Source organism: Achromobacter kerstersii (assembly GCF_902859595.1).
Classification (GTDB): domain Bacteria; phylum Pseudomonadota; class Gammaproteobacteria; order Burkholderiales; family Burkholderiaceae_B; genus Achromobacter; species Achromobacter kerstersii.
Genome location: NZ_CADIJQ010000015.1, coordinates 55,963 through 101,903 on the forward strand (window position 1 = coordinate 55,963; position 45,941 = coordinate 101,903).

A 45,941-nucleotide genomic window follows, 5' to 3' on the forward strand; every position below is an offset into this window, starting at 1 on the left:
GTCAGGATGCGTTCGGAGTCGACCAGGGCTTTAGGACAGCCCAGGCTGACGAAGCCGACTTTGGGGGAAGACATGGAATACCTCGGTGGGCGCGAGCCGGCGCCAATGATCAAAAGCTGCGCAATTTTAGCGCGGGCAGAGCGGGGGCCGTTATTTTAGGGGAAACCGCCGAAAATCAAAGGGTTACTTGCATGGGACCGGGCGCAATGTGTCCCAGGCGCTGCGGCGCCGTTCCCTGGCAGGGACGGAAAAGTGAAAATCTGAAAATTACTAAAATCCATCAACGTCGCCCAATAGCATTAAAACGTCGTTCAAATATTAGTAAAAATCAGATTTTGACCCATTGCGGCGATTTCTTGTGGTTATTGGCTATCTTGTATCGCAAACTACATCCACATTTAGTTTCATCGAGATAGATGGCGCCCGCGGCTCGCTGCGGCGCCGAACCGTTATGAATTCCCATTGGTGCCGGCGTGTCGCCGCAAGTATTTTGATCGCGGCGGGCGCTTTTCCCACCGAGCCCATCGCGCAGACTCCGCCGGAAGCGGTGCTGCGACCCGTGGAGGTTGAACGCAGACAAGAGCAAGAGCTGGACGCCCAGCGCGCCCGCGCGGCCGAGCGTCCGGACGTCATGTCCTCGGGCGGCGATACCGGCGCAGCCGGGCTGGAGCTGCCCGTTGAGACGCCTTGCTTCGTGATTCGCGATCTGTCCTGGGAGCAAGCCGCGCCACCCACGGCCATGGCTGAGGCCGCAAGCGGCGTCATCGTCGGCCACTGCGTCGGCGGGCAAGGCTTGCGCCGCTTGCAAGACCATCTGAATGGTTTGCTGATTCAAGGCGGGCAAGTCACCGCGAGGGTGGTCGTGCCTGAACAGTCCCTGGCCGCAGGGGTGCTGACCTTGCGCTACTTGCCGGGCCGCATTTCCGGCGTGCAAGACGAAGGCGCCATCGGCTGGTGGCGCACCGCGATGCCGACTGGCCCCGGCGGCAATTTGAATCAGCGCGATCTGGACCAGGCGTTGGAGAACATTCGCCGGCTTCGCGGCCAGTCCGACGCCGCCATCGATGTCGCTCCGGGCCCGGAACTGGGCGACTCCGACATCATCCTGCGCCCAGGCACCGGCAAACGCTGGCATGGCTATGTGGGCGGCGACAACGGCGGGCTGGATGCCATCGGCAAGTATCAGGTCAACGCCGGGCTGACCCTGGATTCCCCTTTGTTCCTGTACGACCAGTTGTCCGTCGCGTGGAACAGCAACGCGCGCTGGCGCGACGCAGATTCAAACACGCGGGCGGCGTCCATCCACTACAACATTCCGTTTGGCTACTGGGCCGTGTTCGCCAGCGCCAGCAAATCCACCTATCGCCAAGCCGTGGCCGGCTTCGATGAGCCCATCGTCTACGGGGGCACGACCAAGCAGGTGCAAGCGGGCGTGTCGCTGGTGCCTTATCGCGGCGCTGATTACAAGGGCACGGCGACGTTGGCCCTGCTGCGCAAACGCGTTGGCAGCACGTTGAACGATGAGCCCATCGATGTTCAACGGCGCGACGTCACGGGCTACGACTTGAACGTTGCGCACCGCCACTATCTGGGCCGCGCGGTGCTGGACATGGGCGCAGGCGTGCGCGGCACGCTGACCGGCTTGTCCGACCAGCCCGGCTACGTCTACGGCAAGCCCGACTGGAACGGCCGCAGCACCATCGTTGCCGCCAATGCCGGCCTGTACCTGCCGTTCCAGATGGCGGACCAACCCTGGGCCTACCACGTGAACTGGCAAATCCAGCATGCCAAGACGCCCGTGGTGCCCTCGGACTATTTCACCATCGGCAACCGCTATGCGGTGCGTGGTTTCGACGGACAGATGACCTTGGCGGCCGAAGACGGCTGGACGCTGCGCAACGACTTGTCGCTGGGGCTGGACAACATGCTGGGAGCGCCCGGCCATCAACTGTATGCGGGCGTGGACGTGGGGCGCGTGGGCGGCGAATCGGCGCAATGGTTATCGGGGCGCACGTTGGCAGGAGCGGTCACCGGACTGCGCGGGCGCTTATCGGTTCCGTACGTTCAAGCCAGCTACGACCTGTCTGCCGGTTGGCCGTTGAAAAAACCTGAGTCGTTAAAGACCGCCTCTACCGTTTTCGCCGCCGCCTTGATGTTCGAGTTCTGATGCCGCGGCCTTGTGCCGCCGGCTTTCCTGATTGATCTGGTCGACATCGCCCGGGGCTTGTGCCCGGGGCGCGACGGCTTACGCCGATGTCGACCCTTACGTTACCCGGGTTCGCATGATGTCCAAGCTTCGTTCGATGATTGTCTGGTCCGTCGTTTTCTTGCAGGTCTGGTCGCCAGTGCTGGCGCAGACCCTGCCGATCACGGTCGACAGAAGCGTGGCGGGCGCCAAGCCTGCCGTGGGCGTGACCAATGGGGTGCCGGTGATCAACATCGCGCCGCCCAGCGCAGGTGGCGTGTCGAACAACCGCTACACACAGTTCAGCGTGGGCCCGTCCGGCGCGGTGCTCAACAACAGCGGCGGCGCCAGCCAGACGGAGCTGGCGGGGCAGGTGGCAGGCAACACCATGCTGGGCAACCAGCGCGCAACCACCATCCTGAACCAGGTCACCGCGCCGAACCCCTCGCAATTGCTGGGCACGTTGGAAGTGGCCGGCAACCGCGCCAACGTCATCGTCGCCAACCCCGCCGGTATCACCTGCAACGGCTGCGGCTTCTTGAACGCCGACCGCGCCACATTGACGACCGGGCGTCCGCAGATCGGTACGGATGGACGTATCGGCTTTGACATTGCATCGGGCAACATCCGCGTCGATGGCGCCGGGCTGAACGGCGCGAACCTTGGCCAGGTGGATCTGCTGGCCCGCACGTTGGAAATCAACGCAGGCGTGTGGGCCGACAGGCTCAGTGTCACGGCCGGCGCTGCGCGGGTCGATTACGAGACGGGCGTTGTGTCCGCACGAGCCGGGCAAGGCGTCACGCCCGAGGTGGCGCTGGACACGGCCGCGCTGGGCGGCATGTACGCCAACAGCATCCGGCTGATCGGCACCGAGGCCGGCGTAGGCGTGAACATCGGCGGCAACCTGGTGGCGCTGACGGGCGACCTGCACGTCAACGCGGCGGGAGACGTGCGCATTGCGTCCAGTGGCACCGTGCAGGCGGCGGGCGCGCTTCAGGTCGACAGCGGCCGGGACCTTGCCGTGCAGGGAATCGCGCAGGCCGCGGGCGCGGCCACGTTGACCGCGCGCCGCGATGCAACCATCTTGGGCGCGGTCGGGGCTGGCGGACCGTTAAGCGTGCAGGCGGGCAAGAATGTGATTGTCGGCGCGCAAGGCAGTTTGCTGACGCAGGACGCATTGAGCGTGGTCGCCGCCAGGGATCTGGTGCTGTCGGTTCACTTGCTGACGGCGGATCAGAACATCCGCGCGGTGGCCTCACGCAATCTGAGGATGACTGGCGCGCAGGTTCCCGCAGTTCAGCCCGGCGCGGGCGTGGCGAATGGCAGCGGCAATAGCAGCGGCAATAGCAGCGGCAACAGCAACGGCAACGGCAACGGCAATAACCCCGGCAACGGCGGTACCGGCAACGACAACGGCGGCAACGGGGATGTGGACAAGCCTGGAAAGGGCGCATCGGCCAGCATTGCGGCATCCGGCAAGCAGGCAAGCGGGGCGTCGGAAACTCCCGGCGTCGTTTCCGCCAAGGCAGGCGTCTCGCTGCAAGCCGGGCGCGACCTGGTACTGCCGCGACAGGTATACACGTCTGGCACGTTGTTGGCCCAGGCAGGCGCCAACATGGTTTCCGAAGCGGGCGCGCAGGCACAGTCGGCAAACGGTATGACGATGCGCGCGGGCGCAGACGCCAATCTGGCGGGCACGGCCTTGACGGATGGCGCACTGTCGATCGACGCGGCGCGAAATCTGCGCATGGAAGGCAGCGCGCTGGCCTACGGCGCAGGCCTTGATCTTAAGAGTGGAAACGATCTGCGGCTTGGCCAGGCCAGCCGCGCGCAGGGCAAACGCATCGTGGTGGACGCCGGCGGCGATGTCCGCACGGGCGGTGAAATGGTGTCCGAGGGAACCGTCGACCTGAAGGTGGGCGGCAACGCTCTGCTGACAGGCGCGCTGAGCGGCAATCAAGGCGTGGCCGCGCGGGCGGCTGGCACGATGGGTATCACCGGCGCGGCAGGCGCCGCACAAGGCGCACTGACGCTGACGTCGGGCGGTGACCTGTCCATTGGCGGTAGCGGCAGCGTACAGGCCAGCGGTCCGGTCACATTGCATTCCAAGGGCGCCTTGAATGCGGCCGGCACGGTGTCATCCATGGCGGCGCTGACGGCGCAGGCCGCGCATGACGCCAAGGTCGACGGCAAGCTGTTGGCAGGCGGCTCGTTGCAGCTTCAGGCTGCGGGCCAGATGGCGGCAGGCGCGAATGCACGGCTGCAATCCGAAGGGGCGATGACGCTGCTTGCCGGTCAGGACTTGTCCTTGGCGGGCGAAGCGGAAACCAATGCGGGCCTGAAGTTGGATGCCGGGCGCGACTTGCGCATCGATGGTGCGGCGCGCGCTTACTCCGGCGCGCTCTCGATGAACGCGGGCAATGCAGTGCAGCTGGGCAAGACCAGCCGTGCGCAAGGCGACGGCGTATCCGTGCGAGCGGGCGGCGATCTTGTCGCTGATGGCTCGGTGGGTGCGCGCGGCGACATGGCATTGACGGCGGGCGGGGACGCGCGGGTCGGCGGTCAGGCGCAGGCCACGGGCAAACTGAACCTGCAAGGCGCGGGCAATGTCACGGTCGGCCAGGGCGCAAGCATCGACGCTGAACGCAGCGCGGTCGTCAAGGCGGGGCAAAACATCCTGATCGCTGGCGCGCTGCGCAGCAATGACGGCAATCGCGTTGAAGCCAAGGGCGCGTTGCGTCTGGATGGCGAAACGTCTGCCGCGCAAGGCGGGCTGGAGATGCTGGCGGGCGGTGACCTGTTGGTCGGCAAGCAGGGCAAGGCCGTGGCGGGCTCGACCTTGCGTGGCGAAAGCGGCGGCGTCCTGAGGATGGATGGTGCGCTGTCCAGCAAGGGCGCGCAAACACTGGCGGCGGTGCGCGACATCGCCGTGGGCGGGCAACTGCTATCCGGCGACACGCTGTCATTACGCGCGGGCCAGGACTTGGGCGTCCGCGCGGCCGCACAGCTGCAATCGGCCACCAACATGGCCTTGAACGCAGGGCGGAACGCAGATCTGTCGGGCACGGCTACCAGCGACGGCGCGATTGTGATCAACACGGTGCGCGACCTGAACTTTGACGGCGCGGCGCAGGCGTACGGTGGCTCGCTTGACTTGAATAGCGGCAACGATCTGCGTTTGGGTGAAAGCAGCCAAGCTCAGGGCGTAGGCGTTGCCGTGGCCGCCGCGCGCGACCTTTACACAAACGGCGACGTATCCGCCGTGGGCCCGGCGGTGCTGACGGCGGGCAATCGAGCAATGCTCGGCGGCAAGCTTGGCGCCGATGGTGATCTGACGTTGCGGGCGGCGGGTGCGGCCCACGTCACCGGTGCATTCGAAGCCACCGGCAGCGCGGCCTTGGCAGGCGGTGGCGATGTTGGGCTGGCGGGTAGCCTGCGCAGCAACCTGGGCACGCAAGTGAACGCGCTGGGCAAGCTGGATCTCACCGGCACGGTGGATGCGGCGCAGGGCGCAGTGACCCTGGCGTCGGGCGATGACCTGTCCATTGGCACAAGCGGCCGCGTCAATGCGGCAGGGCCAGTGGCCTTGCTTGCCGGGGGCGCGCTGAATGCGGCGGGCACGGTGTCGTCGTTGGCAGCGCTGACGGCGCAGGCGGCACGTGACGCCACCATCGACGGCACACTGCTGGCGGGCGGAAATCTGCTGCTTCAAGCGACCGGCATGGTCGCGGCAGGTGCCCATGCGCGCCTGCAATCGGAAGGGGCCATGAACGTGCGTGCCGGCCAGAATCTGGCCATGGCGGGCGAAGCGCTGGCCAACGCGGGCATCACCCTGGACGCGGGTAACGATCTGCGCGTCGACGGCGCGGCGCGAGCCTACGCGGGCGCGCTGACCCTGAACGCGGGCAAGGCGCTGCAACTGGGCGAGTCCAGCCAGACTCAGGGCCAGGGCATATCGGCGCAGGCGGGCAGCGATCTGTACGCGGCAGGCACGATGGGGTCGCGCGGTGCGATTGAATTGGCTGCGGGCCGCGATGCGCGAGTGGACAGCACTGCGTCGGCCAGTGGCGACGTGTCGCTTGTCGCCAAGCGCGATCTGGACATGGGCCGGGCGGCGCAATGGGAAGCCGAGGGCGCGTCGCGCGCGACAGCGGGCAACGATATAACGCTATCTGGCGCATGGCGGGGCAACGGCGACATCAACGTGGCCGCCATCGGCGCACTGACGGTGGATGGCGAAATGGCTGCCAGCATTGGCGGCCTGGACCTGAGTGCGGGGCGCGACCTGTCGGTTGGCGCCTTGGCGCGCATTGCGGCGGCCGGGCCCGCGCGTGCAAAGACGGACGGCAACCTTCATGTGGCGGGCAAGGTCAGCTCATTGAAGACGTTGACCTTGCAGGCTGCGCGCAACGCAAGCATCAGCAATCAGCTTTACGCGGGTGGCGCGCTGGACGTGCGGGCGGGCCATGCGTTGACCGCGGCGGGCGGATCACACCTTCAGTCCGATAGCGCACTGGCGCTGCAAGCGGGTCAAGATCTGAACATCGCCGGGACCGCGTTGTCCGAAGGCGGCATGGCGCTGTCGGCCGCGCGCGATCTGCGCGTAGAGGGCAATGCGCTGGCCTACGGCGGCACGCTGGCGTTGAAGAGTGGCGATGATCTGCTGCTGGGCTCGGGCAGCCAGCTGCAAGGGCAGGGCGTTCACGCGCAGTCGGGCCGCGACCTTGCCGTCAATGGTGTGCTGGTGTCCAAGGGCGATGCGCAATTGCGGGCCGGCCGGGATGTCGGGGTCGACGGCAAGGTGGGCGTGGATGGCTCGCTGAACATGGCTGCAAAGAACGACGTGCGTGTCGGCACGCTGGGGCAGTTGGAAGCCTCCGAGAGCGCGCGAATCCAGGCGACGGGCGCGGCGACAATCGCAGGCGCCGTTCGCGGCGATCAAGGCGCGTTGATACAGAGCGGCGGCGCAATGGCGCTGACGGGCACGGCGGCGTCGGCGAAGGGTTCATTGCAGTTGATCGCCGGACAAGAGATGGTGCTGTCGTCTGACAGCCGAGCGCTGGCGGGCGGCGCTTTGCTGGCGCGCGCGGGCGCTTCGCTCATGGCGGCTGGCACGATGTCATCACTGACGGATCTGGTTCTGGATGCGGCGTCCAACATCACGCTGGCAGGCCAGAATCTGGCGACGGGCTCGATCAGTGCAAAGGCCGGCGCCGGCCTGACTGCCTTGGTGGGCTCGCGGGTGCAGGCGGATGGAACCGTAGTGATCCACGCGGATAGCGCGGCGTTGTCCGGCGCGCTTGTCGCCGGACAGTCGGCGCAGTTGCGCACGCAGCACGATTTGACGGTGGACGGCACTGTGCTGGCCGATACGGGCACGCTGTCTGTCAGCAGCGGCGGCAACATGACGCTGGGCGGCGCAAGTGAACTGCAAGCGAGCGGAAAACTGATTGCCAAGGCCGACGGGAAGCTGCTTGCAGCGGGTACCGTTTCCAGCGAAACCGACATCGCCCTGACTGCGGGTACGGACGCTGAATTGCATGGCAAGACGGTCGCCAACGGAACTCTTGAAATCGATGCCGCCGGAAATCTGACGGTAGCCGACAAGGCCCTGGCGCAAGGCAGCCGCAAGTTGCTGATGGCTGCGGGCCAAGACTTGCGTATCGCTGGCACGGCAGGCACTGCAAACGGCGCGGTCACCCGGGACGCCATGGGCGGCACGCTGCGCGCGCAGGCCGGTGGCGATCTGGTCATTACAGACACGGGCACGGTTACCGCAGGTTCCCCCGTCGCATTGAAGGCGGGCCGCAACATCCGCATTGACGGCATCGCGACCGCCCTGGCGGGCGCGCTGCAAGCAGACGCCGGCGCCAAGCTGCAAGTGGGGGCGGCCGGCAGGATGCAAGCTTCCGACGGCCTTGCCGCAAGTGCGGGCGCCGATCTGGATACCGACGGCGTCATTGCCGCTGGCGGCGGCCTCACGCTGGCTGCGGGCGGTAGCGCCCGATTGGGCGGCGTCGTGGCGGCGTTGGGCGAGCGCGCGGCAGGTGATGCGCTGATCTCTGCACAGCATGACGTGGTCGTGAAGCAAGGCGGACAGGTCCAGGCCGCTGGGGCGCTGAGCGCACGTGCAGGTCAAGACCTGAGCGCCCTGGGCGTATTGAGTTCGGTAGCGGACATGGCGTTGGCCGCCGCGCGCGATGTGCGAGTGGACGGCACCGCGGCTTCCGATGCGAACCTGACACTTACCGGACGTAACGTAACCGTCGCCGCGTCGGGTCTTGCGCAAGCAGGCGGCGCACTGGCCGCCACCGCGCAACGCGCCATGTTTGCCGCCGGCCGCATGTTGGCCGGACATACGCAAACCCTGATCGCGGGTGACCACTTGACGGTAGACGGCACGGTTGCCGCGCTGAATGGTGACCTGACGCTGACTTCGCGGCAAGGCGATCTGGTATTCGGCGCGGCATCGACCGTACAGTCCAGCGGCGCGTTGTCGGCTGATGCCGGCGCTGCGTTGCGCACGCAAGGTTCGCTTGCTGCGGGCCAGGGCATGCGCCTGCAAGCGGGCACGGATGCCGCGCTGGGCGGCATCGCCGCAACGCAGGCGGGCGATCTGAACGCGCGCGCGGCGGGCAACCTGGCGGTTGCCGCAGACGGCCGCCTTCAAGCGGCCGGCGCACTGGAATTGGTGGCCGGCGGTACGTTGGCCAACGCGGGCGTTGCGTCCGCACAGCAAGACGCTCGCCTGAACGCGGGCGCAGCATTGTTGAATCAGGGTTCGGTCCTGGCGGGGGGTGACGTGCTCGTCGCCACGCCGGGCGTGCTGACCAACGCCGGCCGTTTCGTGGCCGGCATGGACGGCGACGGCGTCCTTAACCAGCCCGGCAGCCTGACGCTGACGGCGGGCGACCTCATCCATCACGGCACCAGTCTTGCTGGCAAAGACCTGACGCTTACCGCAGGCCGCCTGGATCTTGCGCACGGCACGCTGTCCGCATTGGGCAACGTCACGCTTGCCACGCCGGGCGATATCGACACGCGCAATGCCGTCGTGCAAGGCGGCGGCTTGGATATCACCGCCGACAATCTGCACAACCAGGCAGGCAAGCTGACCTCGACCGGCGCTGCGACCCTGACGTTGGGGGGCAAGCTCGACAACACCGACGGGCTCATCGCCGCGGCGGGCGACTTGAACATCGCCGCCGCCACGGTCGTCAACCGCGCGGGCACGTTGGCTGGTGGCAATTTGGTGCTCAAGGCGGATGGCGCGCTCGACAACCACGCCGGTCTGATCCAGGCCGATAACGCACTGACATTGACGTCGGCCTCGCTGGACAACACCGCCACGCTGACAGCGGATCGTGCAACGCCAAAGGGTGTGCTGGGCAAGGTGATCGCCATTGTGGCGGACCGCGTCGACAACCAAGGCGGCTCGATCCAGGCAGGCGAGGACCTGACCCTGACCACGCGGGAATTGGATAACCAGGGCGGCGAGGTGGCCGCGCAGGGCAACGCCCGCATCGTGGCCGACACGTTGAAAAACGGCCAAGGCAAGCTGCTGGCGGGCAACAGCCTGACCGTCATCGCGCAGGTCTTGCACGGCCTGGGCACACTGCAATCGGCGGGCGATCTTACCTTTCAATATGCGGGCGCGTTGAATCAGACGGGCGACCTCTCCAGTGGCCGCGACATGAACTTGTCCTTGGGCGGCGCGCTGCACAACAGCGCCACCATCAGCGCCGGGCGTGACTTGAGCATCAAGGCGGACTCGCTGGTCAACCAGGCCAGCGGTCAACTTCTGGCCGGGGGCACCAATACGCTCAACGTCGCGCAGGGCTTGACCAATGCAGGGCTGATCGATGGCGCCGCCACGCACATCAACGCCGGCCGCGTGGATAACCTTGCCCGCATCTACGGCGACAAGGTCGCGATTCATACCCAAACACTCGTCAACAGTGCAGGCGTGGGCGGCGGCGCCGTCATCGCGTCCCAAGGCGCCATGGACCTGGGCGCGGCGACGCTCGTGAATCGCGAGCACGCGCTGATCTATGCCGGTGCGGATCTTGCCATCGGCGGCGCGCTGGATGCCGGCGGCAACGCGGCAGGCCAGGCGGGATCGCTGCTGAACACGGGTTCCACCATCGAAGCGGCGGGCGATGCCCGCATTTCGGCGGCGTCGCTGTTGAACCAGAACGCGGGCTACACCAGCCAGACCGTGCAGGTTGCGTCGCAGTCAAAGGTGTACTTCACACCGGCCGGCAGTACCGACATGTACGACGCCGAGACGCACTGGTTGTGTGACGAGGTCACGCCCCAGTGCAGCAAGGACCCGGCTTGGCTGGACGACGATCCCGAGCGCATGTTCCTGCTGCCGTCCGACAAATACCCGGCGGCGCGCTACGGCCCGCCGTTCGACTACACACCCGGCGGAAGGCGCCAGGCGGGTGTCAGCGCGCCGATTGCACTGGCCTTTACCCCGGCCGACGTCGCTTGCAGTGGCGGCGACGCCGGAGGCGGATGCTGGGACGTGCCCGAATGGTTCGGCTATGGCACCGACGCGCGCATCTGGTCGGTGTTCGGCGTCACACCGCCGACGGGCTCTTTGCCTGTGTGGGTTCCCCCGGAAGCTCCCTGCTTTACCAACAGCCCCGCATGCCTTGCGGAAGCCGCGCGCCGCAAAGCCTTTGAAGCGGCCTATGCCGCTTACACGGAGCCATACAAAGCGCTGGACGCGCGCATCCGCGCATTCAACGCCGATTTCAACAACCGGCTGGTTGGCACGCTGACCTATTACCAGGTCAACGAAACGGTCACCGAGACGCGCACGCTGTCCTCGGACCCGGGCAAGATCCTGTCCGGCGGCGCAATGACGTTGGCCGGCACGGTCACCAACGACAAGAGCCAGATCGCAGCGGGCGGGGCGCTGCATGTAGCGGGCCCGGCCATCAACAACATCGGCGCGGGCGGACAGCGCACCGTGACGCGCCAAGGCACGGCCACGGTTTCGCAGGCGCGCTCCAAGGACCGCAAGGAATACTCCAGCCCGTACACCGCCACTCTGGCGGGGCAGGCCATTGAACTGCCTGTGGGAACCTCGGGTGGATACACCAGCGTCACGCTTGACGGATCGGCGCCCGGCGCCACGGGCGTCGGTAAGCCGGGACCCGTACTGGTCGCCAGCCTGGATCTGCCCGGTGGGGCGGTGGTGCGCACCGTTTCAAACCCGGCCAGCATCCCCGACAACCAACTGTTTGCAGTGGACAAGCGCCCCGACGCGCCTTACATCGTCGCCACCGATTCGCGCTTCATCGGCCAACGCCCCACCGTGTCCAGCGACTATCTGTTCGACCTGCTGCGCCAGCCAGATGCGCTGCCGGGAACCACGGTAGCGGGCAGCGCAGGGGCAGGTGCCGGGCTTGCCGGTCAGCACGCTGACAAGCCTGCCGATCCCAGCCACGTCCAGGCCACCATCGGCAAGGGCGCCGTTACGTCGCAGGGGCCGGCAGGCCCCGCAGTAGGCGGTGGTTCGAGCGTAGACGCGCAGCGTCTTGACGCCCCGACGGCGTCCGCGGCCGGTAACACGGTGCTGGCCAACGGCAGCACCGTAACAGGCAACCCCGTGCAAGACGCCAAGACGCTGTCTGGCGCGCGGCTGGCGGGCTGGGACGCTCTGGTTCCGCCCGGCGCCAAGTTCCTGACGCCTTCGGGTCAACCCAAGCGACTGGGTGACGGATTCTACGAGCAAAAGCTCGTATCCGATCAAATACTCGCCACGACCGGTCAGCGCTTCCTGGGCCGCTTCAGCGACAACGACAGCCAGTACAAGGCCTTGATGGCCGAAGGCGCCAAATTCGCCCGCGACCACAACGTCAAGGTGGGTGTTGCGCTGACTGAAGCCCAACAACGCCAGCTAACCAGCGATCTGGTGTGGCTGGTGGCCGAAACGGTCACCCTGCCTGATGGCAGCACAGAAACCGCATTGGTGCCCAAGGTCTACCTGGTCGTGCGAAAAGACGACTTGAAAGGCGACGGCACGCTGATGGCCGGACGCGACGTCAAGCTGGCGGCGGACGGTGATATCAACAACAGCGGCACGATCGGCGCGCGCCATGCCACCGTCATGAGCGCATCGAACATCGTCAACCAGGCAGGCGGCCTGGTCCAGGGCGCCACCGTGGATCTTTCCGCGCGCACCGACCTGACCAACCTGGTGTCGCTGATCAAGGGAAATTCCGTCGCACTGAAGGCGGGGCGCGATATCGCGCTGACCTCCACATCCGCGTCGGAGAATCACGGCGCGACGTGGGGTTCACACATCTCGGGCGTCTCTCGTGTGGACGCCGGCAACCTCAGCATGCAGGCAGGACGCGACGTCACCTTGACGGCGGCGCAGGTGGCCGCCAAGGACGGCGTGCGGGTGCAAGCGGGCCGGGATATCAATCTGGCCACGCTGGAGGAAAGCCATGGCGAATCGCTGGTCCTGAACAGGAAGAATCGGCATGACCTCGCCACCAGCAAGGAAATCGGTTCGAGCATCGATGCGGGCGGCAACGTCACGTTGATCGCGGGGCAGGACGTCAACGCGCGAGTGGCTGATGTTACGGCCGGTGGGCAATTGGCCGTTGGCGCAGGCCGCGACATCAACCTTACCGCCGGAGTGCAGAGCGGCTCGGCCTACGACGAAACGCACTACAAAACCCGTGGCTTCCTGTCGTCGAAGACCACGCATACCAAAGCGGCTCTTGACTGGGAACATTCCTTGGCCACCACCTTCACCGGCGACACCGCCGTGCTGATGGCGGGACGCGATCTGACCGCGGCGGGCTCGAACGTTGGCGCGCAGAAGGACCTGGTGATGTCGGCCGATCGCGACGTCAACATCCTGGCCGGCCAGAACGCCGAAGACGGCTACGACTACAAGATGGTCAAGAAGTCTGGCTTTGGGGCCATGGGTGGTTTCAGCTATGGCACTCGGCAGCAGACGGATTCGCTTGATAGCAAGAAGGTCTTCCACAACGCCAGCACCGTCGGCAGCGTCGAAGGCGACGTGCTGATCAACGCAGGCGGCGCCCTCAATATCACGGGCAGCAACGTCATTGCGCGGCAAGGCGACATCACGCTGATCGGCAAGGAAGTCAAAATCGGCGCGGCGCTGGATACCACGCAAGAGAAGGAATTCCACGAGATCAAGCAGACAGGGTTGACGCTTACCGCGAGCAATCCTATTGTCAGCGCCGTACAGACTGGTGCACGGATGGCTGACGCTGCGGGCAGGACGGACAACGCTGTTATGAAGGGCCTGGCAGGCGCTACGACTGCCTTGGCAGCCGTCAACGCCTATGACGCCGTTCAGGCGTCCGCCAAAGCCGCCGACGCGGCGGAAGCTGCCAAGGCCGGTTCATCCAACGCGGTCGACCAGGTCGGAGGCGTGAGTATCAAGCTGAGCCTGGGCACCAGCAAGAGCAGCAGCACGACCGACCGTAGTTCGTCTAGCGCCCTCGGCTCGACGGTTGCGGCCGGCAAAGACCTGACCATCGTCGCGCAAGGAGCTGGCCAGGACTCGGACATCACTGTCACGGGATCGAACCTGTCTGCTGGCAACAATGTGGTACTCAAGGCCGAAGGCGACATCGTTCTGCAGGCCGCTCGCAACGCGTTCGAGCAGAAAACCGACAGCAAGAGCAGCAGTGCCAGTATCGGCATCGGCTACTCCACCGGCGGCTCGCAGAATGGCTTCACGCTTGAACTGGGCGCCTCGGTTGGACGCGGCGAAGCCAACGGCCGCGACGAAAGCTGGACCAACAGCAACGTCACCGCGGGGAATGTGCTCGCGATGCAGTCTGGCGGCGACACCACGTTCAAGGGCGCGGCGGGCCGCGCTGAACAGATCATCGCGTCGGTCGGTGGAAACCTGCTACTTGAGAGCCTGCAAGACAGCAGCAAGTACGACTCCAAGAACAAAAGCGCGGGCTTCGGGCTGAGCCTTTGCATCCCGCCGTATTGCGTGGGTTCGAGCAGCGTGTCCGCCAATGCCAGCACCGGCAAGATGAACAGCGACTTCAAGTCCGTCACGGAACAGACGGGCTTGTGGGCCGGCGACGGCGGCTACCAGATCGACGTCAAGAACAACGCCAAGCTGGTAGGCAGCGTCATCGCCAGCAGCGACCAGGCGGTGGCCGATGGCTTGAACAAGCTCACCACCGGCACGCTGGTCACTGAGGACATCAAGAACACCGCGAAGTACAGCGGCAGCCAAGTGTCGATTGGGGCGGGCTTCGGATTTGGCGGAGATGCCAAGCCGAGCGAATCGGGCCTGGGTACTACCAAGGGCGGGCAGGTGGCTGGCGGTGCAACGAAGGAGCACGGCACGTCGGTCTCCACGGGCAGCAGCGGCTTCGGCATGGGCACGCCGGTGGTGGTGGCGGCCAGCGGCAACAGCAGCTCGACCACGCAAAGCGGCATCAGCGGCGGCACGATCGTCATTCGTGACGAGGCGGGGCAGTTGGCGCTGACCGGCAAGACGGCCGCGGAGACAATTTCGTCGTTGAACCGGGACACGACGGATACGTTGAATGCGCTGAAGCCGATCTTTGATAAGGAGAAGATCGAAGCGGGATTTGAGATCGCGTCGGAAGCTAGCCGGCAGGTTGGGCAGTTTTTGACGAATCGGGCGAAGGAGGCGGATGCGCTGAAGAAGGCGATGGATGCCGAGACGGATCCCGCGCTCAAGGACGATCTCAAGGCCCGGTATGACGAAGCGGCAAAGTGGGGGCCGAATGGCGAGTATCGGCTTGGATTGACCGTCTTTTCAGCAGCTGCTGGGGGGAACGTTACGGGAAGTGCGGGGCAATTCGTGCAGTCCGCCGCGGCGAACTACCTGCAGGCGTTGGGCGCAGGCAAGGTGAAGCAGCTTGCGGACACGTTGGACAGCGAGGCGGCCCGGACGGCATTACAGGGATTGGTGGGCTGCGCTGGAGCCGTCGGTCAAGGAAGCAATTGTGGTGCTGGCGCAGCCGGGGCTGCGGCGAGTGTCGTACTTAGCAACCTCATTCAGGGTCTTTCGGGGCAAGGTGCCAAGGACCTAACGGCGGAGGAGAAAGAGTCACGAGTCAATCTGGTCGCCAGTCTCGTCGCGGGCCTCACCGTAGCACTGGGTGGAGATACTGCTGTTGCGACCCTAGCCGCCCAGATCGAGACCGAGAACAACTACTTCGGACAAAGATCCGAGGGTTTCAGGCCGTCCGAACAAAGGCAATTTGATGCGGCGATTGCTTCTTGCGGTCCTGGAAATCCTGAGAGCTGCGCCCGGGCGCGTGAGCTTGCTGGTATATCGGAGCAGAAGGACAAAGAGCTGGCGAGCGCATGCGTTGTCCCGGCCTCCTCTTTGTGCCGTGCCGCCGTCCAGTTAGCGGTGGCCAGCGGCAATGTAGTGTTCTTCGATAAACAGGGAAAGCCAACTGCAGTTCCTGCCGACTCGCCTGTTATTCAAGTCACGCCTGATCCTAGGGATGGAACGTTCCATTACTCCCTAGCGGCGAGTGTTGCCGAGGCTTGGGCGATTGATGCAACCGGCTTTGCATTGGGCGGGGCGATTGCAACGCTTCGAGCAAAAGCGGTCGCTGCAAAAGCGGAAGCTCTGCTTGCGGCAAAGGGTGGAATGGGTTCGGCAGGCAAAACGGTAGTAACTTCTGGAGGTGCTGCCAATTCTGCGACGGGTGCAAAACTTGCCGATGATCTTGCTTCAAAAATGGTCAAGCCACAAGTTTCAGACTCGAAACTTGCCGGGCTAATGGACGATTTATATCGTGATGGGGCGAAAATTGGGACGGGTAGCACAGCCGATGCTGTTCGTTACGAAATTAGGACGGGAAGCCCAGTTGGGGGAAGACTCCATACCCAAAAAGCTAAAGATTACTCGGCTGCGCTTCAGAAATGGTTGAATTTCAATCCGAATGCGTCCTTTAGTGATCGTTCGGCAGCGCAGAATGTCTTGCGCGATCTTCATAATGCTCTGCAGGGAAAATGATGGAAGAAGTGCATACAATTTTTTTGAATAATTTGACCCGTATTCAGGCTATCCATCAAGCTAAGGTGGCCGCTGTTCAGTATTGGGGAGATGATATTCCACTAACCGTTTTGTTTGCGGAATTGGGACGAGCTATCGTCAGTGAATTCGAGAAATTCTCGCATGAAGAGCGGGCTTATGTGTTTGATGTAGTAGAGCAGGGAATGAATTCGTCCGATGCTGTCCTCAGTACCGCTGTCGCAACAGGTTTGCTCGAGGCTATAAGCGCGAAAATTTCTAAAGACCCAAATCTTGATCGAAAATTGGATAGTCAACTTGGAACGGTGTCGAAGAAGTACTTAAATGATTGGAGCAACTGGCACACCTCTAAGTGATTATTCCTGACTGTGTGGCGGGAAAGTTCACCACCCAGTCTGACTGTCTTGTGGTTTGTTCTCGCCCTGCATTTTTGGGCAGATTGCCCCTTAAATTTAAAGTGTCAGACTGCATGGTAATTAAGGGAAGCATTGATGCCAATGCTTTGCAGAAGCTCGCCAATATTCCCAGAGCCGGTCGATTTTTGGATGCAAGGACAGGGCATATCAACGTCATTGAGGAAGTCGAGGGATGGTTGATTCGAATTCACCCTTGAACTAGGGCGCCTAGGTCGGACGCGGAAAGGCCAACGGCCGCGATGAAAGCTGGACCAACAGCAATATCACGGCAGGCAACGTACTCGCCATCCAGTCGGGCGGGGACACGACATTGAAGGGCGCGGCGGGCAAGGCCGACCAGATCATCGCATCGGTCGGTGGCAACCTGCTACTTGAGAGCCTGCAAGACAGCAGCAAGTACGACTCCAAGAACAAGAGCGCGGGCTTTGGCGTGAGCCTGTGTATCCCGCCGTACTGCTACGGTTCAAGCAGCGCATGGGCCAACGCCGGCGCCGGCAAGATGAACAGCGACTTCAAGACGGTCACTGAACAGACGGGCTTGTGGGCAGGCGACGGCGGTTTCCTGATCGACGTCAAGAACAACACCACCTTGCTCGGCAGCGTCATCGCCAGTAGCGACCGCGCGGTGGCGGACGGCCTGAACAAGTTGACGACGGGCACGCTGGTCGCGCAGGACCTGAAGAACACCGCCAAGTACAGCGGTAGCCAGGTGTCGATTGGTGGAGGCTTCGGGTTTGGCGGAAGCGCCAAGGCGGGCGACTCAGGGCTGGGCACGACCAAGGGCGGCCAGGTAGCCGGCGGCGCATCGAAGGACGCGGGTTCGTCCATCTCGACAGGCAGCAGCGGCTTCGGGATGGGAACGCCGGTGGTGGTGGCGGCCAGCGGCAACAGTAGTTCGACCACGCAAAGCGGCATCAGCGGCGGCACGATCGTCATTCGAAGCACGGCGCTGAATTTGGGGCAAAGTCATCAGCCGAGTATTTGCAGGTGGGCAAGGACATTATGCAAAGCGGGGATAAAGTTCAATATCTATACAAAGGCGAAATGCGAACTGGCTACGTTCAGTTCATGGGTAACTCGTCCCGTGGCGATGCGAAATATGGATTTGTAGGAGCTAATTCTGATGGCACCATTACTACAATTCATGTGGAAAGTGGTAAGAGCTTTTGGAAGATGTTGAATGGCAATCCCGCAGACAAAACCATAAGTCCTGTACCATGATTTACTCAGTGCTTGTTGATGGCATCAGTCCTGAAGTTGAGGAGGAGGTTTCGATCGTTGTCTGCGGTCAGCGGTTTACCTGCTTTGCAAGCTATCTTCCCTATCAGCTCGAGGTGGGGCGAGTGTATCGGGCAGAGTTATTAACTATGGTTTTTGATGAGTATATTATTCAAGAAATTTCTCATGCTGAACCTGCAGTCGTTAGAGAAGGAACAGGCTATTCATACAGAATTATCGGCGAGCTGAGGGATGGCTGTTTGCGCTGTGGTGGGTTGACTTTCTGTGATGAGATTTTGCTGGCGGATTTCGGTTTCCTTGAGGGAAAGCTGATTTCATGGAAAATCGATAGGTTAGATATTTCGTTTGTCTGAGTTTTCTTTGATGCAAAAGCAACTGATGGCACTGCCGGAAAGGTAGATGATCTAGCTACTAGTGGCTTAAGTTCAGCGTCAAACCTTCCAAGTGGAATAGGTCTTGGTGGTTTCAAGGTCGGCTGAAGTGCAGACGATATCACCGCTATAAATTCACGGTTTGGCGGTTCGGTTTCAATCAGAGAGGTTGATGCGGCTATTGCAAATACTGCCAATTTTGAGGGTTTTTATAATAAAGCTGAATCAATGGTCAGGGATATTTCTGGCGGGCATCTGATTGATAATGGAAATAAACGAACTGCTGCTGAAGTGGTTGTGAGGTTGATTATAAAAAACGGCGTGGAGGGTCAGCCAAAACAAATGGTTTGGAGTGTTCTGGATAAGGTTGCGACGGGGAAGCTAACTAATGTCCAAGATATTTCAAAAGCACTAAGAGGCCTGGATTAATGTCTTTCAATCGTTGCGCAGGGCGCGGGCAAGGACTCGGGAATCACCGTCACGGGGTTGAACCTGCCTGCTGGCAACAATGTGGTGCTCAAGGCCGAAGGCGACATCCTGCTGCAAGCGGCGCGCAATGCGTTTAAGCTGAAGACGGACAACAAGAGCAGCAGTGCCAGCATCGGCATCGCCTACTCCACTGGCGGCTCGCAGAATGGCTTCACGGATGAACGAATAAGGTGTCAGACTACATTTTCACTTAGGCCATCGCCGGAAAATGTAGTCTGACACCTTATTTTCTGACACCTTATTTTCACGAGCTTTACTGCAGGAAATTATGGACTCTAAACTGCCGGTCGGGGACCCGCGGGGAGTGCCAGGAGCTCTTCGCTGGGATGTCCAAGGCACAATGAATGGAAGCAAAGGTACGTATGAGCTAGTTGTAGATCCTAAGACTGATACGGTGCTTCACTTTCTATTCAAGAGTGGGGGTTAATTGTGATGCATGTTGGCTTTAAATTCGATTTGACAGCAAGTCCTCTTGCTGGGCGGTTGATCTATCGGAGTTCGGAATACTCAGTGGATTTTATTGATTGTTCTCGCGAAGAGGTTGCCTTAAGTGCCGGAGCGAAAGGGTGCTGCTCTTTAGCAGTTGGCACTCTCCAAATTGAAGTGGGCGTCGAGACAGGACGGTTGCTTTACCCATGGGGGTTGTGCAATTTAGCGCATTTAGAATCGAAATGTATACCCATTAAAACCATAGAGCGTGCGGGTATTTATATTGATTCTGGAGGGGTCGAGTTGGCCGTTGGCGCGGCGGTTGAACTTCCCGGCTCGATCTGCTGGCGGATGTTCAAGGATGTGGCTACAGGTTGGATCTGCATTGGTAATTTCGACATGAGCGCCAAAGTACGCCTTATTCAGTTTGCAACGAATGCGATGATCTCGCTCTGTGGTGAGGCGGTAATTGCGGTATGGATTAAACCTGAAGTAGAACCGTAAATTAGTTTTCGTGACTCTGTAGGGGCAAAGGCGGCTGCGTGTCATTCGTGATGGCACTGGCCAAAGTGTCCTGACCAGAAAGACGGCTGCGGAATCGATCGCGTCGTTTATTCGGGCTGCACGAAATTAATCTGTCAGCCTGCATTTCCTGATTGTCGACTCCCAACGGAAAGAAAATCTGAGCAAGATTGCGGCCTAGGACTCAAGATTAGCTGCTGCTGTAAACGGCAGTGGAACGAAAAATCCGAATTTCTCTATAGGACTGATTAGGAGGAGCAATGCGTGCTGTTATAAAAGGTATCTCTAATGATATTGTTGATATTGAGACCTATTTCCCAGAGAGCGTAGACAATTTTTCTTTGAGTCTTCGTGTTCGAATTGGGCTGGATTGTACAAAAGGGGCAGATGATTTTGAGCTTTTCGTCTGCACGCCAAAGTGGCTAGAAGAAACAGTATGGGAGGCTCGTTGGGGTAGAGGTCTATTAATTGTTCGAGAATATAATTTTTCTACTATTAATGGTTTGATTCACGACTATGTTAGTCGCTGTGAGGGAGATAGCTGGGAGGATATCGTGAGACAGCTAGGAAAGGTATTTTCCTGGGAATTCGATGATTATCAAGCCTAGTGGCTAGTGCAGTTGGTTAGTTTATCCAGAGACTCTACGGATAAAGCATCAAATATATAAATCAGGATAAAGAATTAACTGTCGCGCTAGAGATCTGAGTAGGTAATCGCCCAGACGGGCGGCGGCCTGCGTCGGCCACGATTAAGAGCGACTTCAAGTCCGTCATGAAGCAGACAGGCCTGTGGACCTGCCATGGCGGCTATCAGACCGCCCGGTACTACGCCGCATGCATCGCCTAGTGGCGCCTTCGGCTTTGACAACAGCACTTACAGGGGCAACCGCAGAAGTCGCAAAAGCGTTCCCGTTAACTACTTGCTAGGATTTAACGGCCTCTAATCAAGTGCCTCGAACAAATACCAGCGCCATCCCGTCCGCTTTCCGCCAGTTCCCCGCCACCCTCCCGCCCCTCAAGCCCCCCGCCGATAAAGCGCCAACGTTCCCGCCAGTCCAATCATCAACCCCCCACAAACCCGATTCAGCCAGCGCAGTCCCGACCCCTGAAACGCCCGCACCAGTTGCGCGCCCAGCGTCGCATAAACCAGCATCGTCAATATATTGATCGTCGCCAGCACGCCTGCCACGATGGCGTATTGCATTAACAGCGGCGCTTGCGGGTTGATGAATTGCGGCAGAAACGCGGACATAAACAACAGCGCCTTGGGATTGGTCAGCGCCACCAGGAAGCTGCGCATGCCCAGCGCCAACCCGACCGGGCGGGCGTCGGCTGCCGAGGCCGATGATGGCAAGACCAGTGCCGAATCCGATCGCAGCATCTTCCAACCCAGATAAGCCAGATACGCCGCGCCCACCCATTTAATAATCTGAAAGGCGACTTCCGACGCCGCCAGCACCACGCCCAGGCCGGACGCCACCGCGCCGACCAACATCAAATCCGCCAGTACCGCACCCGCCATGCCCCAACTGGCGGCGCGCACGCCGTGGCGCGAGCCGTTGCTCATGGCTAGCAGGGTGGTAGGGCCCGGCGTCACGATGGCGACGGCCGAAGCCAGGATGAACAGCAGCAGCGTGGCGGTGGTCATAAAGGGCTCCCGGGGCAGCGGCAAGTTTGACGCGCGGGCCGCCATTCGTCCAGGTGCGGCTACCATATCGGTCTTATCCTTTGAATTCCCACCATGTCCACGCGTTCCGACTCCCCCAATCTTGCCCCCCCGCTTTCCTCCGTTCTTCTTTCCAGCGCGGGGGTGGTCGAGGGCGTGCTGGACGGCCGTTCCTTGACGGACGCGTTGACCGACGTCAGTTCCGCCCTGCGTCCGGCCACTCAGGCCGTGTCTTTCCACGCGATGCGCTATCTGGGTTGGGCTGATGCCGTCGGCCGTGAACTGGTGCAGCGCTATCCCAGCGTGCTGTTTGAATCGCTGTTGCTGGTGTCGCTGACCTTGCTGAAAGAAGAGGGCGACGCCGCCGCGGCGCTGCCCGGCATGCCGGTGTATGCGGCGCACACGGTGGTGGACCAGGCCGTGACGGCCGCCTCCAATACCCGCAGCTTGTCGTCATTCAAGGGCATGCTGAATGCCTGCCTGCGCCGTTTCCTGCGGGAGCGTGCGGCGCTTGAGGCCGCCGTGGCCGACAGCCCCGAGGCGCAATGGAACCATCCCGGCTGGTGGGTCAAGCAGTTGGGCGTGGCCTATCCGCAGCAATGGCGCGAGATCCTGGAATCTGCCAATGTGCCGGCGCCGTTGACGCTGCGCGTGAACCGCCGCCGCGCGACCCGCGAACAGGTGCTGGCCGCTTTTCAGGCGGCAGGGTTGGCGGCGGAGCCGGTGGGCCAGTCTGGTCTGGTGCTGGGCAGCCCCAAGCCTGTGACCCAGTTGCCGGGTTTTGCGGAAGGGTGGTGGTCGGTGCAGGACGCGGGCGCGCAGTTGGCGGCCGAACTGCTGGCCCCCGCTGACGGCATGCGGGTGCTGGACGCCTGCTCGGCGCCCGGCGGCAAGACAGCGCATCTGCTGGAGCTGGCCGACATCGATCTGGTGGCGTTGGATGCCGACGGTGAACGCCTTGAACGCGTGGAAGAGAACCTGGGCCGCCTCGGTCTGGCTAGCAACCGTGTGCAGTTGCAAGCCGCCGATGCCGCCGATCTGGACGCCTGGTGGGACGGCAAGCCCTTTGATGCGGTGCTGGCGGACGTGCCGTGCACGGCCTCGGGCATCGTGCGCCGGCATCCCGACATCCGCTGGTTGCGCCGTGAAAATGACGTGCGCCGCACTGCCACGCTGCAAGCCAAGATTCTGGATTCGCTGTGGCAAACCGTCGCGCCCGGCGGCCGGCTGCTGTATGTGACGTGCTCGGTGTTCCCGATCGAGGGTGCCCGCCAGGCGCTGGAATTCATGCAGCGTCATCCGGAAGCCGAGCGGCTGGACGCGCCGGGCCAGTTGCTGCCAGTTGCGCTCAATGCAACACCCGCCGAGCAACATGACGGGTTTTTCTACGCCTTGTTTGCCAAGCAGTCCTGAATCACCAAGAATAGGGGCATGACGGTGTTTCGGTGTCGTATGTCCACTATTTCGCGTTTATTTCTTGGGTTGTTGCTGGTATCTGCCTTGCTTTCGTTAGTGCCGGGCGGCGAAGTTTATGGCGCCGAGCCCAAGGTCACCCGGGTTGAACCGGCCGTGCGTAACGGCAAGCTCGAGATCGACGCGGACATCGAATTTGAATTGAACCAGCAGTTGCGGGACGCGGCCCAGCGCGGCGTCCCGCTTTATTTCACCGCCGACCTCACCATGACGCGCGAGCGCTGGTATTGGTTCGACAAGTCCCTGGTGGACACGTCGCGCACCTGGCGGGTGGTCTACAACGCCCTGACCCGGCAATGGCGCGCGGGCGTGGGCGAGCTGTCTTTCCCCGTGGCCTCGCTGGATGACGCGATGAGCGTCATCCGCCATATCCGCAACTGGCCGGTGGCGGATGCCGCTGATTTTGACCAAGGGGTACTGTATGGCGGGCAATTGCGTTTGCGCCTGGACACCTCGCTCTTGCCCCGGCCGTTCCAGGTCAACGCCTTGAATAGCAGCTCGTGGGCGCAGGGGACTCCCTGGATGGACTTCTCGTTCATGCTGAGCGACAAGGAGAAAGATCCCTCATGAGGCTGTTGCTTCGGCTGGCCCTGATGGTGGGTGCCGTAAGCGGCCTGGCTTTGCTGGGCTTGCTGGCATGGTCCACGGGCAATGCCTCGCGCTTTGCGCGGTATTACGACACGCTGCTGGTGTTGAACGGCATCTTCGCCCTGGCGCTGTTTGTCTGGGTGGTGGCGCTGACGGTGCGGCTGGCCCGGCAGATCCGGCGCCGGCAATTCGGCGCGCGCCTGACCGCGCGCTTTTCACTGGCTTTTGCGCTGATCGGCGTCGTCCCGGGCGCCCTGATCTACACCGTGTCGGTGCAGTTCATGTCGCGATCCATCGAATCCTGGTTCAACGTGCGCGTGGACACGGCGCTGGAAGCCGGCCTGAACCTGGGCCGCGCCGCGCTGGATTCGCTGTTGGCTGACCTGGATGCGCGCGCCCGATCAATGGCGATGGAGCTGAACCGCAGCACCGACAGCGGAATAACCTTGGCCCTGACCCGCTTGCGTGAAGCCAATGGCGTGCAAGAGGCCATGGTGTTCACGGGCAGCGGCCGCATGATCGCGTTTTCGACCAGCCAGTACGGGCAGCTGCTGCCCGCGATGCCGCCGTCGACCGTGATGAACCAGTTGCGTCTGGCGCGCGGCTATTCGGCGGCTGAAGCCGATGACCCCGTCACGCCCGGCGTCGAGGGCGGCCTGCATCTGCGCGTGGTGATTCCGCTGACCGGGCCTGAGCGTTACGACAATCTGTTGGGCGCTGCGTCCGAACCGCGCTGGCTGCAACTGCTGCAACCCGTGCCTGAGCAAATCGCGCACAACGCCAATCTGGTGCAACAAGGTTTCCGTGATTACCAGGAACTTGCGTTGTCGCGGCTGGGCCTGCGCAAGCTCTACGGCATTACGCTGACGCTGGCGCTGCTGCTGGCGGCATTCGGCGCCATCGCCGTGGCGTTGTCGCTGTCCAAGCGGCTGGTGCGTCCGCTGCTCAGCCTGGCGGGCGGTACGCAGGCGGTGGGTGTGGGGGATTACCGGCCCCTGCCGGAACCCCCGGAACGCGACGAAGTCGGCCAGCTGACGCGGTCGTTCAACGCCATGACGCGGCAACTGGATGAGGCGCGGCGGATGGTCGAAAGCAATCGCCAGCAGCTGGAGCGGTCGAACGTTTATCTGGAAAGCGTGCTGTCGAACCTGTCTTCCGGTGTGCTGGTGTTTGACGAGTCGTTCCGCGTGACCACCGTCAACCAGGGCGCCCAGACCATTTTGGGCGCGGACCTGCGTTCGGTGATTGGCCGGCCGCTGGAGACGGTGGACGGCATGCTCGAATTCGCCAACATCGTCCGGCAGGCGTTTTCGACGCACGCGGCGGTGGGTTCCGAGCGTCAGCACTGGCAACAGCAATTTGAAATCGGCCCCGCTCAGGGGGGCGCTCCCACGGCGCCGCATCCGCTGACCTTGCTGGCTCGCGGCACCCATCTGCGTGTGGATGGGCGCGGCAACGGGTATCTGGTGGTGTTCGACGACATCACCGAAGTGATCTCCGCCAACCGGACCGTGGCCTGGGGCGAAGTGGCGCGCCGGCTGGCGCACGAGATCAAGAACCCGCTGACGCCGATCCAACTGTCGGCCGAGCGCCTGGCCATGAAGCTGGAAGGCAAGCTGCAACCGGCCGAGGCCCAGATCGTCACGCGGTCCACGAATACCATTGTGAATCAGGTGGCGTCGCTTAAGCAGATGGTGGACGATTTCCGCGAATATGCCCGCACGCCGCCGGCCGTCATGCAGCGCATTGATTTCAACGCGCTGGTGGCCGACGTGCTGTCTCTATATGGCTGGGAGCCCGATGGCGCGGCGTCTCGCCATGTGGGCAAAGCGCTGAACCTGGACGTGAAGCTGGAGCCGGGCCTGCCCGAAATTGAAGGCGACCCCACCCAGTTGCGCCAGGTCATACACAACCTGCTGTCTAATGCCCGCGACGCGATTGCCGAGCTGGGCGGCGAGGGCCGGGTCAGCGTCACGACCCAGTTAATGCGCAGCGAACAGCCCGACCGGGCCGATCAGCAGGCATTGAGATTTACCGTTGCTGACACCGGCCCGGGCTTTCCGGCGCAGGTGATGCAGCGCGCGTTCGAGCCCTACGTAACCACAAAGTCCCACGGGACTGGGTTAGGATTGGCAATCGTACGCAAGATTGTGGAAGAGCATGGCGGACGTATCGACCTTGCCAACCGCAAGGAAGGAGGCGCGCGGATTTCCATCTTGTTGACCCGGTTGGCTCCCGGGACAGACACTATGGACGCGACCGCGCAAGAAAAGGATAATGCGGCTACGCAATAGGTGGATGCTTTATGGCCAGAATTCTGGTGGTTGACGACGAAGTCGGTATACGCGAGCTTTTGTCGGAGATCCTTTACGACGAAGGACACACGGTCGAACTGGCCGAAAACGCGGCGCAAGCGCGCGCCGCACGCCTTCGCATGCGTCCTGATTTGGTGTTGCTGGACATCTGGATGCCCGACACCGATGGCGTGAGTTTGCTGAAGGAGTGGGGCTCGCAAGGCCTGCTCGACATGCCGGTGATCATGATGAGCGGCCACGCCACCATCGATACGGCAGTCGAAGCGACGCGCATCGGCGCCATGGATTTCCTGGAAAAACCGATCACGCTGCAACGTCTCTTGAAGACCGTTGCGGCGGGTTTGGCGCGCGGCCGCGCGCCGCATCCGGCGCCGGTTGCCGCACATCCTGCCGCCGCCAGCGCCACCGTGGCGCTTGAAGACGAGCTTGATCCCCCCGTGCTGACGACGGCGCCCGCCAATGACGCGCCGGTGGCGTCCAACGGGCTGCTGGGCAGCATTTCGCTGGATCAGCCGCTGCGGGAAGCGCGCGACGAGTTCGAACGCATCTATTTCGAATACCACCTGGTCCGCGAAAGCCACAGCATGACGCGTGTGTCGGAACGCACCGGGCTGGAACGTACTCACCTCTACCGCAAGCTCAAGCAATTGGGCATCGAGTCGGCGCGCAAGCGCAGCACATGAAAATCCTGATCATGGGCGCTGGTCGCGTAGGCACCAGCGTGGCCGAAAACCTGGTGTCCGAGGAAAACGACATCACCGTGGTGGATTCTGATTCCACGCAGTTGCAGTACCTGCAAGAACACTTCGACTTGCGGGTCGTCCATGGCGACGGCTCGCAAGTGTCGGTGCTGGAAGCCGCTGGCGCCGCCGATACCGACCTGTTCATCGCCTGTGCGGCCTCTGACGCCGCCAACATGGTGGCGTGCAAGATCGCCCGCCAGCTGTTCAACATCCCCCGCCGCATTGCCCGCATCCGCTCCGCCGAATTTCCGGAGCACCCGGAATTGATGAGCGAAGACGGCTTCTGCATCGACGCCCTGATCAGCCCCGAACGCAGCGTCACGACCTATCTGCACAGCCTGATCGAATTCCCCGAGGCCTTGCAGGTCGTCGAATTCGCCGAAGGCCGCATCAGCGTTGTCACCGTGCGGGTCGGCCACGGCAGCCCGATGGCGCATTCGTCCGTCGACAAGCTGCGTGATGTCTGGCCCGACGTGAAGGCGCGCGTGATTGACGTCTTGCGCGGCGGACGCCCGTTGAGGGCGGGCAGCGGCACCGTGATCGCCCCGGGCGACGAAGTCGTGCTGGTGGTGGATTCGCGGGATGCGCGCCGTGCCGTGCGTCAGTTGCGCGATGCCGAGCGCGCCGTGCGCCGGGTGATGATCGCGGGCGGCGGCAATATCGGCCTGCGTCTGGCGCGCCAGCTGGCCGAAGAAAAGTACAGCGTCCGCATCATCGAGCGCGACCTGAAGCGTTGCGAATACCTGGCGACCCAGTTGCCCGACAGCGTGCTGGTGCTGCATGGCAGCGGCACGGACGAGGCCCTGCTGGAACGCGAAAATATCGAAGACATGGATACCTGGCTGGCCCTGACCAGCGACGACGAAGACAACATCATGTCGTCGTTGCTGGCCAAGCGGCTGGGCGCCCGCAAGGTGATCGCGCTGATCAACCGGCAGGCGTATGGCGAGCTGATGCAAGGCAGCCATATCGACATCGCCGTGTCGCCGTCGCAGGCGACGATGAGCGAACTGCTGCGCCATGTGCGGCGCGGCGACGTGGCAGCCGTGCACCGGCTGCGCCAAGGCGTGGCGGAAGCGCTGGAGGCCATCGCCCACGGCGACCGCTCCACCTCCAAGGTGGTGGGCCGGCCGGTTGGCCAGATCAGCCTGCCCAAGGGCGCCAGCATCGGCGCTCTGGTCCGGGGTGACGAAATCATCATGCCCGACGCCGACACCGTTATCGAAACGGACGACCACGTGATCGTCTTTGTGCCCTCGCGCCGGCAGATGCCGCGCGTGGAAAAGCTGTTCCAAGTCTCGGCGTCCTTCTTCTGATGCGCGCCGTTCCCATGCTCCCTTGCGGGCCACGCGCCGCTGGATAGGCTCCCATGAAGCGCGTCCTGGGCACCCTCTATATCTTGGGTCTGACCATGGTGATGTTCGCCCTCACCATGCTGATTCCGTTGGTGGTCGCGTATGTCGGCGGCGACGCCGCGCGCCAGGCGTTCCTGAACGGCTTCCTGATCTCGGTGGGCATCGGGGGCGGGCTGGCCGCGCTGACCCGGCGCAGCCGCTGTGAACTCCGGGCGCGTGACGGCTTTGTGTTGGTCTCGGCCGTGTGGGCCGGGCTGCCGCTGTTGGCCGCGATTCCGCTGATGCTGTACTTCCACGGCGCGGGGCTGCCACTGTCGTTCACGGGCGCCTATTTCGAGGCCATGTCCGGACTGACGACCACCGGCGCCACGGTGCTGACCAACCTGGACGCCTTGCCCGCGTCGATCAACCTGTGGCGCGCCACGCTGATCTGGATTGGCGGCATGGGCATCCTGGTGCTGGCCGTGGCGATTTTGCCGCTGCTGGGCGTGGGCGGCCATCAGGTCGTGCGGGCCGAAACGCCCGGGCCCATGAAGGACGAGCGCCTGACGCCGCGCATCGCCAGCACGGCCAAGGCGCTGTACGCGGTGTACTTCGTGTTCTCGATCCTGTGCTTCCTGGCCTACCGGGCGGTGGGGCTGTCGTGGTTTGAAGCCTGGTGCCACATGGCCACCACGATGGGCCTGGGCGGTTTTTCCACCTGGGACGACGGTTTCGCCCACTTCGATTCGGTGGCCGTGGAAATGGTGGCCATGGTGTTCATGCTGATCGCCGGCATCAACTTCGCCACCCACTTCAACGCCTTCCGCCAGCGCAGCCCGCGCGCCTACGTGCGGTGTCCGGAAGCCATTCCGTACCTGGTCATCGTGCTGGGGGTGGGGCTGGTCATTTCGGTGTTCCTGTACGTCAAGGGCGTCTACGCCGAGCCGCTGGAAGCGCTGCGCTACGGCATGTTCAACACCATTTCGATGGCTACCACCACCGGCTACGCAAACACGGACTTCGCGCAGTGGCCCCTGTTTGCACCGCTGACGATGCTGCTGCTGTCCGGCTTCGCGACGTCGGCCGGGTCAACCGGGGGCGGCATCAAGATGATTCGCGCGATCCTGCTGGTCAAACAGGCGCGCAACGAGCTGGTAACAATGTTGCACCCGCATGCGGTCAGCCCGGTGCGAATCAACGGCCGGGCAGTTGAGGGCCGCACCATGTCGTCCGTGCTGGCCTTCATGCTGTTCTACGGGCTTTCTATCGCGGTTTTCACAAGCCTGCTGCTGCTCTCTGGGCTGGACCCGATTACGGCGTTCTCGGCCGTTTTCGCCAGCGTCAACAACACCGGCCCGGGCTTGGGCCCGGTGGGCCCCATGGGCAACTTCGCCGTGCTGTCTGATTTCCAGATCTGGGTCTGCACCTTCGCCATGCTGATCGGGCGCTTGGAATTGCTGACCGTGCTGGTGCTGTTCACGCCCATTTTCTGGCGCAAATAAGGGCCACCGGGCTCGAATTTTCACCCGGGATAACCCGATAAAGGGTTATCCCACCCCCTCTCGAAATCCGCTTCCTGACTTGGATTGCCGCCGCCATCGGCCCGCAACCCGCGCCGTTTCTATGTTGTAAGCACTTGCTCACTTATCCTCAGAGGGCAAAACTGGATGCTTCGCGATGTTGCACACAAATGTCACGATTTTCAATCGTTTTGCCACAAACCTGCGGCTATCATGCGTTCACAAGCTGCCGTCTAGTGCCCCCCGGGATGTTGCCGGGCTTCAAGGTCGAACGGCGCATCCCTCATCAAACATTCAAAGGAGTCCGAGATGGAACAGATCCCGTTCATTTCGTCGGCCCCCAACACCTTGGGCATCGAACTCGAGCTGCAACTGATCGACCCCCGTAGTTTTGATTTGACCGCTGCCTCCGATGAACTGTTGGCCCAGATGGCCAACCACCCCATTGCCGATCGCGTTAAACCGGAAATCACGCGGTCAATGATCGAACTGAATTCCTCGGTGCATGAGCACCCCATGGGCCTGCTGGCCGAAATGCGCGAAATGCGCGACGCCTTGGTCGAAGCCGCCGACGCGGTCGGCGTATCGGTCGCAGGCGGCGGGGCGCATCCGTTCATGCGGTGGCAAGAGCGGTCTATCTCGGACACCCCGCGCTTCCAGTACCTGGCCGAAATGTACGGTTACCTGGCGCGTCAATTTACGGTTTTCGGCCAACACATCCACTTGGGCGTGAAAAGCGGCGACGATTCCATCAAGTTGCTGCGCCGTCTGTCCCCTTATGTGCCGCACTTCATCGCGCTGTCGGCCTCGTCGCCGTACTGCGAGGGCGTGGATACGCTGTTTTCGTGCTCGCGTCTGAACGCGGTGAACAGCTTCCCGCTGGCTGGCCACATGCCGCCTGAAGTAAAGGACTGGTATCAGTTCGAGGCCCATCTGGCCCAGCTGCGTGAATACGGCCTGGCGGAAAGCATCAAGGACTTGTACTGGGATATCCGCCCGAAGCCGGAGTTCGGCACGGTCGAGATCCGCGTCTGCGACACCCCGCTGACGGTTGAACGCGCTTGCCAGATCGCGGCATTCGCTCAGGCCTTGGCCGTGCTGCTGATGCGTGAAGAGGACCCCAGCGACAAGGCGTGGCTGTCCTATCGCAGCAACCACTTCCAGGCTTGCCGTTTTGGCTTGCAGGGCAGTTACGTGACGCCGGACGGCCAGCGCCTGCGCCTGATGGACCATCTGCGCGCCTTGTTCCAGCGCCTGATGCCGGTGGCGGAAGAGCTGGGCACGGGCGACATGATCGCCGCGCTGCGCGACGAAGCCATGCGCAGCGGCAACGATGCGCGCTGGCTGCGTAGCCAGTTCCATCGCCTGCGCGACCTGCCGCTGGTGGTTGACGCCATGGCGCATGCCTGGCGTGGCGAGTCGGCGGCTGCCGCTGCCCCGGCGGAACCCACGGCGGTGCTGCGCCGCCGTATCCGGGCGAACTCTGAGCCAATGCAGCCTTTGTCGGCCTCTGAACCGGGGGTCAGCGTGCCCCTGCCGGAACGCCTGCACTAGGCACGCGTTCCGGGGCGCGGACCCTGTTCAGGGGTTTCCGCGCTGCCGGCCGCCGATGGCGCTGACGGACAGCCGGGTTTCTCCGGCCACCGTTCGATGCGCGGCGGCGCGCCAGGCGTGGCCATAGGCCACTTCAATACTCAATGCGATCAGCCCGTCGGGCCGTCGCTGCGCTTCCAGCGCGGCGACGAGGCGGTCGCGCCAGTCGCGGCCGACCAGCCCGCCACGACGGCCTTCAGCCGGGTTGCCGCCTAGCGCGCGCACGTCCGCCAGCAGCTTTTCGGGGCTGCGGTAGGTCAAGGTCAGGATTTCCTGGTCCATGACCGGGTCGGCAAAGCCGTTTTCCACCAGCAGGTCACCAAAGTCGTGCATGTCCACAAAGGACGGCGTGGTGGTGGCCAGACCGGCGTCGGTCAACGCCTGGCGCAGCTCGCGCAGCGTGGCCGGCCCCAGACAGGAGAACATCGCCAGCCCGCCCACCTTCAGGATGCGCCGCCATTCGGCCAGTACGGCGTGCGGGGCGCGATGCCAGTGCATGGCCAGGTTCGACCAGACCAGTTCCAGCGATTCCGGGGCCAGCCCCGTCTCCGCCAGATCGGCGTTGACGAAGGCCGGGGCAGACGGGCCGCGGCGGGCCAGCTTGCCGATCCAGGCGCCCAGGCCCGCAGGCGCGTGGCGCTTTCTGGCCAGCTCCAGCAGCGGTTCGCAATTGTCCAGCCCGGTGTAGGCGGCATCTGTATAGCGTTCGCGCAGCAGGGGTAGGTTATCGCCGGCCCCACAGCCGGCATCCAGCATCGCTTGCGGTTGTACGCGTATGTATTGCAGGCGGCCAAGCATGCGGCGGGCCACTTCGCCATACAGAAATTGAGCGTCAGACAAGTCGCCACGGCGGGCAAACTGGCGCGGCACATCGGCGCTGACGATGGGAAGAGTGGGGAGAGGGGCGGATTCTGGCAGGGACATTTCGGTCACGCCCGCGACGTCGCCGCGGGGCGGAACATGATTTCATGGGGGATGGCACCCATTATTGCGCATCCCGGCCGACGTACCCGATTGCCCCTACAGGCCATGGGGCGGTGGTTGGCGTCCCGAATCGGCTGCGACTGCCCGCTGTGCGGCGCGCGTGTGGCGGGGGCGCGGCTATGTGGTGGGTGCCAGGCTGACATCACCTTTGCTCCGCCCGGCAGCCCGCCGCGTTGTACGCGTTGCGCCTTGCGCTTACCCCATACGGCGTCAACGTGCCCGGCTTGTCTGGGCGCCCCGCGCGCCTACCTGCGCACGATCGTCGCGTTCGACTACTTGCCCCCCGCTGACGCCCTGATTCGCATGCTGAAGACCCAGCTGCGCTTGAGCATGGCGCCGGTGCTGGCGCGCCTGCTGGCTGACGCCGTTCGCAGCGAAGACGGGCTGCCCGAAGGCATCTTGCTGGCGCCCATTCCCGCCAGCCGAGCGTCGCTGCGCCTGCGCGGCATGAATCCGGCGGCGGAGATCGCGCGCAGTTTGTCGGCGGAACTGAATGTGCCACTTGTCCGCCACGCGCTGCGCCGGCGGCGCGAAACGCCCCGGCAGACGGCGTTGGGCCGACGCGCCCGGCGTCAGGTGGCAGCGGGCGTGTTTCTGGGCGCGCCGTCGGTGCGGGGCCGGCATGTCGCGGTGGTGGACGACGTCATGACCACGGGCAGCACCGTTGAAGCCGCCGCCGTCGCCTTGCTGGCGGCGGGCGCGGCCGGGGTGACCGTGCTGGTGGTCGCCCGTACGCCGTGACCCCGAACGCCTTGCGCCGCAAATCGGCGACAATTCCGCCAGGCGGCGCGTCGCTGCTCCGCATTCCGTCCGCGTTTTCGCCGTCTTGTATTGGGGGCTCGGCTTTCGGCCTAGCCCCTTCGCCCAGACCCGCCGCCCAGACTTTCCCCTAGCCTTCGCCCCGTAGCCCCGCCATGTTCCACGTCATCCTCGTCTGCCCCGAGATTCCTCCCAACACCGGCAACGCCATCCGGCTGTGCGCCAACACCGGTGCTCAATTGCACCTGGTGCGCCCGCTGGGTTTTGAATTGGACGATGCCCGCATGCGGCGCGCCGGCCTGGATTATCACGAGTGGCAGCCCGTGCGCGTGCATGACACGTTGCAGGAAGCGCTGGACGATACGGGGGCGGACGCCTCCAGCATCTACGCGCTGACGACGCAGGCGCAGCGCAGCGTGGCAGACATCGGATTCAAGCCGGGGGATGTGTTCGTGTTCGGCCGCGAGACGGCCGGGCTATCGGATGAACATCAGGCGATGTTCGCGCCCCAGCAGCGCTTGCGCTTGCCGATGCGCGCCGGGCAGCGCAGTTTGAACCTGTCGAACGCCGTCGCGGTGACGGTGTTCGAAGCGTGGCGTCAGCAAGGGTTTGAAGGCGGCGTGTAAGCACGCCGCCTGTTCCTGAACGGCGCGCTCAATCCAGCGACAGGTTCAGCTTTTCAATCACCTGGTCCCAACGCGCCTTCTCATTCTTGATGCGGGCGGTCAGGGCTTCCGGTGTGGACGGCGCGGGCGTGAAGTACTGCAACGCCAGTTGCTTGCGCACGGCGTCGCTGTTGATGATGCGGGCCAGCTCGCTATTGAGCCGTTCAACGATCGGGGTGGGCGTGCCTGCCGGGGCCAGCACCGCGTTCCACGAAATGGCTTCAAAGTCGGGGTAGCCTTGCGAGGCCATCGTCGGCACGCCCGGCAGCGCTTCGCTGGGTTGCAGGCTGGTCACGGCCAGCAGCTTGACCTTGCCGTCGCGCGCTTGCGGCACGGCGATGGCGGGCACCATGAACCCGGCTTGCACATCGCCGCCGATGATGGCGGTAATGACCTGCGGGAAGCCGGAATAGGGAATGTGCGCCAGGTCCACACCGGCGCGTTCCTTGAACATTTCCATCGCCAGATGCGCCGAACTGCCCGGGCCGACCGAACCGTAATTCAGCGAGTTGCCGCGGCCTTTGACGAGTTTGACGAAGTCCTGGACGTTGTCGACCTTCAGGCTGCCCGGCACGACCAGCACGTTGGGGCTGGTGCCCACCAGCGAGATCGGCGCCAGATCGTTGATGGGGTCATAGCCCAGCGTCTTCTTGTACAGCGTGGGGGCCGTGACCAGCGGGCCGTTGATCGTGTAGAGCAACGTATAGCCGTCGGGCTTGGCCTGCGACACGATGCGCGTGCCGATGTTGCCGCCCGCGCCCGGCTTGTTGTCGATGACGATGGGCTGGCCCAGCGCTTGCGACAGCGGCTCGGAAATCGTGCGCGCCAGAATGTCCGGCGACGAGCCGGGCGGGAAGGGCACGACCATATGGATCGGGTGATCGGGCCAGTCGGCATGGGCGGCGGCCGGCAGCACGGCGGCTAGAGCCAGGCACAGGCCGCGCAGAAGCGGGCCGACCCGGAGCTTGCGGGTTTGCGTCATGAAGGATGTCTCCTCGAAAGGGGGCGGGTGTTTTGTTGTTAGGGTGAAATCAGAGGTGGCCGCCCAGCGATTCGTCGTCCAGCGGGCCGCTGGCGTCCGCGCTTTCGTCGCGCGGGTCGCGCGCAAGCAGGGCGGACACCGCGGTCATGGGGGCGACGCCGTCAAACAGCACGGCGCAGACGGCTTCGGTGATGGGCAGTTCGACGTTGATGGCGCGGGCGCGGTCGCGCGCGGCGCGGGCGCAGCGCACGCCTTCGGCGGTGATGCCGCTGGCGAGGATGTCGGCCAGCTTGCGGCCGGCGCCGATTTCCAGGCCCACGCGGCGGTTGCGCGACAGTTCGCCCGTGGCGGTCAGCACCAGGTCGCCCAGGCCCGTCAGGCCGGCGAAGGTGCTGGCGCGTGCGCCCAGCGCAACGCCAAAGCGGGTCATTTCGGCCAGGCCGCGGGTGATCAGCGCGGCGCGGGCGTTGGTGCCCAGCGCCAGCCCGTCGCCAATGCCACAGGCGACTGCAATCACGTTTTTCAGCGCGCCGCCCACTTCCACGCCGACCAGATCAGCGCTGGCGTACACGCGCAGCGCCGCGCCGTGAAACGCGGATGTGGTGGCGTCACGCAACGCGGTGCTGGTGCTGGCCACCGTCAGCGCAACCGGCAGGCCTTGAGCGACTTCGCGCGCAAACGACGGGCCCGACAAGGCGCCGCCGATGGCGTCAGGCAGCGCCTGGCGCATGATTTCGTGGGGCAGCCTGGCCGTGTCGGCTTCAAAGCCTTTGCACGTCCAGACGATGGGGGTGTCTTGTAATCCCAACGCGGGCAACCGGCGCGACAGTTCGCTGCAAATGGCGGTCAGCCCGGCCACGGGTACGCCCAGCACGATCAGGCGGCGTGCGCCCTCGTCTTGCAGGCTGCGCAGCGTGGCGTCGAGATCAGAGGAAAAATTCAGGGACTTGGGCAGAGAGATGCCCGGCAGATAGCGCGCGTTTTCATGCGTGGCGGCCATGGCGGCAGCCTGCGCGGCGTCGCGCGCCCAAAGCGTGGTGGCGTGGCGGCGGCTGGAGGCCGCCGCCAGCGCGGTGCCCCAACTTCCCGCACCCAGAACAGCAACGCGCAAGCGCGGCTCGGTGGGATGGTTCATCGGGGCGTGGCGTGCTTACTGGCGGGTGGCGCTGGCGGGCAGGATGATGCCCGAGTCGCTGCCATTGCCATTGCCGTTGGCGGCGCCTTGCTGCTGTTGCAACTCGGCCAGGCGCTGTTCGTACAGAGCTTGGAAGTTGACTTCGGTCAGGTGCAGCGGCGGCATCGAGGTGCGGGTGATCGCATCGGCGATGTTGGCGCGCAGGTACGGGTACAGCATCGTCGGGCAAACAATGCCCAGCAGCGGATCGAGCTGCTCTTCGGGGATGTTGGCCGCTTCGAAGATGCCGGCTTGCGTGCCTTCAACCAGGTACACGACCTTGTCGTTGATGCGGGTCGTGACGGTGACGGTGACCGTGGTTTCGAACACGGTTTCGGCCAGGCGCTGGCCGCCCACGGTGATGCTCACTTCAACCTGGGGCGCTTCTTGCTCCAGGAAGACGTGGGGCGCGTTCGGCATTTCCAGCGAAAGGTCTTTCAGGTAGACGCGTTGCAGATTGAACGAGGGCGCGTCGTTGCCGCCTTCTTGCTGGGTGTTTTGGTCTTGATCAGCCATGAGTGTTTCCGTTGGTGGGAGGGGGCAAAGGTAAGGGCGATTAGCCGTTCAGCAAGGGGGCAAGGCCGCCCGAGCGATCCAGGGCCATCAGGTCGTCGCAACCGCCGACATGGGTATCGCCAATGAAGATTTGCGGCACGGTGCGTCGGCCGGTACGTTCGATCATGACATCGCGCTGGGACGGGTCCCGGTCGATCTGGATGATTTCCAGGTCACTCACGCCGCGTTGCTCAAGCAGAGCCTTGGCGCGTGCGCAATAAGGACAATAGTCCTTGCTGTACATGACAACTTTATTCATAGGCGCTCCTGAGGATTCAAGATGAAAAGGGGGGCGAGCCGCGCTCAGCCCTTTTGGGTGACCGGCAGGCTGGCGGCCGACCAGGCGCGCATGCCGCCGTCCAGCGGCACGACGTCCGCGAAACCCTGGGCGCGCAGCTTGGCGGCGGCGCGGGCCGAGTCACGGCCGTTATCGCACACCACAACCAGCGGCTTGTTCTTGGGCAGCGACGCGGCCTTTTGTTCGAGATCGGCGGCCGGCACGTTGCGGGCCTGGGCGATATGGCCGGCCTGGAACTGTTCGGCGGGGCGCACGTCAACCCAGACAGCGTTGCGCTGGTTGACCATCTGAATGGCTTCGCCGGTGCTGACGGCCGAGCCGGAGCGGCCCTTGCGCAAGGCTGGAATCGCCAGCATCACGCCGGAGATCACGGCCACGCCGACGATGAAGACGTTGTTTTTATCGAGCAAGAATTGCAAAAGATCCACGGGGCATCCTGAAGGGTGGCGACGAGCCTGGTAACGGCGAACCCGAGATGAAATCCGGGTCGCCGCGCCAGGGAAATGGACGGGTGCGCCGGGGCTAAATCAAGGGCAAAATCACTCAATTATAAAATGAGCGCATTCTTTAACCATCCTTTAACTTTAACCCGCGCGGAAAGCGTGCCAAACCATGCATAAACTCGTTCTGATGCGCCACGGCGAAAGCCAGTGGAATCTGGAAAACCGTTTCACCGGCTGGACCGACGTCGACCTGACCGAAACCGGCCGCGAACAGGCCCGCAAGGCGGGCGAATTGCTGAAGAAAGAGGGCTACACCTTCGATCTGGCCTATTCGTCGCTGCTCAAGCGCGCCATCCGCACCCTGTGGATCGCGCTGGACGCCATGGACGCCATGTACACCCCGGTCGGCGTGAACTGGCGCCTGAACGAACGCCACTACGGCGCGCTGCAAGGCCTGAACAAGGCCGAGACCGCCGCCCAGTATGGCGACGAGCAAGTCCTGATCTGGCGCCGCGCCTACGCCATCGCCCCGGAACCGCTGGCGCTGGACGACGAACGCCACCCGCGTTTCGACAGCCGCTACGCCAAGATCCCGGCGGACCAGCTGCCCGCCACCGAGTGCCTGAAAGACACCGTGGCCCGCGTGCTGCCGTTCTGGAACGAATCGATCGCCCCGGCCATCCGCGCCGGCCGCAAGGTGCTGGTCGCCGCCCACGGCAACAGCCTGCGCGCCCTGATCAAGCACCTGGACAATGTGTCGGACGACGACATCGTCAACGTGAACATTCCGACCGGCCAGCCGCTGGTCTACGAATTGGATGATGACCTGCGCCCGATCCGCCACTATTATCTGGGCGACGCCGCCGAGATCGAGGCGGCCATGGCTGCGGTCGCAGCTCAGGGTAAGGCTAAGAAGGACTAAAGGACCTGTTCACACCAGATGGAACCTCGCATGATTGCGCAATCACCCTTCGGGCAGGCTGAAAATCGGGCGCCTGGCGTTGTTGTAGCCTCCTTGCGTGGTGCAGGCCACGCGGCGTCGGCCACGCCTAGCCCGGCACCCGATTTTCAGCCTGTGCGAGGCTCCCTCCGGTGAGAGCAGGTCCTACTATGCGTCGCACGGCAGGGGTGTTGTTGGCGGTCATGTTGACCGGCGGAGCGTTGTCGGCTCGGGCCGCGCCTAACGACCTTGCCGGACGCCAGTCCGACGCTGAGCGTCAGCAGGCCGCCTTGCGGGATCGCATCGAAAACCTGCAAAAGGATATCGATGGCCGCGAGGCCGCCCGCAAGGAAGCCGCCGATGCGTTGAAGCAATCGGAATCGGCCATCTCCAAGATCAACCTGCGCCTACGGGAGCTGGCCGAGGCCAACCGCCAGGCGCAGGCGGACCTGACCGGGCTCGAAAAGCAGATCGGCGTGCAGGAAACCGTGCTGGCCAAACGCCGCACGGAACTGGCCGAACAATTGCGCACCCAGTACACCAGCGGCTTGTCGCCGTGGACGGCGCTGCTGTCTGGTGACGATCCCCAAGTGCTGGGCCGCAACCTGGGTTACCTGGATTACGTGTCGCAAGCCCGCGCCAACGCGGTGCAGGCCTTGCGCGAAGACATCGAACGCCTGGCCGCATTGCAGACGCGTGCCGACGCCCGGCGCGCGGAAATTGAAAAAGTCGTGGCCGAAACCTCGGAGCAGAAGACCGCTCTGGTCGGCCAGCAGAAAGAGCGCGCCACCTTGCTGGCGCAGCTGGAAGGGCAGATTGCCGCCCAGCGCGCCGAGGCCAACAAGCTGGGCCGCGATGATCAGCGCCTGTCGCGCCTGATCACCGATCTGGATGCGGCCATCGCCAAGCAGATCGAAGAGGCCCGCAAGGCCGAGGAAGCGCGCAAGAAGGCGGAAGAGGCCCGTCGCGTGGAAGAGGCCCGCCGCGCCGCCGAGGAGGCCAAAAAACGTGCCGAGGCCGAACGCCGTGCGGACGAAGCCCGCAAGAAGGCCGAGGCCGACCGCAAGCTGGCCGCCGACGCGGCCGCGCGCCGTGATCGCGATTCGCGGGATGCCCGCGATGCCGCGCAGGCGCGTGAACAAGTCGAAGCGGCCTCGCGGCAGAATCGCGGGCCGGTCGCCGTGGCCGACCCGGACGCCGCAGGATTACGTCCGGCTGAACAGAAACACACGCGTTTGACCGATCCGGTCCAAACGCCGCCCGCGGCAGCGGAAAAACCCGCAGAAACGCCCAAAAAAGCGGAACCCAAAGCGGAACCTGCCGAGCCCGAAACCACTCCAACCCGCAGTGCATCGGCTCAGCAGGCCAGCCGCGCCGCGCCTGCGGTCGGCGGCGGCAGCGGTTTGAAGCATGGCCTGGCCATGCCGGTGCGCGGCCAGGTGCAAGGCCGTTTCGGGGTCGACCGCCCGGATGGCGGCGTTTGGCGGGGCGTGGTGCTGCGCGCGCCGGAAGGCACGCCTGTCAAGGTGGTGGCCCCCGGCACCGTGGTCTACGCCGAATGGTTGCGGGGTTTTGGCAACCTCATCATTGTGGATCATGGCCAGCAATACCTGACGGTCTATGCTTACAACCAAAGTCTGCTCAAACGGGTGGGGGATTCGGTGACAGGTGGCGATACTATTGCTACGGTAGGGGCAACCGGCGGCCAAGTGGAATCCGGCCTATACTTTGAAATTCGCCATCGTGGCGCTCCTGTGGACCCGGCCCAGTGGCTGGCCCAATAGGTTGGTAGGTAAAGTCGTTGGTAAATTACCAAACCCCCATCGGCGAAAACAAAATTCGGGAAGTGTGCATGGGCACTCGCAAGTTTCGCGGTTTCGGTCTGATTGCCATCGGTGCGGTGGCTGGCGTATTGCTTAGCGTGGGGGTAACAGCCGTTGCTCAGCGCGGCAGTCCTTTGCCTTTGGACGAGCTCAGGCAACTGAGCAACGTGTTCGCGGCCATCAAGAACAACTACGTCGAAGCGGTCGATGACAAGACCCTGATCGACAATGCCATCTCTGGCATGGTCTCCAACCTTGACCCCCACTCCGCCTATCTGGATGCCGACGCGTTCCGCGAAATGCAGACGGCCACGCAAGGCGAGTTCGGCGGCCTGGGTATCGAGGTCGGCGCGGAAGACGGCTTCGTCAAAGTGATTTCGCCGATCGAAGACACGCCCGCCGCGCGCGCTGGCGTGATGGCCGGTGACCTCATCATCAAAATCGACGACACGCCCACCAAGGGCATGACGCTGAACGACGCTGTGAAGCTCATGCGTGGCGCGCCCAAGTCGCCGATCACGCTGACCATCATGCGCGCCGACCGTCCCCAGCCCATCGTGCTGAAGATCGTTCGCGACGTCATCAAGGTTCGCAGCGTGCGCAGCAAGATGCTGGACAACGGCATCGGCTACGTCCGCGTTGCTCAGTTCCAGGAAAAGACCGGCGCTGATCTGGCCAAGCAACTGAAGGACCTGGGTGCGAAGGAAGCGCCCAAGGGTTTGGTGCTTGACCTGCGCAACGACCCGGGCGGCCTGTTGACCAGCGCCATCGGCGTGTCCGGCGCGTTCCTGCCGCCTGACGCCCTGGTGGTGTCCACCGACGGCCGTACGCCCGACGCCCGCCACAAGTATCTGGCCACGCCGTCGGAATACGCTCGCGGTGAAAGCAACTACCTGTCGGGCCTGCCCGCCTGGACCAAGACCGTGCCGATGGTGGTGCTGGTGAACGTGGGTTCGGCCTCGGCTTCCGAGATCGTGGCCGGCGCGCTGCAAGACCACAAGCGCGCCAAGGTGCTGGGCAACCGCACGTTCGGCAAGGGCTCGGTGCAAGTCATCCTGCCGCTGTCGGAATCGACCGCGGTCAAGCTGACCACCTCGCGCTACTTCACGCCCAGCGGCCGTTCCATTCAGGCCACCGGTATCGAACCCGACTTTGTCGTGGCCGATACGGCAGATGGCGACTTGTTCCGCCTGCCGCGCGAAGCCGACCTGCAACGCCATCTGTCCAACCCCGAGACCGCCAACGAGGTGAAGTCCAACTCGGCGCAAGACAACGTGGACTTGCCGACCAAGGTGTTCGAATTCGGCGGCAAGGACGACTTCCAGCTGCAACAAGCGCTGAACGTGCTGGCCGGCAAGCCGGTGCAGAAGGGTTCGGCGCGCGCTCAGGCCAAGGCTGACGCCAAGCCGGGCGGCGGCACGGCAACGCGCATGAAGATCACGCCGACCGGAGTCGAGCCCAGCAAGGACAAATGAACGACGAGCAACTGCTGCGCTACGCCCGCCACATCCTGCTGGACGAGCTAGGAATCGAAGGGCAGGAAAAACTGCTGGCGGCGCGTGTGCTCATCGTGGGGGCGGGTGGACTCGGTTCACCCGCTGCGCTCTACCTGGCCACGGCCGGCGTGGGCGACATCACGCTCGCTGATGACGACATCGTCGAACTCAGCAACCTGCAACGCCAGATTCTCCACACCACGGCCAGCGTCGGCCGGCCCAAGGCCGAGTCCGGGCGCGACATGCTGGCGGCGTTCAACCCGCAAGCGCAGGTCCATGCCCGTGTCGAGCGCCTGAAAGACCAAGCGCTTTCTGACGCCGTCGCCGCAGCGGACCTGGTGCTGGACTGCACCGACAACTTCACCACCCGCCACGCCATCAACCGCGCCTGCGTGCAACACCGCAAGCCGCTGGTCTCCGGCGCGGCCATCCGTTTTGACGGGCAGGTCAGCGTGTACGACCTGCGCGATGACAACGCGCCTTGTTACCACTGCCTGTTCCCGGAAGCCGACGACGTCGAAGAAGCCAATTGCGCCACGATGGGCGTGTTTGCGCCGGTGGTCGGCATCATCGGCAGCATGCAGGCCGCCGAGGCGCTGAAATTGCTGTCTGGCATTGGGGAAAGCCTGTCGGGCCGCTTGTTGTGGCTGGACGTGCGCACCATGCAATGGCGCAGCGTCAATGTCCAGCGCGACCCGGAATGCGAGGTCTGCGGCCACCGCGGGCAATAGGCAGGCGCGACCCGCCTCGTTTGTTGTTTCCCCTCATCTTGTGGCCGAATTGCCCTGCCGGACAATGTTAAAGCCTTGAAATACCTGCTATAACGCCCTCCAGCCTACAGAATTCGGGTGATGGCTTTGGACGTGACGGTGTGGATACAGGACTGAAATTCAGTTTGCCTAAGTGGCGCCTGACGCGCTGGCTGACGCATGCTGGTCAGGACACGCCTGCTGATATCCGCGCGGCGCTGATCGCCAGCCTGTTCGGCACGCTGCCCATTTTTGCGGGCGGCGTGATCAACACCTTGATGATTTCTGGCGTGGTCGCCTGGCGCCGGCCCGAGCCCCTCTATATTTCGTGGCTGGTGCTGGAAGTGGTGCTGGCCATCATCCGCGTCACCATCCTGCGGTCCGCGTTACGCGCTGCGCCCAAGGGCGGCAACACCCACACCGACATCTACATTCTGCTGGCCCTGCTGTGGGCGTTCAGCGTGGGCTACGGCGTATTCATCACGTTCATCAACGGCGACTGGCTGGCGGCGACCTTGGCAGGCGTGTCGTGCGGGGCGATGGCCGGCGGTATCTGCTTTCGCAATTACGGTGCGCCACGGCTGGTCGGCGCAATGATCTTCCTGAGCCTGGGGCCGATGTGCCTGGGCGCCTTGTTCACCGGCGAATACGTCACTGCCATCGTCTTCGTGCAGATCCCGTTCTACCTGGTCAGCATGAGCATCGCCTCGCATCGGCTGAACCGCATCCTGGTGTCGACCATGCTGGCCGAGCGCGCCAGCGAACGCCGCGCCAGCGAAGATGCGCTGACGGGCCTGGCCAACCGCACCGGCTTGCAGGCGGCGCTGGAACGGGTCTGCGCCAGCGAGCGCGGGCACGACAGTGACGCCGCGCTGCTGTACATGGACATGGACGACTTCAAGCGCATCAACGATACCTACGGCCATGCCGCGGGCGATCAGGTGCTGACGACCACCGCCCAGCGCATGCGCGCCATGCTGCGCGTGGATGACGTGGCGGCCCGAATCGGCGGCGACGAATTCATCGTGCTGGTGACGGGCATCGACGCCACGGCCGCGTTGCGGCTCGGCGAACACTTGCTGCGCGATGCCTCGCAGCCAATCGCATTGGCGGATGGCACGCGCGTCTGCGTGGGGTTGTCGATCGGCATCTCGATCATTTCGGGCGCCAATCGCAGCCCGCAAGCAGCGTTGGACCTGGCCGACGCGGCGCTGTATCGCGCCAAGGCGCGCGGCGGCCGCTGCTGCGAAATCGTGGGGGGCAGCGAAGCCGAAGACGCTGCGATGGCGCGCGGCAACGGCGAACCCGCGACCGCCTGACGCGATCAAGCAACGTTATTGAATCCGGATTCTCATCAAAAGTTATCAGATAACCTGAAAAGTAGGCCTATAATCCGCCCATGTTGACCAAGAGCCTCACCCTGACCGAACAGGTCGCCCGCCAGATCGCCACGGATATCGCCGATGGCGTGCACGCCGTGGGCGTCAAACTTCCCCCTGGCCGCGTCCTGGCCGAGCAGTACGGCGTCAGCGCCGCCGTGATCCGCGAAGTGACCGAACGCTTGCGCGCCCAAGGGCTGATCCAAAGCCGCCAAGGCTCGGGCAGCACCGTGATATCCCGCACGGGCGCTCAAGGGTTTCAGGTGTCCAGCGGACTCGCCGTTGACCGCGACAAGCTGGCCGACGTCTACGAATTGCGGATGGAACTTGAAGGCGGCGCGGCGGCGCTCGCCGCCGTGCGGCGCAATGCCGCCGACCTGAGCGCCATGGCGCAGGCGCTGGCGGACCTGGAGGCCCATCTTGAGCACCCCGAGCAGGGCGTGGAACACGACATCGCGTTCCACGTCGCCATCGCCACCGCCACGCACAACCGCACCTATCAAGACCTGTTGCAGTACCTGAACCTGCAGCTGAGGCTGGCCGTCAGCACCGCCCGGTCGAATAGCCGCCTGCAAGACGGCCTGACCGCGGCCGTGCATCAGGAGCACGTCGCAGTCTTTGAAGCGATTCGCGCACGCAATCCCGAACGGGCCCGCCAGGCGGCGGTGCGCCATTTGCAGCAGGCGGCCAGCCGCCTGCAACTTGATTCCCTCTTTCCCGCAGCCACGCAGACATCATGAGCGCATCCGATTTCACGCAACGCCTCACCCAAGCGCTGGGCCCCGACACCGTCTACACCGCCGAGTCGGACATCACGCCGTGGCTGTCCGACTGGCGCGGCCTGTACAACGGCCACGCGCAAGCCGTGGTGCGCCCGCGCAACACCGCAGAAGTCGCCGCCTGCCTGGCCTTGTGCCAGCAAGAGGGCGTGCCGGTGGTGCCGCGCGGTGGTAACACGGGCTTGTGCGGCGGCGCGACACCAGACAGCGGAACGAAGAACGTCGTGCTGAGCCTGGACCGCATGAACGCCGTGCGATCCATCGACACGGTCGCCAACACGATGGTTGCCGAAGCCGGCGCCATCCTTGGCAACCTGCGCCGCGCGGCGCAGGACGCCGGGCGCTTGTTGCCCTTGAGCCTGGCGGCGGAAGACTCCAGCCAGATCGGCGGCAACGTCGCCACGAACGCAGGCGGCGTGAACGTGGTGCGCTACGGCATGGCGCGTGAATTGGTGCTGGGCCTGGAAGCCGTGCTGCCCACGGGCGAAATCTTCAACGGCCTGCGCACGCTGCGCAAGGACAACACGGGCTACGACCTGAAGCAGTTGCTGATCGGCTCCGAAGGCACGCTGGGCGTGATCACCGCCGTGGCGCTGCGCTTGTTCCCGCGCACCGATGTCCGTTCCGTGGTGCTGACGGCCGTCGAGTCACCGGCGCAGGCGTTGCAGCTGTTCGAGATTCTGTTCGAACAATGCGGCGCGCGTCTGCAAGCGTTCGAGTACTTCTCGGGCGATTGCCTGGACCTGGTGCTGACGCATGCCGAGGGCGTGCAGGAACCCTTTGATCAGCGCTATCCCGCGTATGTGTTGGTAGAGCTGGCGGATACGGCGGATGAAGCGGGTCTGACGACGTTGCTGGAGAACGTGATTGGCACGGCGCTGGAACGCGGCCTGTGCCTGGACGCAGCAGTGTCGGCGTCGTTGTCGCAATTGCAGACGTTGTGGAAGTTGCGCGAAGAAATTTCGGAAGCCCAACGCGCCGACGGCCCGCACCTGAAGCACGATGTGTCGCTGCCGATTGAACGCATTCCGGATTTCATGGTGTCGGCGGAAGCACGCGTGCGCGCGCTGTACCCAGATATCCGCCCCTTCATCTTCGGCCACTTCGGCGACGGCAACCTGCACTACAACCTGTCCCGCCCGGCAGGCGCGGCACGCGACTGGGTAGCGGTGAACGGCGCGGCGATTACGGATGCGGTGTTGGACGAAGTGAATCGTTATGGCGGGAGTATTTCAGCGGAACACGGGATTGGGCAGCTGAAGCGCGAGCATTTCTTGCATAGCAAGGATGCCGTGGAATTGAGGTTGATGCGGGAGATCAAGAAGGTGATGGACCCGGCGGGGATTATGAATCCTGGGAAGTTGTTGTAGGCGGGATTTTGTTGAGTGGTCGAGGGGCTTCGTGAGCTTGGTTTCTTGGGGCGGTCGGTTGATCTTCGTAGGTCGCCCATCGTCGCGGTGGCCCTGACTGCGCGCGCCCACGATTGCGGTCCGGAGCCTTCGCTCCGGACGTCCCTAGGCGGCCCCCCCTTCGTCATCTTCGTCACCCGCCTTCGGCGGGTTCCTTCAGATTCCCTCGGGCGCATCGAGGTTGCGCGCAGTCAGGGCCACCGCGCCGACGGGCTGCCGCTGTCTTGGCATGTCGCGCTGCTAGGGTGTGCCTTAGCCACGAGTGCTGCGGGGCCCGCCGAGTGGCGGCCGCGCGGGCGGCCTTACTCGGCATACGCATTGGTGGGCGTTTGCGCGGTAGTCGCTTTCGCGAATGTGCAGAGCGGTTTTCTAATGCTCCCGCCGCAGGTTTTTGGGGGGTAAAGGGTGGCGCGCGGCGCGAACTGTCTTGCGCATGCCAACCCATTGCGCGCCACGCACTGGGGGAGTGTCAGTTTTTTTGTGTTTAAGGCACTCAGTGCCTGATCCCGTGGAGGATCAGGCGTGTTGATGCTATCTCAGCGATACGGGTCAGTGAAGCGTTCAGCGTAAATA

At 63.7% G+C, this 45,941-nt stretch carries 31 protein-coding genes and 1 pseudogene (1 of these 32 running past the window's edge); 24 read left to right on the forward strand and 8 right to left on the reverse strand.

Translation table 11 applies throughout. The features are described from left to right. Positions 1 to 74, reverse strand: partial view of a 30S ribosomal protein S12 methylthiotransferase RimO gene (rimO, locus tag HV765_RS29070; RefSeq protein WP_054420633.1) — the 5' portion only. 1,243 nt of this gene lie to the left of the window's left edge; only the first 74 of its 1,317 coding nucleotides appear in the window; its start codon is at positions 72 to 74; its stop codon lies beyond the left edge, outside the window. A gap of 377 nt (positions 75 to 451) precedes the next feature. Between rimO and HV765_RS29075 the strand changes: the two genes are divergently transcribed. The 8 genes and pseudogenes from HV765_RS29075 to HV765_RS29135 all read left to right on the forward strand — a co-directional run bounded on the left by HV765_RS29075 (position 452) and on the right by HV765_RS29135 (position 20,306). Beyond that, complete coding sequence (locus tag HV765_RS29075; protein ID WP_175171741.1) at positions 452 to 2,167, forward strand: ShlB/FhaC/HecB family hemolysin secretion/activation protein; 1,716 nt, start codon at positions 452 to 454, stop codon at positions 2,165 to 2,167. A 115-nt stretch (positions 2,168 to 2,282) separates the two neighbouring features. After that, positions 2,283 to 16,214: a two-partner secretion domain-containing protein gene (locus HV765_RS31735; protein WP_217483402.1), complete on the forward strand. Its 13,932-nt coding sequence runs from the start codon at positions 2,283 to 2,285 to the stop codon at positions 16,212 to 16,214. Beyond that, on the forward strand, positions 16,211 to 16,588 hold the full coding sequence (locus tag HV765_RS29110; protein WP_175171742.1) for a DUF7674 family protein: 378 nt from the start codon (positions 16,211 to 16,213) through the stop codon (positions 16,586 to 16,588). Before HV765_RS31735 ends, HV765_RS29110 begins: the two co-directional genes overlap by 4 nt. Before the next feature lie 286 nt (positions 16,589 to 16,874). After that, a pseudogene (locus HV765_RS29115) lies at positions 16,875 to 17,759 on the forward strand (hemagglutinin repeat-containing protein); the annotation flags it as partial. A 55-nt stretch (positions 17,760 to 17,814) separates the two neighbouring features. Continuing rightward, positions 17,815 to 18,240 (forward strand): hypothetical protein, encoded by a 426-nt coding sequence (locus tag HV765_RS29120; RefSeq protein ID WP_217483403.1) that lies wholly within the window; start codon positions 17,815 to 17,817, stop codon positions 18,238 to 18,240. 456 nt (positions 18,241 to 18,696) lie between these two features. After that, positions 18,697 to 18,966, forward strand: coding sequence for a hemagglutinin repeat-containing protein (locus HV765_RS29125; protein ID WP_175171756.1), 270 nt, complete (start codon positions 18,697 to 18,699; stop codon positions 18,964 to 18,966). Between the two features lie 291 nt (positions 18,967 to 19,257). Further along, positions 19,258 to 19,680, forward strand: a complete 423-nt coding sequence (locus HV765_RS29130) for a hypothetical protein (protein WP_175171744.1) — start codon at positions 19,258 to 19,260, stop codon at positions 19,678 to 19,680. A 278-nt stretch (positions 19,681 to 19,958) separates the two neighbouring features. After that, positions 19,959 to 20,306 (forward strand): immunity 8 family protein, encoded by a 348-nt coding sequence (locus HV765_RS29135; protein WP_175171745.1) that lies wholly within the window; start codon positions 19,959 to 19,961, stop codon positions 20,304 to 20,306. A gap of 407 nt (positions 20,307 to 20,713) precedes the next feature. On the opposite strand, the gene HV765_RS29140 is transcribed toward HV765_RS29135, so the two are convergent. Next, the gene (locus tag HV765_RS29140; RefSeq protein ID WP_175171746.1) at positions 20,714 to 21,346 is read right to left on the reverse strand and encodes a LysE family translocator; all 633 of its coding nucleotides are present in this window, start codon (positions 21,344 to 21,346) and stop codon (positions 20,714 to 20,716) included. A 93-nt stretch (positions 21,347 to 21,439) separates the two neighbouring features. Between HV765_RS29140 and rsmB the strand changes: the two genes are divergently transcribed. The 7 genes from rsmB (at position 21,440) to HV765_RS29175 (ending at position 30,894) form a co-directional block, all read left to right on the forward strand. Beyond that, positions 21,440 to 22,777 (forward strand): 16S rRNA (cytosine(967)-C(5))-methyltransferase RsmB, encoded by a 1,338-nt coding sequence (gene rsmB / locus HV765_RS29145; RefSeq protein WP_175171747.1) that lies wholly within the window; start codon positions 21,440 to 21,442, stop codon positions 22,775 to 22,777. Between the two features lie 39 nt (positions 22,778 to 22,816). Next, positions 22,817 to 23,407 (forward strand): DUF4390 domain-containing protein, encoded by a 591-nt coding sequence (locus HV765_RS29150; RefSeq protein WP_156336368.1) that lies wholly within the window; start codon positions 22,817 to 22,819, stop codon positions 23,405 to 23,407. Then, the gene (locus HV765_RS29155; RefSeq protein ID WP_175171748.1) at positions 23,404 to 25,719 is read left to right on the forward strand and encodes a sensor histidine kinase; all 2,316 of its coding nucleotides are present in this window, start codon (positions 23,404 to 23,406) and stop codon (positions 25,717 to 25,719) included. The genes HV765_RS29150 and HV765_RS29155 overlap by 4 nt, the downstream gene beginning before the upstream one ends. 11 nt (positions 25,720 to 25,730) lie before the next feature. Then, entirely contained in the window at positions 25,731 to 26,423 is a 693-nt protein-coding gene (locus tag HV765_RS29160; RefSeq protein WP_054420624.1) for a response regulator, read from the forward strand. After that, complete coding sequence (gene trkA / locus HV765_RS29165) at positions 26,420 to 27,799, forward strand: Trk system potassium transporter TrkA (protein ID WP_175171749.1); 1,380 nt, start codon at positions 26,420 to 26,422, stop codon at positions 27,797 to 27,799. The genes HV765_RS29160 and trkA overlap by 4 nt, the downstream gene beginning before the upstream one ends. A 53-nt stretch (positions 27,800 to 27,852) precedes the next feature. Next, a complete protein-coding gene (locus HV765_RS29170) occupies positions 27,853 to 29,322 on the forward strand; it encodes a TrkH family potassium uptake protein (protein WP_054420622.1) in 1,470 nt (489 codons plus the stop codon). 327 nt (positions 29,323 to 29,649) lie between these two features. Further along, entirely contained in the window at positions 29,650 to 30,894 is a 1,245-nt protein-coding gene (locus tag HV765_RS29175) for a YbdK family carboxylate-amine ligase (protein ID WP_054420621.1), read from the forward strand. A gap of 27 nt (positions 30,895 to 30,921) precedes the next feature. Here HV765_RS29175 and HV765_RS29180 read toward each other — a convergent pair whose 3' ends face one another. Then, positions 30,922 to 31,857: a methyltransferase domain-containing protein gene (locus tag HV765_RS29180; protein WP_175171750.1), complete on the reverse strand. Its 936-nt coding sequence runs from the start codon at positions 31,855 to 31,857 to the stop codon at positions 30,922 to 30,924. 249 nt (positions 31,858 to 32,106) lie between these two features. Between HV765_RS29180 and HV765_RS29185 the strand changes: the two genes are divergently transcribed. After that, on the forward strand, positions 32,107 to 32,658 hold the full coding sequence (locus tag HV765_RS29185) for a ComF family protein (protein ID WP_254600766.1): 552 nt from the start codon (positions 32,107 to 32,109) through the stop codon (positions 32,656 to 32,658). A gap of 173 nt (positions 32,659 to 32,831) precedes the next feature. Then, complete coding sequence (locus HV765_RS29190) at positions 32,832 to 33,302, forward strand: tRNA (cytidine(34)-2'-O)-methyltransferase (protein WP_054420619.1); 471 nt, start codon at positions 32,832 to 32,834, stop codon at positions 33,300 to 33,302. A gap of 28 nt (positions 33,303 to 33,330) precedes the next feature. Here HV765_RS29190 and HV765_RS29195 read toward each other — a convergent pair whose 3' ends face one another. From HV765_RS29195 to HV765_RS29215, 5 genes are read right to left on the reverse strand one after another with little or no spacing between them, the layout of a single operon-like run. Next, complete coding sequence (locus HV765_RS29195; RefSeq protein WP_175171751.1) at positions 33,331 to 34,323, reverse strand: Bug family tripartite tricarboxylate transporter substrate binding protein; 993 nt, start codon at positions 34,321 to 34,323, stop codon at positions 33,331 to 33,333. Between the two features lie 49 nt (positions 34,324 to 34,372). Further along, a complete protein-coding gene (locus HV765_RS29200) occupies positions 34,373 to 35,458 on the reverse strand; it encodes an NAD(P)H-dependent glycerol-3-phosphate dehydrogenase (RefSeq protein ID WP_054420617.1) in 1,086 nt (361 codons plus the stop codon). A gap of 15 nt (positions 35,459 to 35,473) precedes the next feature. Next, entirely contained in the window at positions 35,474 to 36,013 is a 540-nt protein-coding gene (secB, locus tag HV765_RS29205; protein WP_175171752.1) for a protein-export chaperone SecB, read from the reverse strand. A gap of 40 nt (positions 36,014 to 36,053) precedes the next feature. Then, positions 36,054 to 36,311, reverse strand: coding sequence for a glutaredoxin 3 (grxC, locus tag HV765_RS29210; protein ID WP_054420615.1), 258 nt, complete (start codon positions 36,309 to 36,311; stop codon positions 36,054 to 36,056). A 44-nt stretch (positions 36,312 to 36,355) separates the two neighbouring features. Continuing rightward, a complete protein-coding gene (locus tag HV765_RS29215) occupies positions 36,356 to 36,778 on the reverse strand; it encodes a rhodanese-like domain-containing protein (protein WP_054420614.1) in 423 nt (140 codons plus the stop codon). A gap of 184 nt (positions 36,779 to 36,962) precedes the next feature. On the opposite strand from HV765_RS29215, the gene gpmA reads away from it, so the two are divergent. The 7 genes from gpmA (at position 36,963) to HV765_RS29250 (ending at position 45,329) form a co-directional block, all read left to right on the forward strand. After that, positions 36,963 to 37,715 carry a 2,3-diphosphoglycerate-dependent phosphoglycerate mutase gene (gpmA, locus tag HV765_RS29220; RefSeq protein ID WP_175171753.1) on the forward strand — a complete coding sequence of 251 codons (753 nt, stop codon included), beginning with the start codon at positions 36,963 to 36,965 and terminating at the stop codon, positions 37,713 to 37,715. 188 nt (positions 37,716 to 37,903) lie between these two features. Then, positions 37,904 to 39,517: a murein hydrolase activator EnvC family protein gene (locus HV765_RS29225; RefSeq protein ID WP_054420612.1), complete on the forward strand. Its 1,614-nt coding sequence runs from the start codon at positions 37,904 to 37,906 to the stop codon at positions 39,515 to 39,517. 68 nt (positions 39,518 to 39,585) lie between these two features. Beyond that, complete coding sequence (locus tag HV765_RS29230; RefSeq protein ID WP_054420611.1) at positions 39,586 to 41,031, forward strand: S41 family peptidase; 1,446 nt, start codon at positions 39,586 to 39,588, stop codon at positions 41,029 to 41,031. Beyond that, complete coding sequence (locus HV765_RS29235; RefSeq protein ID WP_054420610.1) at positions 41,028 to 41,783, forward strand: HesA/MoeB/ThiF family protein; 756 nt, start codon at positions 41,028 to 41,030, stop codon at positions 41,781 to 41,783. The genes HV765_RS29230 and HV765_RS29235 overlap by 4 nt, the downstream gene beginning before the upstream one ends. Before the next feature lie 140 nt (positions 41,784 to 41,923). Next, positions 41,924 to 43,120, forward strand: a complete 1,197-nt coding sequence (locus tag HV765_RS29240) for a GGDEF domain-containing protein (RefSeq protein WP_175171754.1) — start codon at positions 41,924 to 41,926, stop codon at positions 43,118 to 43,120. 80 nt (positions 43,121 to 43,200) lie between these two features. After that, the gene (locus HV765_RS29245; RefSeq protein ID WP_054420608.1) at positions 43,201 to 43,920 is read left to right on the forward strand and encodes a FadR/GntR family transcriptional regulator; all 720 of its coding nucleotides are present in this window, start codon (positions 43,201 to 43,203) and stop codon (positions 43,918 to 43,920) included. Beyond that, positions 43,917 to 45,329 carry an FAD-binding oxidoreductase gene (locus HV765_RS29250; protein ID WP_054420607.1) on the forward strand — a complete coding sequence of 471 codons (1,413 nt, stop codon included), beginning with the start codon at positions 43,917 to 43,919 and terminating at the stop codon, positions 45,327 to 45,329. The genes HV765_RS29245 and HV765_RS29250 overlap by 4 nt, the downstream gene beginning before the upstream one ends. Positions 45,330 to 45,941: the final 612 nt, after the last annotated feature.

Coding starts and splice junctions, on each gene's coding strand:
- HV765_RS29175 (WP_054420621.1), top strand. CDS start 29,650: ATGGAACAGATCCCGTTCATTTCGTCGGCCCCCAACACCTTGGGCATC.
- HV765_RS29190 (WP_054420619.1), top strand. CDS start 32,832: ATGTTCCACGTCATCCTCGTCTGCCCCGAGATTCCTCCCAACACCGGC.
- HV765_RS29250 (WP_054420607.1), top strand. CDS start 43,917: ATGAGCGCATCCGATTTCACGCAACGCCTCACCCAAGCGCTGGGCCCC.
- HV765_RS29200 (WP_054420617.1), bottom strand. CDS start 35,458: ATGAACCATCCCACCGAGCCGCGCTTGCGCGTTGCTGTTCTGGGTGCG.
- secB (WP_175171752.1), bottom strand. CDS start 36,013: ATGGCTGATCAAGACCAAAACACCCAGCAAGAAGGCGGCAACGACGCG.
- HV765_RS29155 (WP_175171748.1), top strand. CDS start 23,404: ATGAGGCTGTTGCTTCGGCTGGCCCTGATGGTGGGTGCCGTAAGCGGC.
- HV765_RS29150 (WP_156336368.1), top strand. CDS start 22,817: ATGTCCACTATTTCGCGTTTATTTCTTGGGTTGTTGCTGGTATCTGCC.
- HV765_RS29140 (WP_175171746.1), bottom strand. CDS start 21,346: ATGACCACCGCCACGCTGCTGCTGTTCATCCTGGCTTCGGCCGTCGCC.
- HV765_RS29135 (WP_175171745.1), top strand. CDS start 19,959: ATGCGTGCTGTTATAAAAGGTATCTCTAATGATATTGTTGATATTGAG.
- HV765_RS29225 (WP_054420612.1), top strand. CDS start 37,904: ATGCGTCGCACGGCAGGGGTGTTGTTGGCGGTCATGTTGACCGGCGGA.
- rsmB (WP_175171747.1), top strand. CDS start 21,440: ATGTCCACGCGTTCCGACTCCCCCAATCTTGCCCCCCCGCTTTCCTCC.
- HV765_RS29230 (WP_054420611.1), top strand. CDS start 39,586: ATGGGCACTCGCAAGTTTCGCGGTTTCGGTCTGATTGCCATCGGTGCG.
- HV765_RS29195 (WP_175171751.1), bottom strand. CDS start 34,323: ATGACGCAAACCCGCAAGCTCCGGGTCGGCCCGCTTCTGCGCGGCCTG.
- HV765_RS29075 (WP_175171741.1), top strand. CDS start 452: ATGAATTCCCATTGGTGCCGGCGTGTCGCCGCAAGTATTTTGATCGCG.
- HV765_RS29245 (WP_054420608.1), top strand. CDS start 43,201: ATGTTGACCAAGAGCCTCACCCTGACCGAACAGGTCGCCCGCCAGATC.
- HV765_RS29170 (WP_054420622.1), top strand. CDS start 27,853: ATGAAGCGCGTCCTGGGCACCCTCTATATCTTGGGTCTGACCATGGTG.
- gpmA (WP_175171753.1), top strand. CDS start 36,963: ATGCATAAACTCGTTCTGATGCGCCACGGCGAAAGCCAGTGGAATCTG.
- HV765_RS29160 (WP_054420624.1), top strand. CDS start 25,731: ATGGCCAGAATTCTGGTGGTTGACGACGAAGTCGGTATACGCGAGCTT.
- HV765_RS29235 (WP_054420610.1), top strand. CDS start 41,028: ATGAACGACGAGCAACTGCTGCGCTACGCCCGCCACATCCTGCTGGAC.
- HV765_RS29110 (WP_175171742.1), top strand. CDS start 16,211: ATGATGGAAGAAGTGCATACAATTTTTTTGAATAATTTGACCCGTATT.
- grxC (WP_054420615.1), bottom strand. CDS start 36,311: ATGAATAAAGTTGTCATGTACAGCAAGGACTATTGTCCTTATTGCGCA.
- HV765_RS31735 (WP_217483402.1), top strand. CDS start 2,283: ATGATGTCCAAGCTTCGTTCGATGATTGTCTGGTCCGTCGTTTTCTTG.
- trkA (WP_175171749.1), top strand. CDS start 26,420: ATGAAAATCCTGATCATGGGCGCTGGTCGCGTAGGCACCAGCGTGGCC.
- HV765_RS29180 (WP_175171750.1), bottom strand. CDS start 31,857: ATGTCCCTGCCAGAATCCGCCCCTCTCCCCACTCTTCCCATCGTCAGC.